45 protein-coding genes and 5 pseudogenes (1 of these 50 running past the window's edge) are annotated in these 57671 nt (G+C 69.4%); 22 read left to right on the top strand and 28 right to left on the bottom strand.

Annotated features, from left to right (window positions below; translation table 11 throughout):
- Nucleotides 1-129: 129 nt before the first annotated feature.
- The 7 genes and pseudogenes from AC3EUJ_RS24335 to AC3EUJ_RS24365 form a co-directional block, all read right to left on the bottom strand.
- Nucleotides 130-255, bottom strand: a pseudogene (locus AC3EUJ_RS24335) (IS630 family transposase); the annotation flags it as partial.
- 165 nt (nucleotides 256-420) lie between these two features.
- Nucleotides 421-1365, bottom strand: coding sequence for an NADP-dependent oxidoreductase (locus AC3EUJ_RS24340; RefSeq protein WP_431964745.1), 945 nt, complete (start codon nucleotides 1363-1365; stop codon nucleotides 421-423).
- Nucleotides 1366-1633: 268 nt separating this feature from the next.
- Nucleotides 1634-3076: an MFS transporter gene (locus AC3EUJ_RS24345; RefSeq protein ID WP_431964747.1), complete on the bottom strand. Its 1443-nt coding sequence runs from the start codon at nucleotides 3074-3076 to the stop codon at nucleotides 1634-1636.
- A gap of 74 nt (nucleotides 3077-3150) precedes the next feature.
- A complete protein-coding gene (locus AC3EUJ_RS24350; protein ID WP_431964749.1) occupies nucleotides 3151-3747 on the bottom strand; it encodes a TetR/AcrR family transcriptional regulator in 597 nt (198 codons plus the stop codon).
- A 94-nt stretch (nucleotides 3748-3841) separates the two neighbouring features.
- Nucleotides 3842-4183, bottom strand: a complete 342-nt coding sequence (locus AC3EUJ_RS24355; RefSeq protein WP_431964751.1) for a GNAT family N-acetyltransferase — start codon at nucleotides 4181-4183, stop codon at nucleotides 3842-3844.
- A 97-nt stretch (nucleotides 4184-4280) separates the two neighbouring features.
- Nucleotides 4281-5198, bottom strand: coding sequence for an NADP-dependent oxidoreductase (locus AC3EUJ_RS24360; protein WP_431964753.1), 918 nt, complete (start codon nucleotides 5196-5198; stop codon nucleotides 4281-4283).
- Nucleotides 5199-5628: 430 nt separating this feature from the next.
- Nucleotides 5629-6672: a zinc-binding dehydrogenase gene (locus AC3EUJ_RS24365; RefSeq protein ID WP_431964755.1), complete on the bottom strand. Its 1044-nt coding sequence runs from the start codon at nucleotides 6670-6672 to the stop codon at nucleotides 5629-5631.
- A 653-nt stretch (nucleotides 6673-7325) separates the two neighbouring features.
- On the opposite strand from AC3EUJ_RS24365, the gene AC3EUJ_RS24370 reads away from it, so the two are divergent.
- Nucleotides 7326-7955: a TetR/AcrR family transcriptional regulator gene (locus AC3EUJ_RS24370; RefSeq protein WP_431964757.1), complete on the top strand. Its 630-nt coding sequence runs from the start codon at nucleotides 7326-7328 to the stop codon at nucleotides 7953-7955.
- A 9-nt stretch (nucleotides 7956-7964) separates the two neighbouring features.
- Here AC3EUJ_RS24370 and AC3EUJ_RS24375 read toward each other — a convergent pair whose 3' ends face one another.
- The 4 genes and pseudogenes from AC3EUJ_RS24375 to AC3EUJ_RS24390 all read right to left on the bottom strand — a co-directional run bounded on the left by AC3EUJ_RS24375 (nucleotide 7965) and on the right by AC3EUJ_RS24390 (nucleotide 15277).
- The gene (locus AC3EUJ_RS24375) at nucleotides 7965-8270 is read right to left on the bottom strand and encodes a GNAT family N-acetyltransferase (protein ID WP_431964759.1); all 306 of its coding nucleotides are present in this window, start codon (nucleotides 8268-8270) and stop codon (nucleotides 7965-7967) included.
- Between the two features lie 757 nt (nucleotides 8271-9027).
- Nucleotides 9028-9165 (bottom strand): annotated as a pseudogene (locus AC3EUJ_RS24380) (dihydrofolate reductase); the annotation flags it as partial.
- Nucleotides 9162-9959 (bottom strand): thymidylate synthase, encoded by a 798-nt coding sequence (locus AC3EUJ_RS24385; RefSeq protein WP_431964761.1) that lies wholly within the window; start codon nucleotides 9957-9959, stop codon nucleotides 9162-9164. The pseudogene AC3EUJ_RS24380 and the gene AC3EUJ_RS24385, both read right to left, overlap by 4 nt.
- 674 nt (nucleotides 9960-10633) lie before the next feature.
- A complete protein-coding gene (locus AC3EUJ_RS24390) occupies nucleotides 10634-15277 on the bottom strand; it encodes a family 78 glycoside hydrolase catalytic domain (protein ID WP_431964763.1) in 4644 nt (1547 codons plus the stop codon).
- A 647-nt stretch (nucleotides 15278-15924) separates the two neighbouring features.
- On the opposite strand from AC3EUJ_RS24390, the gene AC3EUJ_RS24395 reads away from it, so the two are divergent.
- Entirely contained in the window at nucleotides 15925-16656 is a 732-nt protein-coding gene (locus tag AC3EUJ_RS24395; protein WP_431964765.1) for a phosphotransferase family protein, read from the top strand.
- A gap of 145 nt (nucleotides 16657-16801) precedes the next feature.
- Here AC3EUJ_RS24395 and AC3EUJ_RS24400 read toward each other — a convergent pair whose 3' ends face one another.
- Nucleotides 16802-16999, bottom strand: coding sequence for a hypothetical protein (locus AC3EUJ_RS24400; RefSeq protein ID WP_431964767.1), 198 nt, complete (start codon nucleotides 16997-16999; stop codon nucleotides 16802-16804).
- Between the two features lie 361 nt (nucleotides 17000-17360).
- Here AC3EUJ_RS24400 and AC3EUJ_RS24405 point away from each other — a divergent pair, with 361 nt between their 5' ends.
- The 4 genes from AC3EUJ_RS24405 (at nucleotide 17361) to AC3EUJ_RS24420 (ending at nucleotide 21165) form a co-directional block, all read left to right on the top strand.
- The gene (locus AC3EUJ_RS24405; RefSeq protein WP_431964769.1) at nucleotides 17361-18170 is read left to right on the top strand and encodes a universal stress protein; all 810 of its coding nucleotides are present in this window, start codon (nucleotides 17361-17363) and stop codon (nucleotides 18168-18170) included.
- Nucleotides 18171-18219: 49 nt separating this feature from the next.
- Nucleotides 18220-18903 (top strand): hypothetical protein, encoded by a 684-nt coding sequence (locus AC3EUJ_RS24410; protein ID WP_431964771.1) that lies wholly within the window; start codon nucleotides 18220-18222, stop codon nucleotides 18901-18903.
- Between the two features lie 478 nt (nucleotides 18904-19381).
- Nucleotides 19382-20209 (top strand): universal stress protein, encoded by an 828-nt coding sequence (locus tag AC3EUJ_RS24415; protein ID WP_431964773.1) that lies wholly within the window; start codon nucleotides 19382-19384, stop codon nucleotides 20207-20209.
- Nucleotides 20210-20616: 407 nt separating this feature from the next.
- Nucleotides 20617-21165, top strand: coding sequence for a hypothetical protein (locus AC3EUJ_RS24420; protein ID WP_431964775.1), 549 nt, complete (start codon nucleotides 20617-20619; stop codon nucleotides 21163-21165).
- Nucleotides 21166-21304: 139 nt separating this feature from the next.
- Here AC3EUJ_RS24420 and AC3EUJ_RS24425 read toward each other — a convergent pair whose 3' ends face one another.
- The gene (locus AC3EUJ_RS24425) at nucleotides 21305-21742 is read right to left on the bottom strand and encodes a restriction endonuclease (RefSeq protein WP_431964776.1); all 438 of its coding nucleotides are present in this window, start codon (nucleotides 21740-21742) and stop codon (nucleotides 21305-21307) included.
- Nucleotides 21743-22231: 489 nt separating this feature from the next.
- Here AC3EUJ_RS24425 and AC3EUJ_RS24430 point away from each other — a divergent pair, with 489 nt between their 5' ends.
- The gene (locus tag AC3EUJ_RS24430) at nucleotides 22232-22912 is read left to right on the top strand and encodes a hypothetical protein (protein WP_431964778.1); all 681 of its coding nucleotides are present in this window, start codon (nucleotides 22232-22234) and stop codon (nucleotides 22910-22912) included.
- Between the two features lie 264 nt (nucleotides 22913-23176).
- Here AC3EUJ_RS24430 and AC3EUJ_RS24435 read toward each other — a convergent pair whose 3' ends face one another.
- Together AC3EUJ_RS24435 and AC3EUJ_RS24440 are read right to left on the bottom strand one after the other, a co-directional pair.
- Nucleotides 23177-24199, bottom strand: coding sequence for a serine protein kinase RIO (locus AC3EUJ_RS24435; protein ID WP_431964780.1), 1023 nt, complete (start codon nucleotides 24197-24199; stop codon nucleotides 23177-23179).
- Between the two features lie 333 nt (nucleotides 24200-24532).
- Nucleotides 24533-25396, bottom strand: a complete 864-nt coding sequence (locus AC3EUJ_RS24440) for an LLM class flavin-dependent oxidoreductase (protein ID WP_431964782.1) — start codon at nucleotides 25394-25396, stop codon at nucleotides 24533-24535.
- An 83-nt stretch (nucleotides 25397-25479) separates the two neighbouring features.
- On the opposite strand from AC3EUJ_RS24440, the pseudogene AC3EUJ_RS24445 reads away from it, so the two are divergent.
- A pseudogene (locus AC3EUJ_RS24445) lies at nucleotides 25480-25806 on the top strand (helix-turn-helix transcriptional regulator); the annotation flags it as partial.
- A gap of 180 nt (nucleotides 25807-25986) precedes the next feature.
- Here AC3EUJ_RS24445 and AC3EUJ_RS24450 read toward each other — a convergent pair.
- Nucleotides 25987-26631 (bottom strand): dihydrofolate reductase family protein, encoded by a 645-nt coding sequence (locus AC3EUJ_RS24450; protein ID WP_431964784.1) that lies wholly within the window; start codon nucleotides 26629-26631, stop codon nucleotides 25987-25989.
- 499 nt (nucleotides 26632-27130) lie between these two features.
- Between AC3EUJ_RS24450 and AC3EUJ_RS24455 the strand changes: the two genes are divergently transcribed.
- The 3 genes from AC3EUJ_RS24455 (at nucleotide 27131) to AC3EUJ_RS24465 (ending at nucleotide 30881) form a co-directional block, all read left to right on the top strand.
- Nucleotides 27131-29212 carry an NPCBM/NEW2 domain-containing protein gene (locus AC3EUJ_RS24455; protein WP_431964786.1) on the top strand — a complete coding sequence of 694 codons (2082 nt, stop codon included), beginning with the start codon at nucleotides 27131-27133 and terminating at the stop codon, nucleotides 29210-29212.
- Between the two features lie 477 nt (nucleotides 29213-29689).
- Nucleotides 29690-30082 carry a hypothetical protein gene (locus AC3EUJ_RS24460; protein WP_431964788.1) on the top strand — a complete coding sequence of 131 codons (393 nt, stop codon included), beginning with the start codon at nucleotides 29690-29692 and terminating at the stop codon, nucleotides 30080-30082.
- A gap of 7 nt (nucleotides 30083-30089) precedes the next feature.
- Nucleotides 30090-30881, top strand: a complete 792-nt coding sequence (locus AC3EUJ_RS24465; RefSeq protein WP_431964790.1) for a hypothetical protein — start codon at nucleotides 30090-30092, stop codon at nucleotides 30879-30881.
- Between the two features lie 194 nt (nucleotides 30882-31075).
- On the opposite strand, the pseudogene AC3EUJ_RS24470 reads toward AC3EUJ_RS24465, so the two are convergent.
- A pseudogene (locus AC3EUJ_RS24470) lies at nucleotides 31076-31183 on the bottom strand (SAM-dependent methyltransferase); the annotation flags it as partial.
- Nucleotides 31184-31457: 274 nt separating this feature from the next.
- On the bottom strand, nucleotides 31458-32567 hold the full coding sequence (locus tag AC3EUJ_RS24475) for an FAD-dependent oxidoreductase (protein WP_431964852.1): 1110 nt from the start codon (nucleotides 32565-32567) through the stop codon (nucleotides 31458-31460).
- Between the two features lie 73 nt (nucleotides 32568-32640).
- Here AC3EUJ_RS24475 and AC3EUJ_RS24480 point away from each other — a divergent pair, with 73 nt between their 5' ends.
- From AC3EUJ_RS24480 to AC3EUJ_RS24495, 4 genes are all read left to right on the top strand, one after another.
- A complete protein-coding gene (locus AC3EUJ_RS24480; RefSeq protein ID WP_431964792.1) occupies nucleotides 32641-33321 on the top strand; it encodes a TetR/AcrR family transcriptional regulator in 681 nt (226 codons plus the stop codon).
- 134 nt (nucleotides 33322-33455) lie between these two features.
- Nucleotides 33456-33875, top strand: coding sequence for a hypothetical protein (locus AC3EUJ_RS24485; RefSeq protein ID WP_431964794.1), 420 nt, complete (start codon nucleotides 33456-33458; stop codon nucleotides 33873-33875).
- A gap of 181 nt (nucleotides 33876-34056) precedes the next feature.
- Nucleotides 34057-36603, top strand: coding sequence for an NACHT domain-containing protein (locus AC3EUJ_RS24490; RefSeq protein WP_431964796.1), 2547 nt, complete (start codon nucleotides 34057-34059; stop codon nucleotides 36601-36603).
- Nucleotides 36604-37032: 429 nt separating this feature from the next.
- Nucleotides 37033-37584, top strand: coding sequence for a TetR/AcrR family transcriptional regulator (locus tag AC3EUJ_RS24495; protein ID WP_431964798.1), 552 nt, complete (start codon nucleotides 37033-37035; stop codon nucleotides 37582-37584).
- A gap of 23 nt (nucleotides 37585-37607) precedes the next feature.
- On the opposite strand, the gene AC3EUJ_RS24500 is transcribed toward AC3EUJ_RS24495, so the two are convergent.
- Nucleotides 37608-38147 carry a GAF domain-containing protein gene (locus AC3EUJ_RS24500; RefSeq protein WP_431964800.1) on the bottom strand — a complete coding sequence of 180 codons (540 nt, stop codon included), beginning with the start codon at nucleotides 38145-38147 and terminating at the stop codon, nucleotides 37608-37610.
- A gap of 498 nt (nucleotides 38148-38645) precedes the next feature.
- Here AC3EUJ_RS24500 and AC3EUJ_RS24505 point away from each other — a divergent pair, with 498 nt between their 5' ends.
- Entirely contained in the window at nucleotides 38646-38936 is a 291-nt protein-coding gene (locus AC3EUJ_RS24505) for a hypothetical protein (protein ID WP_431964802.1), read from the top strand.
- A gap of 133 nt (nucleotides 38937-39069) precedes the next feature.
- Here AC3EUJ_RS24505 and AC3EUJ_RS24510 read toward each other — a convergent pair.
- Nucleotides 39070-40307, bottom strand: a pseudogene (locus tag AC3EUJ_RS24510) (IS256 family transposase).
- A gap of 843 nt (nucleotides 40308-41150) precedes the next feature.
- Between AC3EUJ_RS24510 and AC3EUJ_RS24515 the strand changes: the two are divergent.
- From AC3EUJ_RS24515 to AC3EUJ_RS24525, 3 genes are all read left to right on the top strand, one after another.
- The gene (locus AC3EUJ_RS24515; protein ID WP_431964804.1) at nucleotides 41151-41618 is read left to right on the top strand and encodes an Hsp20/alpha crystallin family protein; all 468 of its coding nucleotides are present in this window, start codon (nucleotides 41151-41153) and stop codon (nucleotides 41616-41618) included.
- Between the two features lie 145 nt (nucleotides 41619-41763).
- Nucleotides 41764-42201: an archease gene (locus AC3EUJ_RS24520; protein ID WP_431964806.1), complete on the top strand. Its 438-nt coding sequence runs from the start codon at nucleotides 41764-41766 to the stop codon at nucleotides 42199-42201.
- Nucleotides 42202-42254: 53 nt separating this feature from the next.
- The gene (locus AC3EUJ_RS24525; RefSeq protein ID WP_431964808.1) at nucleotides 42255-43682 is read left to right on the top strand and encodes an RtcB family protein; all 1428 of its coding nucleotides are present in this window, start codon (nucleotides 42255-42257) and stop codon (nucleotides 43680-43682) included.
- Nucleotides 43683-43720: 38 nt separating this feature from the next.
- Here the strand turns inward: AC3EUJ_RS24525 and AC3EUJ_RS24530 are convergent, their stop codons facing one another.
- Nucleotides 43721-44656: a ribose-phosphate diphosphokinase gene (locus tag AC3EUJ_RS24530; protein WP_431964810.1), complete on the bottom strand. Its 936-nt coding sequence runs from the start codon at nucleotides 44654-44656 to the stop codon at nucleotides 43721-43723.
- A 143-nt stretch (nucleotides 44657-44799) separates the two neighbouring features.
- Here AC3EUJ_RS24530 and AC3EUJ_RS24535 point away from each other — a divergent pair, with 143 nt between their 5' ends.
- Complete coding sequence (locus tag AC3EUJ_RS24535) at nucleotides 44800-45576, top strand: slipin family protein (RefSeq protein WP_431964812.1); 777 nt, start codon at nucleotides 44800-44802, stop codon at nucleotides 45574-45576.
- A gap of 398 nt (nucleotides 45577-45974) precedes the next feature.
- Here the strand turns inward: AC3EUJ_RS24535 and AC3EUJ_RS24540 are convergent, their stop codons facing one another.
- Nucleotides 45975-47078 carry a baeRF2 domain-containing protein gene (locus tag AC3EUJ_RS24540; protein WP_431964814.1) on the bottom strand — a complete coding sequence of 368 codons (1104 nt, stop codon included), beginning with the start codon at nucleotides 47076-47078 and terminating at the stop codon, nucleotides 45975-45977.
- A 286-nt stretch (nucleotides 47079-47364) separates the two neighbouring features.
- Between AC3EUJ_RS24540 and AC3EUJ_RS24545 the strand changes: the two genes are divergently transcribed.
- On the top strand, nucleotides 47365-47592 hold the full coding sequence (locus AC3EUJ_RS24545; RefSeq protein ID WP_431964816.1) for a DUF1918 domain-containing protein: 228 nt from the start codon (nucleotides 47365-47367) through the stop codon (nucleotides 47590-47592).
- A 494-nt stretch (nucleotides 47593-48086) separates the two neighbouring features.
- Nucleotides 48087-49421, top strand: coding sequence for a phosphoribosyltransferase family protein (locus tag AC3EUJ_RS24550; protein ID WP_431964818.1), 1335 nt, complete (start codon nucleotides 48087-48089; stop codon nucleotides 49419-49421).
- Between the two features lie 105 nt (nucleotides 49422-49526).
- On the opposite strand, the gene AC3EUJ_RS24555 is transcribed toward AC3EUJ_RS24550, so the two are convergent.
- The 6 genes from AC3EUJ_RS24555 to AC3EUJ_RS24580 all read right to left on the bottom strand — a co-directional run.
- Nucleotides 49527-50327 (bottom strand): sigma 54 modulation/S30EA ribosomal C-terminal domain-containing protein, encoded by an 801-nt coding sequence (locus AC3EUJ_RS24555; RefSeq protein WP_431964820.1) that lies wholly within the window; start codon nucleotides 50325-50327, stop codon nucleotides 49527-49529.
- A gap of 154 nt (nucleotides 50328-50481) precedes the next feature.
- Nucleotides 50482-51141 (bottom strand): uridine monophosphate kinase, encoded by a 660-nt coding sequence (locus AC3EUJ_RS24560; protein WP_431964822.1) that lies wholly within the window; start codon nucleotides 51139-51141, stop codon nucleotides 50482-50484.
- Between the two features lie 386 nt (nucleotides 51142-51527).
- Nucleotides 51528-53573 carry an ATP-binding SpoIIE family protein phosphatase gene (locus AC3EUJ_RS24565; RefSeq protein WP_431964824.1) on the bottom strand — a complete coding sequence of 682 codons (2046 nt, stop codon included), beginning with the start codon at nucleotides 53571-53573 and terminating at the stop codon, nucleotides 51528-51530.
- Between the two features lie 559 nt (nucleotides 53574-54132).
- Nucleotides 54133-54345 (bottom strand): hypothetical protein, encoded by a 213-nt coding sequence (locus AC3EUJ_RS24570; protein ID WP_431964826.1) that lies wholly within the window; start codon nucleotides 54343-54345, stop codon nucleotides 54133-54135.
- A gap of 119 nt (nucleotides 54346-54464) precedes the next feature.
- The gene (locus AC3EUJ_RS24575; RefSeq protein ID WP_431964854.1) at nucleotides 54465-55316 is read right to left on the bottom strand and encodes a D-alanyl-D-alanine carboxypeptidase family protein; all 852 of its coding nucleotides are present in this window, start codon (nucleotides 55314-55316) and stop codon (nucleotides 54465-54467) included.
- Nucleotides 55317-55735: 419 nt separating this feature from the next.
- On the bottom strand, nucleotides 55736-57671 hold the 3' portion of the coding sequence (locus tag AC3EUJ_RS24580) for a glycoside hydrolase domain-containing protein (RefSeq protein WP_431964828.1). It continues 5030 nt past the right edge of the window; the window shows 1936 of its 6966 coding nt (coding positions 5031-6966); its start codon lies beyond the right edge, outside the window — the gene reads right to left on this strand; its stop codon occupies nucleotides 55736-55738.

The raw sequence follows: 57671 nt of genomic DNA on the forward strand, positions 1-57671 counted from the left end.
CAGGACACCAGCCCCGCCGGCCGACGGCCCTGACTGGTGATCAGTCCTCCCGCAGCTGCCCCGTGTCCTCGCGGCGGAGCTCACCGGCGGGCCGGGGCAGCTCGGCGGCGGCCGGCTCCTCCATCCGGGTTACCGAGGCTGTAGGCGTGGTGTCGTTGGGGTGAGTCCGGTTTCGGTGAGGCAACCGTCGATGGGGTCGCTGCGGTTCTGGATCTTTCGGTCGCCGAGGCGGAGCGCGCGGATGAGGTGATCGGGGCCGGCAAGGATCCGCTCGCGAATCGCCTGCCGTTCGGGCGGCAGCCCACCACCTCCGTCAAGACTCGGTAACCGGACTTCAGGTGGGCGGCTTCGTCGAGCACCCGAGGTCAGAGCGAGGAAGAAGTGGCTTTCGTGGCTCGGCCGGTTCGTGTCCCTCATCTCTCACGAGCGAACGCGGATGATCGTCTTCCCGCTGATCCGCTCGGTCGAGTTGAAGGCAGCCACGGCATCATCGAGGGTTGCGACCCGGCCGATGTGCGTCCGCAACCGCCCGTCCCTCACCTGTCGAGCGATCTGGCCGAGTTGCGCGCGATCGGACACGACAACGAAGTCGACCGCCCGACCGTCGGCCGGCCGTACCTCAGGCACACCGGCGACCGTCACCAGCGTTCCTCCGGCTCGAACCAGACCCGTGGACCGCCTTCCGATGTCGCCGCCGAAGACATCAAACACCAGATCGACCTTGCCGACGTCTTCCAGCGCGTCGTTCTCGAGATCGACGAACTCCTGCGCGCCGAAGTCGAGCGCGGTCTGACGATGGGCGGCGCGTCCGGTACCGATGACGTATGCGCCGGCCTCGCGTGCGAGCTGCGTCACCATCGAGCCGACCGCGCCGGCTGCGCCGTGCGCGAGGATGCTCTGCCCCGGGAGGAAGTGGCCGTACTCGAACAGTCCCTGCCAGGCGGTCAGGCCCGCCATCGCGACGCCCGCGCCCACCGTGAAGCCGACGTCGCCCGGCAGCGGCGCGAGGTTGCGCGCCTCGACGACGACGTACTGCGCCAGCGTGCCGTCGCGGGTCCAGTCCGTGAGGCCGAAAACCCGCTGACCGACCGACAAACCCGCCGTTCCATAGCTGAGAGAGGTGACCACCCCAGCCACCTCGTGGCCCGGGATTGACGGCGTCCGGTCTCGGCCGAGCCGATCGATCCAGGTAGAGGGCCACTCAAGCTCATTCCCGGTGAACCCTGAGGCATGGACTTCAACGACGACATCGCCGTAGTTCGCCCCCTCGAGACTGGCGAGCCTCACCGCATCCGGGTCGGGCCGCTCCACCAGCTCCATCCCCGCCGTTCCCGCGGCCCGGTCCGTCACCACAATCGCTTTCATCTGGACATCTCTCCTGTGGCAGTTCTCGATTACCCCGTTGTGACGCCATGAGGGGGCTTCGCCGTATTCACGACATTAGCGAAACCGCTTGACCGCCTTGCCTCGCCACTTCGGACGGGTCGAAGGCGGTGACGATTTCGCCGGCTGAGCCACGGCGCCGTTGTCTGTCCGCGGCCGGCGCTCCCGGACTTGCCGGCCGACGCGAACCGCGTATGCAGGCTGGACCGGCGTGTCAGGGGCCTCGCGATGACGGCGAGGTTCGTCCTGATCACTCACCGCGCCGAGCGTTACCTGCCCTTTCGGTGTGCGGGTCGCGTGCGGCGAGAACACTGAAGAGGGTGGCGACGATGGCGAGTGCGGCGTATCCGAGGGCGATCTGAGGCAGCGAGAAAGTGTTCGAGAGTTGGCCGGAGATGAGGCTGGGGAAGGCGGCTCCGCTGTAGCAGAGGAGGTAGATGGCGCTGAAGACCGGTGCCCGGTCGGCGAGGGTGCTGCCGTGCAGTAGGCCGCGGGTGGCGGAGCTGATGGCGATGCCTTGGCCGGTGCCGGCGATGATGGTTGCGGCGATGAGCAACGCCAGTGTGCCTACGGTGATCGCTGCCATGAGGCCGATCCATCCGGTCAGGAAGATGATCATGCCGATGCGTTGGCCCGCCGCGGATGTGAACCGGCCGCCGATGGGCGCGCCGAGAACGCTGGGGGCCAGGTAAAGGGCGAACAAAAGTCCGAGGGTGAGCGAACTGTGGGTGTGGAATTGATCCGCGACCAGTGCGGGCATGAAGGCCTGGTAGAAAGCGCCGGTCGCCCAGGTGGCCAGGAACACCGCGGCCGCGGCAGGGAGCAGATGCCTGGCCCGGGCCGGTATGCGGACCCGGGGCAGCAGTGATCGCCAAGCGCCCGGCGTCGGCTGCGCGGTTTCCGGGCTGATGACGATGAGTGCGGCGGACAGTACGAGGAAACCGGCGCAAACCAGGTAGACGAGATGGCGTGGCCAGGGGCCGAACTGGACCAGGCCGCCGGAGGCGATGGCGCCGAGCGTGAGGCCGAGCATGGGTCCCTGGCTGGAGGAGACGGATGCCAACCACTCCGGCCTGGTGGGTGCGGCGTCGACGATGTAGGAGGCCAGGCCGCTACTGGCCACCCCCGTACCGACACCCATCAGTAGCCGACCGGACAGCAGGGTCCCGATGTCGTGCACGGTCAGCAGCAGTAGACAGCCCAGCAGGAGCAGACCGAGACTGACGATCGCAGTGGGCCGTCGGCCCAGGTGATTGGACAGTCGTCCCAGCACCAACAGTCCGGCGATGGTGCCGACGGAGTTGCTGACGACGGCCAGTGAGACCCCGGCGTTGGTGAACCCGTCCTCGGCCCGGTAGGTGTTGAACAAGGGGATGGGTGCGGCCGACGCGGCGAACGCGGCCACCAGGGAGACCACCCCGGAGGAGAATGCGAGTTGGAGCGTTCTTCCCCGGCGAGTCAGGTCGATCACTGGTGCCACGTCCTGCATCGAGCGGTGCCTTTCCAAGAGTCGGTAAGTCATGTCCTGAGATCGGTCTGGACGCTTCGGCCTGCGCGAGCGCGGCGCGGCGCGGCGCGTCATGCCCGTAAGCTGCGCCGACTCGGGTGAGTGATCGGTGTCGTGTACGCGGTGCCGGCGCCCATGGTTGTGGTCCGTCGATCCGGTGCTGGGCGGCGCGGCGAACGAGGCCATCAGGGAGACCACCGCACATGGGGAAATGCCTCGCGTTCGCCATGGACCTCTCGTGCCGCCTCGTGCACCGCGTATCAGTCCACGGTGTACGTCTTCACGTGGGCCAGCGCCATATTCATGGCGATGCGCATCGGTTCGACGTCGCGTGTCATCTGGGCGAGCAAGTAGCTTCCCTGCAGTGCGGCCATCACGGACACAGCGAGCTTGGCGGGATCGGCCTCCTCCTTGAGCGAGCCGTTCTCCCGCATCCGGATCAGGCCGGCGGTGATCAGCTCCTGCCATTCGCCGAACTTCTCAGCGAGCAGGTCTCGGGCCGTGGGATCCTGAGCCGCGCGGGATCCGACGAGTGCACCCAGAGCGCACCCGTAAGCCCCGTCCTGGAGAGAGTTGAGGCGGATGATCGATTCGGTCCAGCGCTCCAGGGCTCGGAAGGAGCTCATCCGTTCCAAGTGCTGTCGGTCGCGATCGAGAATCTGCTGAGCGCGCAACTCGATCACCGTGAGTACAAGTTCGTCTTTGTCCGCAAAATGGCGATGGAACTGCGACGCGCTGGTCCTGCTCGCCGCGCGCACGTCATCCAAGGTCACCGCGTTGACACCTTTGACGTAAAAGAGCTCTGCAGCGGCCTGGATCATGCGAACACGTGCCGTGGCTCCGCTGGTGCTCGCCATTCTCTGCCCCTTCTGAGAGATGTGAAATCGATGGCGACGCGCAGCCACGAGAACCCCGCGGCGCCTCGTTCCGCCGCAGGCGGCGGCGGGCGCCTCAGTCGTGGGCGTCGTCGGCGGCCTGCGACCCGAGATCGAGAATCTCGTGGAACTGGGGGTGCTTCTCGATGAAGCGATCCACGACGGGGCACCGGTTGGTGACTGCCGCGTGCTCCCGCAGCAGGTCGGACAGCGCCTCGCGGATCAACGCGGTCCCCAGGCCGCGGCCACGGTAACCCTCCTGGACGTACGTGTGCGTCAGGCTGTAGTGAGTGCCCTTGCGCTCGTAGGCGAGCAGCCCCGCGTAGTTGCCGTCCTCTTGAACCTCGTAAAATCTGTTGTCTTCGTCCTTGGCGACTCTGACCGAGCCGCTCGCGTCGGTCCACAGCACCTTTGCCATCGCCGTTCCTGTGTCTGTGCCGGCTCCGCCTGGCTGACGGGGCAGTCCTATCGGTCAACAAGTGGACTGAATCGTCCATTGTAGGGTTTGTGGGCCGTTATGAACGAACGCGGATGATGGTCTTTCCCCTGACCCGCTCGGACGGATTGAAAGCCGCGACGGCATCATCGAGCGTCGCGACGGTGCCGATGACCGTACGCAGCCGTCCGTCCCGCACCCGCTGGACCACCTCACCCAGCTGAACCCGATCGGGCTCCACAACGAAGTCGATGGCCAGACCGTCCACAGGTCGCGCCCCTGGCGGGCCGGCGATGGTCACCAGCGTTCCTCCGGCGCGAATCAGGCGCGCGGACCGTTTCCCAGTGTCGCCACCGATGACGTCGAACACCAGATCAACTCCGCCGGCGTCCTCCAGCGTGTCGTTGTCCAGGTCGACGAACTCGGCCGCGCCGAAGTCAAGCACCGCCTGACGATCGGCGGCACGTCCGGTGCCGATGACGTAAGCACCCGCCTCGCGCGCGAGCTGCGTCACCATCGATCCGACTCCGCCGGCCGCGCCGTGCACGAGGACGCTCTGCCCCGGCTGAAGCCGGCCGTGCTCGAACAGCCCCTGCCACGCCGTCAGGCCCGAGATCGGCAGACTCGCGCCTACCGTGAAGGCGACATCCCCGGGCAGCGGCGCGAGGTTACGCGCTTCGACGGCCGCGTACTCCGCCAGCGTGCCGTCGCGAGTCCAGTCCGTGAGGCCGAAGACCCGCTGTCCCACAGACAACCCCGTCGTGCCATAGCCGAGGGCACTGACCACTCCAGCGAGCTCATGGCCAGGGATCGATGGCGTCCGGTCGCGGCCGAGGCGGTCCGTCCAGTTCGAGGGCCACGTCAGCTCCCCCGGGGTGAATCCGGACGCATGCACCTCAACAAGCACATCGTTCCCCGCCGGCTCGGGCTTGGGACGCTCCGCCAGCCTCATTCCGGCCGTTCCCGCGTCCTGATCGGTCACAACAATCGCCCTCATCGGGTGTCTCCCTCTGTCCCGTCGTCTCCCCTGCGCCACGCGCGGCAGCTGCAAGCGCCTCAAAAGTGAACTAAAGAGTCCACAAACTCGCCTGAACTTGGACTCTAGCAGCATACTCAAGTCGCTGACTGGTCGAGATAGTCCCATTTGAGGCTCAGTGCCTCATCGCAGGACCCGGCCGGACGCGCCGGTGCCTGGGGTCGGATCTCCAGGCGATGGTGACGACGGACAGACCTGGGGACCGACCTGCCGCCCATGCCGAAGGTGCCTCAGGCGGCCGGCTGATCGCGCCTGCACGCCACCGCTCTCGGCGGCCGGCCCGCCGCGGTTGGCCGTCACGGCGCCGTGGCGGCGACGAGCAGGCGACCTCGCGGGGCCCGACCGCAGCCGGTGGGGTGGGGACTGCGCCGCACCCCGACCGTGTCCGGGGTCAGGGCTTGATGAACACCTTCAGGCTCTTGCGGCCGGCCATGTCCTGGTAGCCGGCTGGAACGCCGTCCAGGTCGGTGGTGGCGTCGAAGACCTTTCCGGGCTCGACCGTGCCGCTCAGGACGTCGGGCAACAAGTCCTCGATGTAGGCGCGGGCCGGTGAGGGGCCGCCGGCCAGGCGGATGTTGTGGCGGAAGAGGCTGCCGACGCCAATGGGCGCCTCCTCGTACTGAGGGGCGCCGACCCGGCTGATGACCCCGCCTGGCCGGACGTCGCCAAGGGCCTGATCATAGGCGGGCCTGGTGCCGACGGCCTCCAGGACCACGTGCGCGCCGTACCCGCCAGTGAGCTCGCGGACGGTTTGGACCCCTTCTTCGCCGCGGGCGGAGACGACATCGGTCGCGCCGAACTCGCGGCCCAGGTCGGTGCGCGACGGATGGCGGCCCATGAGGACGATCTGCTCGGCACCCAGGCGCCTGGCGGACAGCACCGCCATCAGCCCGACGGCACCGTCGCCGATCACCGTGACGCGGGTGCGTTCGTCGACTCCGCCTGACACGGCAGCGTGGTAGCCGGTGCAGAAGACGTCGGAGAGCGTCAGCAGGGAGGGAATGAGGGCCGAATCCGCTGCGACGGGGAGTGCGACGAGGGTGCCGTCGGCCAGGGGGACGCGGATGGCTTCGGCCTGGGCGCCCTCTTCCGCCTCGCCGTCCCAGAAGTTCGCCTGTGGGTGGATACAGGAGCTGGTCAGACCCTCACGGCAGAACTCACATGTGTTGTCGGAGATACTCCAGGGTGAGACGACCAGGTCGCCGCGCTTGAGGGTGGACACCTCCGAGCCGGTGTCCTCGACGATGCCTATGAACTCGTGGCCCATCCGGGCCGGACCGTCCTCGGGCTTCATCGAGGCGTACGGCCACAGGTCCGTGCCGCAGACGCAGGATGCGGTGATCCGCACCAGGGCGTCGGTCGGGCGCTTGATGACGGAGTCGGGCACGTTCTCGACGCGGACGTCACCAGCGCCGTACATAAGTGCTGCGCGCATCGTTATGCTCCTTTTCCACGTGGTGCCGGCGGGAGTGGTGGTGCGTTTCCGGCCGGCCGCTGAGCGGAGAATGTCGCTGCTGGGCTGGCGGCGGCCGTTGTCCCATGTCGAACCGAGTTCGCCCTGCTCCGCCGTCGCACCTTTTCCGGTGACCACAGCGCTGGCGTTGATTGCGGAACGGAGTCGTTTACCCTCCCGGTAGGCGCCGTGGCCGGGCCGTCTGGTCGTGCACTCGTCCCGCCGGCGATAGTCGTCGGTTATCAGCTCCATAAGATTGGGAGCCCGCCGTCCTCTTCCGTTATAACGCAAACGAGAGGACCATGTAGTCCGTGGAGTGGACGCCCCGGGATGTCGCCGTTCTCGGAGTCCCCACCGTGCTCGCAGGGACCTGATGCGTGTCGACGCGGGCTGCTGCCTGGTCAGCGCGGGGCAGTCGGGTCGGATCCGTATTCGCGCGTTCCCACGATTCGCATCCGGTACGAGGCAGAGGTGGTCCATCTGACAGCAGGTCGCGCGCACCTGCGAAGGCCGCAACTCACGCACCCGACGCCCCGGTGGGCACGGAGCAGCCGACTGGTCACCCCCCAGTGCGCGTCGGCAGGACTCCCGGACTCTTCCGTAGACCGGTGATCGCGCGTAGTAATATCGGGCACATGTCCGTAGATGATGCTCCTCGGCAAGAGCGGCGCCTGACCTCGCGTGGGGCTGTCACACGCGACCGCATTGTTCAGGCCGCTGCCGACCTTTTCTATGTGCGGGGCGTCAACGCGGTCTCACTCGACGACGTACGAGCGACAAGCGGGACGAGCAAATCGCAGCTTTATCGCCACTTCGCGGACAAAGACCAGCTTGTCCACAGTGTCATCGAGCTGCGGACCGATCAGGTCCTGAACCGTGATCGCCAAATGCTGGAGCGGATGAATTCCATTCGCGCGCTCGAGCGATGGAGCGACAAGCTCATCCATCTCAACTCTCTGCAGCACGGCGCCTACGGGTGCGCGCTGGGCTCGCTCGTCAGCGCCCGGGCGGCACAGGACCCGACGTCGAGGAGCAAGCTCGCCGAGACCTTCGCCGAGTGGCAACGGCTCATCTCGGCAGGCTTGAAGCGCATGCAGGAGAACGGCTCGCTGCGTGAAGGGGCGGACCCGGAGCAGCTCGCCACCGCTGTCATGGCCGCCTTGCAGGGTGGCTATCTGCTGGCTCAGACCGCCCAGGACGTCGAGCCGATGCGCGTCGCCATGCATATGGCGTTGAACCACGTACGCTCCTACGTCGTGGACTGAACCGGATCCTCAGCTCGACGAAGGCGAGACCCAGGTGCCTGAATGTCTCGTGTCGACCAGGCTGGTGTATTCGGGATTCTTGCGTATGAACCTGTCGACAACCGGACAGTAATTTGAAATTGTGTTTCCGTGGATGCGCAAGAAGTCCAGGGTGCACTTGATGAGCACATTGGAGAGACCTCGCCCGCGGAATGGTTCGTTGATGACCGTATGCATCAGAACGCGTCGATTGCCGATTTCGCGATAACCCATGTGGCCGGCCGTCTCACCGGCTACGGAGATCTCGTAGCGATGGTCCTTCTCGTTGTTCCTCACCTCCACGGACGATTCCGCGGCTGAAAACAGAACGTGAGGCATCTCGGCCCTCCAGTCGATCGCGAAAGCCCGTGATGGGAGAGTTGCCGGAAGTCGCTCGGCGGCCGCCGTGAAGGCCTTCGGTCTCCGGCCGAGCCGGTGGGAGGGGACCGCCTGCTCCGGCTCTGGCGCAGCGCGTCCCAGCCTAAGCAAAGAGGACGAAACAGTCCAGTCTGGCTTTGGGGGCATCCCGTCGGCGCACGCTGCGACTCACAAGGGAGGGCCGCACGCTTGCCCGCACGCAGAGGCCGCCCTACGGGGCACCGGCTTTCGCGGGTACGCAGGCCGCGGCCATGCGCCTCTTGGCAGACGCCCCAGGGGATCGCAGATCACCCTCCGTCAGCTTCGCGCTCCGCTTCCCGTCGACGCGCCCTGCTCTGCCGCAGATAGGATTATTGATCCCATCCGGGTCATATCGCTCGATGATGGTCAGGGAGCGGCAGATGGACGCCTCGGACGAACTACTCCAGAGGGCTGCACCGTCGGCTCTTTTGAACCTGAACGGTGTCATCCGTGGCCTCAACGCCGCAATGGCCGCAGCGCAGGGCAGGCCCAGGGACCAGTGCATAGGCTGCGACTTCGGTGATCACTGCCCGGAGGGCCAGTCCCGGGAGTCCTGCCCGACATCGACTACCCCGAGGAGACCTTCACTTTGGAAAAGGTCGCCGCGCTGGTCATGGTCACCGACGGCCTGGTCGAAGGGCCGGGAATTCCACGTCTTGCGCCCCATCACCACGGGATGGCCGAGGGCGGTTGCCTTGATATGTGCCATGTCCTCAGGCAGGCGCCACGGAATCGCATTGCCGCACCGATCACGCCCATCAAGGGTCTGCGCCCAGATCAGCCCGACGTTCATACCGCGACCGGGGCCTTGATGGCTGGGTGGTGCTGGTAGTCGAGCACCTCCACATCGGCGTAGGCATAGTCGAAAAGCGAGTTGGCTCGGCGCAGATGCAACGCGGGAAACTCAAACGGAGTGCGCGAGAGCTGCTCGGTCACCTGCTCGACGTGATTGTCGTAGATGTGGCAGTCGCCGCCGGTCCAGATGAAGTCGCCGACCTTGAGGCCGGCCTGCTGAGCCACCATGTGCGTGAGCAGGGCATAGCTGGCGATGTTGAACGGGACGCCGAGGAACAGGTCCGCGCTGCGCTGGTACAGCTGGCAGGAGAGCTTGCCGTCGGCGACGTAAAACTGGAAGAAGGCGTGACAGGGCGCGAGAGCCATCTTGTCGACCTCGGCGACGTTCCAGGCGGAGACGATCATCCGGCGGGAGTCCGGGTCCCGGCGCAGAGTGTCGAGAACCTCGCTGACCTGGTCGATGTGCCTGCCGTCCGGGGCGGGCCAGGACCGCCACTGCGCGCCGTAAACCGGACCGAGCTCGCCGTTCGCGTCGGCCCATTCGTCCCAGATGGTGACGCCGTGCTCCTGCAACCAGCCGACGTTCGAGTCGCCACGCAGGAACCAGAGCAGCTCGTACACGATGGACCTGAGATGCACCTTTTTGGTGGTGACAAGCGGGAACCCCTGTGAGAGGTCGTAGCGTAGTTGGTGCCCGAAGACACTTCGGGTGCCGGTGCCCGTCCGGTCGGCTTTGGCCGTCCCGGAGGTGAGCACCAGCCGCAACAGGTCTTCGTACTGGGTGTCCGCCACGGCGGTCGAGTCTACTGGCCGCCGACAGGCACGCACTCGACGGTCACGTCTCCCCGTACACCGAGGCACCGGCGTGAGGCTCAGCCCCGGCGGCGGGCTGCGGAGTCGCCTTCACAACCTGCCGGGCGACGGCGTCGACGCCGGCGCGGGCACACCACTCCGCACGCGCCGCCGCCAGCTCGGCCAGCACCTCCGGCAGCGCAGGGTCGTCGATGGCGGCGATGGGGAAGACGGGCGGGACCGGTGGGCGCCGGTTCGCCGGCGAGCATCCACCCCCACGTCGTCAGCGAGATCCGGTGGATCCGCGCGGAGTACTTGGCGATTCCCGCGCCGGTGAGGTATCGCTCGACCGCCGCGGTGCACGACGAGGGCGGGGAGGACGGAGGCACCACCCGGGCGCGCGGCAGCCGGAGAGCACCCCCGCTCCCGAGTCCGGTCGCTGGTTCGATCGTCACACCCGCCTTGCTCCCCTGCCCTGCCGCAGTAAATGCTTACACCTCACCTCGGCGGCCGGAACGTCCCGCCGCAGGTCGCGCAGATCACGGTAGAGACTCGCCGCAGTAGATCCGGCATTTACTGCGACAGCATCCTGACGAGTCGAGACAGGGGAGCCCAGTCGTGTGCCTGAGAACCCGCGCCGGGGGTCCTCAGGCACACGACCGTGACCGGCGGCATCAGCCGACCGGCACCACCCACACGTCGGCGATCGAGGGGTCGTAGTCGCCGCCGGTGTCCTGGAAGCGGAGCCGGACGGTGCCGTCCGACGTGCCGGCGGAGGGTTCGACCACGAACTGGTGGGTGACGGTGCCCTGGCCGCCCTCGCTTCGCCTCAGGTCGACGCTGTGCACCACCTCGCCGTCGGCCCGGACGTCATAGGTCTTGCGCCGGGCACCGTCGAAGGTCTCGACGATGCGGACCACGAAGCGACCACTGGCCGGTACGGCGGCGTCGAACTCGAACCAGCCACCCGGGTAGGAAGAGTGGCTGTAGCGCCGTGTCAGCCCGGCCTCGATGTTCGTCCCCGAGTGCTCCGACGCCGTCAGCCGGTGGGCGGACTCCGACGGCCCGTCACCGAGGTCGACATGGTCGCTCGTCCGCGCGGGTGGGGTGGGCAGCGAGACCGCGATCGTGCCGGTCGCCTGCTCCGCCGTCGTCGCGCCGGTCGCCGCGGTGACCGTGGCCGCGCCCTCCACGACGGTGAGCGGCACCGTCACGACGGCATCGACCCTTGTCCGCTCCCCCGGGTCCAGGTGGTAGCCGACCGGGTTCGGCGTCGCCCAGCCGTCGGGGAGGTCGAGCGTGAGCTTGCCGGACTGCACCACCTCGGTGCGGTTGGTCAGCACCGCGGCGACGGTGGCCTCCTCACCCGGGCCCACCGGATCAGGCGTACTGGACACACTGTCGATGGCGACGCCGGGGGCGACCACCAGGCCCGCCGACACCGGTAGCGTCGCCGTTCCTCCCCCGTACCGGTAGGACACCGATCCGGTGAGGTCGGCCACGGACGCCTGCGCGTCCGGCGCGACCGTGACGTCGTAGGCGTGCTCGACCGTACCGCCCGCACCAGCGGTGGACGCGTGCCGGCCCACGGACCTCACCGTCCATCCGCCGGGCGCCCGCAGTGACGAATCGAGGCCGGTCAGCTGCCGCTTGCCGGTGCTCGCCAACGCCACCGTCACGCGGACGACGTCGCCCGGGAGGATCTCGTCGGCCGGCACGTCCAGCGTGGCCACCGCGCCGACCAGCCGCGACGATGCCCGCGACAGGGTCCGCTCGATGCCGGTCAGCGCATCACGCAGCACCGTGGCCGCCGTCTTGTCGATGGTGCCCTGATCGGCGTACGTCCGCGTCCATCGGTCGAGGTCCGCCACGGCGGCGAGCGCACGGTGCACCGCGGCGGCGGTCAGCCGCGCGTCCGCGCCCTGGTCCTGCAGGTGCCACGCGGCGTCGAGCTCCTTGCGCATCGCAGCGGTGCGCGTCTGCAGGTGACCCTTGGCGATCTTGCCGGGACCACGTGCCGGCAGCGCGTCGACGTCGTCGGCGAACGACGCCGCTTGTGCTTGGGCCGCCCCCAGGTCCCCGAGCACCGGGTCGACCGCGAACGCATAGCGCCCCGAGCCGACTTCCAGCACCACCGCCCCGTCCGCCCGCTCGACGTACGTCACGTCGGCGACTTCGCCGATCGGCCTGCCGCCCTCGGTGACCGCCCAGCGGTTCGGCGCCGGGATGCGCACCTGGGCGGTGGTGTTCGCCGGCACGGTGACGTCGAGCATCATCGCCCCGCTGGTCGTGTCCCATGCGCTGCGGACCGTGCCGTACGGGGTCTCGTGGCTGAAGTCGACGTGGTCGATGCCCTCACCGGGCTCGGGGGCGATGAGCACCTTGCGGTAGCCCGGTTCCGCCGCCGAGACGCCCGCCATGGTGCGGTACATCCACTCGCCGACCGCGCCGTACGCGTAGTGGTTGAACGAGTTCATCCCCATGTCGTTGAAGGTGCCGTCGGGGTTGATGGAGTTCCACCGTTCCCAGACCGTGGTCGCGCCCTTCCCGATCTCGTAGCCCCACGACGGGTAGTCCTTGTGCTGCAGCAACCGGTAGGCGATGTCGGAGCGGCCCGCCTCGGTGAGTGCCGGCAGCAGTCCGTCGACGCCGAGGAAGCCGGTCGACAGGTGGTAGTCGCGGCGCTCGAGGGTCTTGACGAACTTGGCGACGATCGCGTCGCGCCGGTCGGCGGGGGCGAGGTCGCCCGTCAGTGTCAGTACGTACGAGGTCTGGCTGTCGCCCTTCACGGTGCCGTCGGCGCCGATGAACGCCGCCTGGTACGCCGACCTGACCGCCTCATAGCGCTGTTGGTAGGCCGCCGCGTCGCCGTCCCGGCCGATGGCGGCCGCCATTTGCGCGAACTCTCGTGTGCTCTTGGCGACGAACGCGGTGTCGAGTACGTCGGCCGGGGTCGCGTCGTCGAGGTTGAGCCAGTCGAGATAGCCGCCGGCGGAGCGGATGTGGCCGGTGGAGTCGGAGTCGAGGAAGTCGACGTACCGCTTCATCATGTCGTAGTTGTCGCGGATGACGTCGGTGTCGCCGTACGCCTGCCACAGCGTCCACGGCACGTGTACGCCGGCGTCCATCCAGCCGGCCGACTCGTAGCCGCCGTCGAAGCGGCCGGGGACCACGGGGGCGACGCCGGGCAGCGAGCCGTTGGTCCGCTGGGTGTCGCGCAGGTCCTGCAGCCACTTGCTCAGGAAGGACCGTGCGTCCATGTTGTAGACGGCGGTGCGGGCGAAGACGTTGATGTCGCCCGTCCAGCCCATCCGTTCGTCGCGCGCGGGGGTGTCCGTGGGGATCGACAGGAAGTTGCCGCGCATGCCCCAGACGATGTTGCTGTGCAGCTGGTCGACCAGGTCGGAGTTGGTGTCCAGGCTGCTGGTGAGGTCCCCGTCGGTGCCGACGACGACACCGACCAGGTCCTTGGCCGCCGGGGCCTCGTCGACGCCGGATATCTCGACGTACCGGAAGCCGTGGAAGGTGAACGACGGCTCGAAGGTCTCCGGCTGGTCGGTGGCGAAGGTGTAGTGGTCGGTCGCTTTCGCGCTGCGCAGGTTCGCGGTGTAGAGCGTTCCGTCGGGGTTGAGCACCTCGCCGTGCCGGACCCTCACCGTCCGGCCCGGCTCGCCCTCGAGGGTCAGGCGTACGTGGCCGACCATGTTCTGCCCGAGGTCGTAGAGGTAGGTGCCGGCGGTCGGCGAGTCGATGCGCTTCGCGGTCCTGAGTTCCTGGGTGACCCGTACGTCGACCGCGGTCTGTGGTTCGAGCACGTTCACCGGCTCGTCGCGGACGTCCGCCGCGGCCCAGTTCGCGTCGTCGAAGCCGGGCCTGTCCCAGCCGGCGACCTGCTTCGCCACCCGTGCGTCGTAGGACTCGCCGTCGAGCAGGTCGGCCTCGCGGGTCGGACCGCCGGTGGTGGTCCAGGTGCCGTCGGTACGGACGGTGGTACTGGTGCCGTCGGTGAACTCGACCAGCATCTCGGCGATCACCGAGGTGTCCTTGCCGTAGACGTCGGTGCCGAACATGGCGACCTTGCCGCTGTACCAGCCCGGTGCCACCTCGGCGCCCAGTACGTTGGCGCCACCGCGGACCTGCCGGGCCACGTCGTAGGTCTGGTAGTCGATGCGTTTGTCGTACGCCGTCAAGCCGGGCGCGAGTTCCGCGCTGCCGACCCGCTCCCCGTTGAGCCGCAGTTCGTACACCCCTCGTGCCGATGCGTAGACGCGTGCCCGGGCGACCTTCTTGCCGCCGAGATCGAACTCCTTGCGCAGCAGCGGGACCGGCTCGTCGCGGCGCAGCCAGGCCTCGCCGCCCGCGCTGTCGACGCGCAGGCCGCCGGCGGTGACGGTGCCGGAGGCGAAGGTACGGTCGCCCGCCGGGAAGGCGGTGTCGACCAGGACGGTGCCGTCGGCGCTGGTGACCGTGACGTCGCGGACCAGGCCGCGCTCCGCGCCGCTGGTACGGAAGCCCATCGTGCCGGGGCCGCCGAACGTCGCGTCGGTGCGCCGGTCCAGCCGCTCGCCGTCGACGGTGGTGGTGATCGTGTCGCCGTCGACGGCGATCGCGTAGTCGTGCTCGGCGGCGAAGTCGAAGCCGGCCGGGAACGGTGTCGCTTTGAGGACGGAGTAGCCGCTGTCGCGTTTGACGTGCGGGCGCAGCGCGTCGTCGGTGTCGCTGATCTGCCACATGTAGGCGTTCTCGGTGTCCTGACCGCGGAAGTAGACGCCGAGCGCCCCGTTGATGCCGGAAGCCGTGAACTTGACGGTGTAGTCGGTCCACTTGGCACCGAGCGCCGGTGTGTCCGCACCGATCCACGAGGCCGTCCACGACTGGCCGCCCAGAGCGGTGCCGAACGTGGCGGGGTCGCTCCATCGCGAGGCGACACCCCGGTCGTCCCAGACCCGGACGGACCAGACGTAATCCGTATGCGGCTGCAGCGCGGGGCCGCCGTAGCGGACGTCGGTCGACTGACGGGAGGAGACCTTGCCGCTGTCCCAGACGTCGGGGTCGCCGAGGCGGTCGGCCGAAGAGGCGACGTGTATCTCGTAGGCCCGCTGTGTGACGCCGCGGCGCTCGGAGGCGAGCCGCCAGCCGAGGGCGGGCGCCGCGGGCGGGATACCGAGCGGGGCGTCAAGGGCGTTGACCGTCAAATGGCCGACGCTCGTTGCAGCGGCGGGGGCGGGGGCGGCGGGTGGACTCGCTGCCGTCGCCGTCGCGGTTGCCACCACGACGAAGACTGATGCAGCGACCACGGCGGCGATCTGCTGACGCACGGGTGCTCCTCACGAGGCGTGTTGAATCGCTTCAATCACACTCTGAAGGCCATCACACCACCATGGCAACGGGTTGCGCAGACTTGATGAAACAGATTCGAGAGATCAGTGAAACGGTTTAACTGTGCGGGTCATCGAATCCACGTGGTGGCGGGTTGACCCGGCGGCCCGGCCACGAGCCCCATCGCCCGCGCTGAGGCGGGTCTGCGAAGTCCTGCTGCCCGGGAGGCAACCCGGTCCGGACCGGGCCCGCACGCGAGCGCCGCCTTGTTCCTCAGTCCCTCACGCGGACGGGACTCGAAGGGAGGCCACAGCAAGCGGCGTTCGTCGTTGAGCAGACGACTGCGGGCCACACGGCACGGACCCGGGGCCGGCATGGCCCGGGACCTCGTACCGCGTCCGGCCACCCAGGCTGCGGGGTGCGGATCTCTTCGGTTTCGGACTCTGCGGCACCATGAGAGCGCCGAATCCTCGGTCACCGCCGCGGCGTGCCCGAGTTCGATCCTGCAGACGGAGCAGGAAACCGGAAGGACGGAACCGTGGGCCACGATGTACCTGCGGACTTGCTGGACATTGTCGATGCGCTTCTGCCGGGCGCCCCACTGGATCGGGCGCGCCTGGCAGAGGACGGCAACATCCATCACGTCGTGCTGCTGCCGCAGGTCGCGGCCGTGCGCATCAGCAAGCGTCCGTCGGCAGCGGAGGCGCTGCCGCGAAGGATGGAGTTGCTGCGGGCCGTCGGGGCCGCCGGTCTGCCGTTCGCCGTACCGGAGCCGCTCACGCCGGTCGCGGTCTTCGACGGCCGTGCCGCGGTCGCCGTGTCCTGGATCGACGGCGCCGCACTGCCCGAAGGCGAAGGCGACCCCGAGCACATCGGGAAACTTCTACGGGACCTGCGGGAAGTCCCCCTTGCTGCCGGGCTCCGCCAGGCCCTGGCCACGACCCGGGAACCGTCCCCACGGGGCTGGGCCGGCATCCTGGCCGAGGACGTCATCCCCCGCCTGCCCGTACGATGGCGCGACGAAGGCCGGCGTCGCCTGGACAACGCCATGGCCCTGGACCCGGTGCCTGACGCACTCGTCCACGGTGATCTCGCCGGTTCCAACGTGCACTGGAGCTCCGACGGGAAGCTGATCGGCGTCCTGGACTGGGACCTCGCGCTGCCCTTCGATCCCGCCATCGATGCGGCCTGCATGGCCTGGCACGGCTGGGACACCGTCCGCCGCGCCGTCGACCACGACACCTACCGACGCGCACGGGTGTGGGACCAGACCTTCGGTATCGGACACCTGATCGCGGTCCTGCCCGGCAAACCGTTGTCCAACGTGGACAGCTACGTCGACCACATCGTGCCCTGGCTCGAACACAACACCGCCTGACGTCAGCCCGGCCAGGGGCCCGAAGCGAAGGGGACCCGTAACCGGGCCGCCGGGACAAGGGCGGCGGCCATGTGCGGCCCGCCGAGTACGAGTGGCACCCAAGCCGCACATCGCAGTGACATCCACGCCGAAGCTCACATGTGCGTCACCGCTGGTACTTGTCGGTGTACTGCGGCCCGTCCTGCTCGGCCTTGCATCCCTCACTGCTGGCGGGCATGCCGTGGGAGAGCACGAGGGCGTAGGCCTGCGGGACGAAGTCGCAGCCCCTGCCGGACCACTGGGACGCGAGGAACGTCCAGCCGACGGCGGCGGCGGCAAGCGTGTACTTGGTCTTGGCGTTCATACGAATGACCGTGCCTCGGTGACGCCGGGCAATCATGACCCGGATCGGGATTTACGTGTAAGTATGACCGGATTGCGATCACATGCGCGACTCGGCGTTCAAGGGCGGCCATACCCCGGGGCCGGTAACCGCGCTGGGCCCGGAACGCCGTCACAGCAGGCCACACCGCACAGCGTTACCACCGGTCAGGGCGCCACCGAGGATCCGGGTGCGCGCAAGCCGCGACCACCCCGGGAAGCAGCCCACCTCTTGGTCCAGCGGCCACCGACCCGCCGGCCGGCTGGCGACGTCAACCGGCCGGAGTGAAGCTGGGAGCTGCAGCAGCTGATGGGGAGACTGGAAGCCGATTGGTGGAGGCACAGTGGGCGGCCTGATCGTCGTAGGAGTGGATGGCTCGTCGTCAGGTGACGCCGCGGTGGTACAGGCCGCTCGGGAAGCGCAGCGACGCCGGGCGAGGCTCCGTGTGGTGTACGCCCTCAGTTGGCCGGTCAGGCCCATGTACGCGCCGCTGGACCCCTCGCCTTTCAACCGCTTGGCGCACGACGCCGCACAGCGTGCCCGGAGAGCGGCGCCCGATGTGGAGGTCGCCGCTGCCGTGATGCTCGGCGATGCGGTATCGGTGCTGACGGCTGAGTCGCGTGCCGCGGACCTGGTGGTCGTGGGCGGCCGCGGCACCGGAGGCTTCGTCGGCATGCTGCTGGGTTCGACGGCGGTGTCCCTGGCCGCCCACGGCGAGTGCCCGGTGATGGTGGTTCGCGAGGAACCGAACGACACCGGGCCGATCGTGCTGGCCGTCGACGGCTCCCCTCAGGGCGAGAGAGCGGTCGAATTCGCCTTCGAAGAAGCATCGTCGCGGAGAAGCGAGATCAGAGCCGTGCACGCCTGGCTGCCGGATCACGCGCCCCCCGGTACGGGCGCGGAGAGTGCGGAACGTCTGCTGGCCCAGGCGGTCGCCGGTCGCGGGGAGCGGTATCCGGACGTCACGGTCCGGCAGGAGGTGCTGAGCGGTGAAACCCGCGAGGTCCTCATCGAGGCCAGCAGGAACGCCCAGTTGATGGTTGCCGGAGCCAGGGGGCGCGGTGGCTTTTCCGGGATGCTGCTGGGTTCGGTGAGCCAGGCGCTGCTGCACCACGCGCACTGCCCGGTCGCGGTCGTCCGCGGGAGGGCGTGACCGCTCGGGCCGCGGCCGGAACGGATCGACCCCACCACTGGAGACCGACGTGCTGCGGTCCGTCAGGCTCCTCACCGACCACGACGTCGTGCACCGCACGCGTCGCGCGCGTTACCTGTCCGGGCGGATCTGCGACCACCCCATTCCCGCGTACGTCGACGAGCAGGGCGTGGATCCCGGGCGGTGCACGGAGACCTTCGCCGAGGTCGAACTGGAACTGGACAGCTGGCGCTGGTCCGGGACGACCTTCCGGCTGCGCAGCGGCAAATTGCTCGGCCAGGACCGCAAAGAGGTCGCGGTGCGCTTCCGCTCCGTACCCCACCTGCCCTTCGGCCATGAGGGAGAGGCCCTGCCAAACGTGCTCCGCTTCGGGCTGGAGCCGGACGGGCTGACCCTCGACATGACGGGCATCGGCGCACACGCCCAGACGCTCTCCCAGCTCTCGCTGACCGCACGGATGGAGCCGCCCGGCCTGGCTGCCTACGGCCGGCTCCTGCTGGACGTCATGAAGGGTGATCCGGCCCTGTCCATCCCTGGCGACGAGGCCGAAGAGGCATGGCGGGTACTGACCCCCGTCCTGAGCGCGTGGGAGAACAATCTCGTTCCGATGGAGGAGTATCCGGCTGGTTCCGACGGACCGCCTCCGCGGCCGCACGAGGCCGCGCAACGGCGGCGCAGCGGCCTGCTGCATCCCGAAGCGCTTCCGGTCGACGAATCCGATGGGCCGCACTGAGCGTGGATCCGCGTGCGTCGTGGTCACGAGCGTCGACCGGCCCGTCCGCGGTGGCACTCCTGTTGGCGCAGCGGCTGGACGCCCTTCGCGGACGGCGACGACTTCCGCTCCCGACTGGCACGGCCGCGATGTCGGCCGTCACGCCGCTCGACGACACCGACCACCGGCCCCGGTGCGGTGGTCGCAGGTCCCGCACTCAAGCGGCGGCACCGGGACACCCTGCTACCCCGGCGCACGTTGGCGCCGGGACGGGGAGGGCGCCGATCGGGCCGTCAAGTTTCGAAGCGCTCCCCGGAGGGCCCTCGGCGGGACGGAGGCCGGCACCCGACGGCTCCGCATCCCGCACACCCGGGATGCGCCCGGACAAGAGCGAAGGCAGTGTGTCCGAGTAGAGGGTGCGGCGTGCGATACACCCTCCGGCACCGGCAGCCGGAGTCGTCCACGTGATCGCTTGAAATCGCGCAGGCAAGGAGTCCCGGTGAGCAATGTGGTCGTAGCGGGCGTGGACGGCTCGGCGTCCAGTCTGGCGGCGGTGGAGGAAGCCGCCCGGGAAGCCCTGTGGCGCGATGCGGAGCTGCGGATCGTCCATGGGCTCGCTCTGCCTGTCATGCCGATGCATGTTCCGATGGATCCCTCACCACTGGGCCCACCCGAGGACAGCCTGCGGAAGGTGGCCGAACGCCTGGTCCGGGAAGCAGCAGAGCGCGCGAGGCGCGTGGCGCCGCCAGTGCGGGTCAGCCAAGCCGTGCTGAACGGGGACGCGTTGACGGCCCTTGAGCTGCAGTCGCGAACCGCGGACCTGGTGGTCGTCGGATCCCGGGGCATGGGCGGTTTCATCGGGATGCTGCTGGGGTCGACCGCGGTGTTCTTGACCGCTCACGGACAGTGCCCCGTCATGGTGGTGCGGGAACAGCCGGACACGTCCGGCCCTGTCCTGCTGGGCGTCGACGGTTCCACCGCCGGGGCCAAAGCGCTCGAATTCGCCTTCGCCGAAGCGGCGTTGCGCAGAGCTGAGATCATCGCCCTCCACGCGCACAGGAATCGGCCCGGTGCGACAGACGAGAGCGTGGATCTGACGAAGGTACTCGCAGGTCACCAGGAAAGGCATCCCGACGTCGCGGTGAGCCAGGCAGTGGTGGACGACGGCCCCCGTGAGGCACTGATCGAGGCAAGCAAGACCGCCCAGCTCACGGTGGTCGGCGCACGGGGACGCGGCGGATTCACCGGGCTGCTCCTGGGTTCGGTGAGTCAGGCTCTGCTCCATCACGCGCACTCCCCCGTCGCCGTGGTCCGCGGAAAGGGGTGAACCGCTGACGCGCACGGCGGGGACGGCCCGCGCCTGCCCCCCGGCGGTTCGAGGAGGCAGCGGAGGACCCGACGTTCGCCCACGGCTGCGGATGGCCTCGGCTCATCCGGGGTCACGCAGCCCGCGGTGCCCGGTGAAACCGTTCCGCCGGCACCGGCGTCCGTACGGGCCCCGTGATCACACGGAAGCGGTATGCGGCAGCGCCGTCGACGGGTGCGATGCCCGGGGCCCGGTCAAGCCGCCCAATGTGTACGGATCGGCAGCGGGGTGGGTGCGCATCGGCCGGGAAACTGTCATAGGGTTCGACCTTGATCGGCTCGCTGGGTCAGTTGCGGCACAGGGCAGTTCAGGTCAGATCAGGTCACAGTCAGGCAGTCGTCCGACGGGCACGTGCAGGGGAGCACAGCGTGAGTCTCATCAAGAAGGCATTCGAAGTCATCGAGAAGGGCTTTGACGCGGGGGGTGACGCCATCCACGACTTCACGGTCAACCGCCGCACGGCCGAGCTCTTCCTGAAGCTGGGTGTGGCGGTCTACGCCGAGCAGCGTCTTGGCGGCTCGCACGAGCCGGTGGAGCGGATGTTCGAGGCCCTGGAGGGCCACGTCGCCGAGAACGGCGAGGTGGAGCTCGACCACCTCAAGGAGGCCCGCGAGGTCCTGGGCGAGGCGTTCGTGGCCAAGCACACCGCGGAGATCGAGGCGACGGAGGCCGCAGAGGCCAAGGCCGCCGAGGAGGCCGTGGCCGCCGCTGCCGCCGCCGCTGCCGCCGTGACTCCCACCGCGCCTGTGGCGGCCCCCGCGGCGCCCGTCGCGGCGCCCGTCGCGGCCCCCGCGGTTCCGGCGCAGGCCCCCGCTCCTGCCGCTGCAGTCGAGGAGGTCCCCGCCGCCGTCGCTCCGGCTCCGGCTCCGGCTCCGGCTCCGGCTCCGGCTCCGGTGGAGTCCACCCCCGCCAACTGACCCACGTACCGAAGGCCCGGCGGACGTCGCAACGGCGTGCCGGGCCTTTCGCGTGCGGAGCGCCTGGCGGCAGCACTTGGCGCTGCTCGGCGAGCGCCCGGGAAAGGATTTGTCCGCCCGCGTCGGCGCGCCGGCACGGTCACATCTCCGGATGAAGCTTTCGGTTGGTACCGGAGCGATTGATGTCCGGACCGAGGAACGACATCAAGGGGGTACCGCTGTTCCAGAAGCCCAGGAGGTCGATGTCGATCAGCGTCAACTGCTGCTTGGCTGCGAACGTTCGAGCCTGCTGGGTGTACTTGCAGGAAGCGACGACGAGCGGCACATCTGCCCCGTGTTCTGCTCGAGCGGTTCCGTTGAACGTCTGAATGTCGCGACTGCCCACCGACCGGTGCCGCGCGTAGCGCTTGGACTGGATCACGAGTTTCCGGCCATCGGGCAGACAGCAGATGACATCGGCACCAAGGTCGCCGGCTCCACCTACGCGGCGGACTTTGGCGCAGCCGTCTCTGCGGCACGAGGCTGCCACATACTCCTCGAATTCCCGCTCACTCGACCTCGTCCAGCGATCGAACAACGTCTACACGGGCGAGCTTCACCAGCCGGACCCTTTCGGCGGCAGCCCCCCGGCGGCCCGCCCGCACCAGCCCTGCCACCACCGCGGCCGCAGCCACAACGGCCAACGCCACGCCCCAGACGACAACCACGCCCCGTCCCCCTCCCCAGCACGGCCGGCCGACCTCGCACCTCTTCGGTGCCCGCTTTCATCGGGAGCGATCCCCGTTCGGATGCGAGTACCGGAAATCAGCTCAGGTCTTCACCGGGACGTTCCACTTCCTGTGATGCCTCACGTCAACTACCGTCATTCCCCGCTGTCTTCGTGCCATCACGCCTCGGCGAGGAATCTGCCCTCTCTGGACGACGGCTTCTCTACCGGCTCTACCCGGGCTCAACACGACTGCCATGCGCGACTCGATAGGGGTGGTTCGCACACGGCGACAACTCGCATTGGCTCTCGGGTGGGTACTATCCGGGAGCAACACCCGATACACGAGGAGCGGCTGTCGTGTCCAACAACAACACCATTCAGGACCGGTATGCGACGCGTCTCGCAGAGGACCTGGACAACAACGCCAACGAGCGGGAAAAGGTCCGCGTGCAGTTGGCGGAACTCCAAAACCGGCTGGCACAGCTCGAGCAGGAGCGGGAGTGGTTGACCCACCTGCAGGGAACCGTGGCCGGTGCGCCGAGCGTCGCGATGCCGGCGCAACCTGCAGGTGAAGCGACCGCCGGCGACGAGACCGGCCAGCCGGAGGTGACACCTGCGGCCCAGCCCGTGCCCCGTCCGCGTGGGCGGAAGAAGCCGGCAGGCGAGCCGACGGCCCACAAGGCCCGGAAGAGGACGGCGGCCCCCGAGGACGTCAGGAAGCCCAAGCGCGCTACCTCACGATCCAGCGAACCCACGCTGCGCAGCCTGGTCGCGGACATCCTGGCCGCGAGCAGCGAACCGCGCATGGTCAGCGAGTTCGTCGACACCCTGGCCAAGCAGCACCCCAGTCGCGCCACGCCGAGCGCTCCCGTGGTGCGCAACACGTTGGAGGCGCTGGTGGCCAAGGGTCTCGCCGAGCGCTCCCGCCAGCAGGGCAGCGTCTTCTACACCCCCGCCTCAGTGCCGGCCCCCGACGCCGGCAACACGGTGGAGGCGAAGACGTCCGAGACGGGAGAGCCCGTCCCGGCAACGTCCTGACATCGAGCGCCTGTGGCAGGAGTCGGCGCGTCTCCTGCCACAAGCGAGCTTCAACCTGCCCCACCCACGCCTGAACCGGCACGGTGACACAAGCGCGGCCCTCGAAGACACCGCCGAGGTGGTCCCGTAAGGTCCCACCGGTGGAGTTCACCCAGGACGGGGCGCACAACCGCCGCCCACGCTGGCCCGGGAGGAGCGCCCGGGCCCGCGTTCAGTGTCGGCGTGCACGGCAGCGGACGACGCGCCCATTCGAAGGACGGCTCCTCAGCCGAGCCGTGCGTCGAAGGCCAGCGCCCGGGCCAGCTCCTCGACACGTCGTTGCGCGAGGCCCCGGGAGACGAACCAGGCGCCCACGTTGCGGACATCGCGCTCGAGGAAGGAGCGGCCCCGCGGGTTGGCGACGACGTCCACGATCTGAGGCACGTCGATGACGACGAGGCGGCCTTCGTGGACAAGGATGTTGTAGGCCGACAGGTCGCCGTGCGCATAGCCGTCGCGCGCGAGCAGCGACAGGCTGCGGCCCAGCTGCTCCCACAGGTCGTCCAGATCCGCTTCTTCCGGACGGAGCTGCGCCAGGCGTGGCGCGGCAGTCCCCAACCGGTCCCCGATGAACTCCATCAGGATCTCGGTTCCGAGGATCTGCACGGGGTAGGGCACAGCGACCCCCGACGACCACAGCCGCGACAGCGCCGCGAACTCGGCACCGGCCCACTGGCCGGCGATGGCTTCCTTGCCGAAGGCCGTGCGCTTAGCCATGGCCCGGCTGACGCGGGACTCCTTGTGGGTACGCCCCTCCAGGTATCCGGAGTCGCGGTGGAACATGCGGTGCTGCCCGTCGCGGTAGCGTTTGGCGGCCATGAGGGTACGGCGGTCGGTTCCGGGCACCGCCCGTTCGATCAGGAAGACGTCGGCCTCTTTGCCGGTCTTGACGATGCCGAGTTCGAAGTCGACAGCCGCCAGGTCCGTCACCACCCATGCGGGGCGCGGCTCGGGGCCCTTCTCGGTCGGGGTCGACCGATCCCAGGTCGACCAGCGATCACCCTCGGCAGGCCCGTCGGCGGTGTGACCGACCGCTGTCAGGTCTTCCCAGCGAGTGTCCTGGTCGTCCTCGGCGGAGGTCTCGAGAACCGAGGAATCGGTGGCATCCCGGGCCGCCAACGGCCGTCGCACCGCATACTCGGTGAAGGCCTCCTCGAAGGCCTGCTCACCGTCTCGGTGGCCGCGTCGTCGGCTGCCCTTGGGGCGGATACGGGCGAAGGACTCGCCGTCGGTAAAGCGCTCACGCATGGTGATGATCTCCAGTGGAAGAACCCACCGGAGGGAGCGTCAGCGGACGCGTGCCGTCAGCCGGTGGGAAGGTAGCGAGAAGAGGCGTCTGGCGCGCACGCACGAGCGCGCCGCATCATGGCGGCGTCCATTACTACGCACCTCCTCTCCCACTACGCCGGGCTCTCGATCACGCCCGGCACTCCAGATCGGCATGATCCTAGCGAGCCCCACACACCACGCAACCGATTTTCGCCGGGCCCGCGCAAGCAGCGGCTACCCGGTCTTGGCCCGCCACGCGCTGCCGACTAGGCCGGCCCAATCACCCGCATCCTTGACATCCTCGCGGGAGGATCACACCGCCGGCGGACCCGCCTCGATGCGACGCAGCACCGCAGCGAGACGGTCCAGGTCGGGGCCGGTCTGCACCTGTCGCTCGTCCCACCAGGTGGCGCCGGCGTCGTGCAGCGGGCCGATCACGTCCCTGGCCTTGGCCGGGTCAGGGGGCGTCGCGCCGCCCAGCACGAGCTCGAAGGGGCGCTCGGCCTCTGCCGCACGGTGCTTGCTTACGTAGGCGACCAGTTCGCGTACCTCCGCGACATCGGGCACCTGCCCGTGCCGCGCCGTCTCGAAGAGCGGCACCGCGCCGTCCCAGCGCGCTGCCCGCCGCATGGGCGCACGACGCGGCCAGAACCCGCCGATCCACACCGGCGGGCCTGGCCGTTGCACGGTGGCAGGCAGCAGCGTCACATCCCGGACCTCGTAGTGCCGGCCGTGGTGGTTCACCGCGCCGCCGGACCAGAAGCGGCCCAGCAGCTCCAGTCCTTCGTCCAGTCGCTCGGCCAGGAGGCGTGGCTCGGCGGCGTCACCGAAGCTGCGGTACTCGTCCTCGACCGGGCCGCCCAGGCCGGCGGCGAAGGTCACCCGGCCACCGCTGAGGTTGTCCAAGGTGGCCACTTGGCGCGCCAGTTGCTGCGGACGATACCGAGGGACCGGCGTCAGAAGGGTGCCCAGCCGGATCCGGGACGTCGCCAGCGCGGCCGCGGTCAGCAGCATCCAGGGGTCCCCGAAGGGGCGCCCCTGATGCCTCCGGTGCAATACGTGGTCCCAGACGAAGAGCCCGTCCCAGCCGGCGTCTTCGGCGGCGGCCGCAACGGCCGCGACGTTGCGGGGGTCGGCGAAGTCACCGAAGTTCGGGAGGTTGATCGAGAAGCGCATTCCAGCAGGATCCACAGCCGACCACGCTGCGGCAACCGAATTCGGGCACGGGCGGCCCGGGCCGGTACGCGCCCGCATCTCCGATGACGACTCGTCCAGGTCTCCGGGCCTGGCTCGCCTCCGGTGGAGCGTCCGTGCCCTCCCGGCTCGGTGCCCCGGGGGACCCGGTGACGGGAGCCACCGTGACCAGGCTCCACGAGGAGCCCGCCAGACCATGGACGCCCGCCGCCCTCGCCCGTGAGGTCGGTGTCTCGCGTGCCGCACTCGACCGGCGCTTCGCCGCCGCCACCGGCGAGTCGGCAGGCACGTACCTCACCCGCCGGCGCATGGACCTCGCCGCCCGGCGCCTGCGGGACACCGACGACAGCCTCGACACGACCGCCGCCCCGGTCGGCTACTCCTCCGGCTACGCCTTCAGCCGGCCCGCTCGCAGCACCGGGCCGGTTAAGGGCCACCGCTCGTGCCGAAGGCGGCCCGGCCCCGGCGGACGCCGCCACCGCAGCCGTCTGATCGCCCCGGGCGGCCGGGCGCCTTCCCCACCACGACCGGCGGGCCGGCGGACTACCGCAGGCTTCCCGGCCGCCCTCGCGTCACCTTCGCCAGAACAGGTGGTGCGTCACACCACTCGGACTGGGCACGACCTCCAGATGGAACCGGTCGAGCAGCTCATCGGGCGACTCCCACAGCCGCAGTCCCGACCCCAGCTTCACCGGTGCGACCGCCACATGCATGGTGTCGACCAGGTCGGCGTCAAGGAACTGCCGGATGGTGGTGACCCCGCCGCCGAGCCGGACGTCCATGCCCTGCGCCGCTTCACGCGCCTGTTCCAGAACCGTGGCCGGGTCGCCGTCGACGAAGTGGAACGTGGTGTCGGAGAGCGTGAACGAAGGGCGCCAATGGTGGGTCATGACGAACACCGGCGTGCGGAACGGAGGCTCGTCTCCCCACCAGCCGCGCCACTCATGGTCGGTCCAGGGCCCGCGCTGGGGCCCGAACTTGTTGCGGCCCATGATCTCGGCACCGATGTTGCGCGCGAAGTCCCGGGTGAAGTAGTCGTCCAGGCCCCGGGTGCCTCCGGAGTCCGTGCGCATGGGCCAGCCGGCCGTGGCGCCGGCCCAGCCGAACAGCCTCTCGGGACGGTCACAGCCGAACGGCCTGTCCAGACTCTGGTGCTCACCGGCACCGATCCCGTCAGTCGAGATGTTGAAGTTCATGACTCTCAGCAGTTGATCCACGATTCTCCTCGACAGGTCCTGTGGCATGGTCGCGCGACGGAGCGCCGCACACCATGACGTCGAACAGGACGCGGCCGGATCGACAGCGGCTCGCGACTTTTTTTCAGTGACACGTCGCGACGCCGCCCCGCGTAGGGGGCGGTGCTGGTCGTGACGCTCAGGTGCCCTGTGGTCCGTGGCGGGCGGCGTCGGCGGGAGGGGGTTCGTCAGGGATGAAGACGTCGGCGGCCAGGGCCGGACGTCTCTGCCGCGGACACGTCCCACCAGGGGGCAGAACGGCTGGGTACCCGGCAAAGCCCCAACAGCAACTCCTAATTTAGGAATTATTATTGACGCGAGCCGGTAACCGCTGCACGATCCTGGAAACAAGATCGCAGGCGCGTTCGCACGGACTGGTCGGAGGACCGGCCGCCCGCACCCTCCACGAGGGAGCGGCAGCCCGGACTCACCACCGGGACGGGCCGGCACGGCTGCTCGATCGGACAGCGAAGGATCCGATGTGAAACGACATCTCACCGCCCTCCTCGCCCTCCTGACCGGCTTGGTGGCCGTTCCGGCGACCGCCCACGCGGACCCGGCGGCCGCCCCCGCCGCCGTCACGACGCCGGCATCCGGGCAGGTGCTGAGCCCGACGCCGTACATGGGCTGGAACACCTACTACGCCCTCGGTGGCGATCCGACCGATGCCGAGATCAGGTCGACAGCCGACTTCCTGGTCAGCAGCGGCCTGCGCGACGCCGGCTACAAGTACGTCTGGATCGACGGCAACTGGGCGGCGCCGACACCGCGCAGCTCGGCCGGCGACCTGGTGCCCAACCCCGACCAGTTCCCGAACGGGCTGAAGCCGCTGGTCGACTACATCCACGCCAAGGGCCTCAAGGCCGGCATCTACACCGACGCCGGCCCGTACATCCCGGGCAAGTGCGGGCTCGGCAGCCACGGCTACTACCAGCGCGACGCGGACCAGTTCGCCGCCTGGGAGTTCGACGCGGTCAAGGCGGACTACCTCTGCGGGATCGCCGCGGACCTCGACCCGAAGACCGTGTACACCGAGTTCGCGCAGGCATTGCGGAACAACGCCGCCCAGCGCCCCATGATCTTCAACCTCTGCAACCCGGTGACCTCCCCGGACTGGGGCAACTACCCGGAGGAGCAGCAGTCGACGTACTCCTGGTCCTACGCGCCGGCGATCGCGCAGTCCTGGCGGACGTACACGGATGTGGGGTTCGTCGGCGAGATCAAGTACAAGGACGTGCTGCGGAACTACGACGCGAACGCGCGTCACCCCGAGGCCGCGGGTCCCGGGCACTTCAACGACCCGGACTACCTCGGACCCGAGCTGGGGATGACCGACGAGGAGTTCCGTACCCAGATGACGCTCTGGTCGGCGGCGGCCGCGCCGCTGATGATCGGCAGCGACATCCGTAAGCTCAGCAAGACCTCGCTCGGGATTCTCTCGGACCCCGATGTCATCGCGATCAACCAGGACCCCGCCGGCGTCCAGGCCGTCCGCGTCGGCCCCGCGGGCACGACGGAGACCTGGGTGAAGCGGCTCGCAGGCGGTGACCGCGCCGTGGTGCTGCTGAACCGGGGCGACAGCCCCGCGACCCTGACCACGAAGGCATCGTCGGCCGGGCTGTCGGGGGACCGGTTCACCTTGAAGAACGCCTGGACCGACCAGGTCACCGAGAGCGCCGGCACCATCAGTGCCGCCGTCCCCGCCCACGGCGCTGCCCTGATCCGGGTGGGCCGGGCCACCGGCAAGCCCGGTGTTCCCCACGTCGTCGCCGGCCTGCCGCAGATAACCCAGGTCGGTGACGACGCGGTGCCGGCCGGGACCGCCCCCCTGGTCGCCGGCGGCGACCAGGCCCGGGTCGAGGTCGACGTCCGCAACGACGGTGCGCAGCCGGTCTTCACTCCGCGCGTCGAGGTGAAGGTGCCCGCCGGCTGGACGGCCCGTCCACTGGGCAAGGCGCCGAAGCTGCTCGGCTCCAACCGCTCCGTGACCTTCGCCTTCACGGTGACCTTGCCGGACACCGCCGCGCCGGGCAGCACCACGCTGACCGCCACCACGTCGTACGAGGTGACCGGCAAGAAGCGGCTGCAGCAGGAGACGGCCACGGCGGTGGTCGTCGCACCGGCGGCGCCGCACGGCGACGTCGCGCTGTCACATCACCAGTGGATCAGCGCCACCAGCGGGTGGATGAGCCCGACGGTCGACCTGAGCGTCGGCGGCTGGTCGCCGATCAGCATGCTCGGCCAGGTCTACCCGACCGGTATCGGGGTCGCCTCGCCCTCCACGATCCGCTACTACCTCGGCGACCAGTGCAGTCGGCTCACCGCGACGGTCGGCATCGACGACGCGGTGCGCAACGTCGGCCCCGAGGGCGGCACGTCGACCTTCCAGGTGATCGGTGACGGCAAGGTGCTGTTCGACAGCGGTGTGCTGACCCGCGACGACATCCGTCCGGCCGACGTCGACCTGACCGGCGTCCGAGTGCTCGACCTCGTGGTCGGCGACGCCGGCGACGGCGGTTACAACGACCGCGCCAACTGGTCCGGCCTGAACGCCACCTGCTGATCCGGGTCGGCCGCACCCAGGTGACGCCTACCTGGGTGCGGCCGATTCGCCAAGGCGCCGTCCACGGCCGCACGGCTGGCGACGTGCGGCTACTGTGCGCGTCCTCGCACCGACGAACGACCAAGCCTGGAGAGCACCCGCGGAAGGCCCACACTTCGGGATCCTTCTCGTCCGCCACCGCCCACGCCGACGGCGAAGCCGACGCGGGGGTGATCAACCAGTCGCAGCGCGACGAGGCACAGCGGGCTCCCCTGGGAAGCCTGGCCCGCCGGCTCTGGGCGCTGGAACGGTCACCGGCCCGCCAGCCACGATAGGCCCCCGTCCTCTCGCTCCGGTCTGTGCCGTTCTCCGCTGAGGATGGAGCCTTCCGTTTCGCGTGACGAAGCAGTCTCTGCCATGATCTGACCCCACGTCGGCTCAGGCGGCGGTGATACTCGGGCCGTCGCCGGTCCTGATGGTGTCATCACGGAGGAACGCATGGACTTAACACTTGCCCAAGCGGTGGCGACCAGAGTGGCAGAGGGCGCGCTGGGGGCTGCGAGTTCCCGTGCCCTGGACGGCCTGCTTGACATGATCCGGCAAAGGTTTCGCCGCGATGGCGACGCGCTGTCCGCGCTCGACACGGCCACGGCGGACGCGGAGCCCTTGATCGCGGCGCTGACGCGGCACATCGAGCGTGACCCAGACTTCGCCGAGGATCTACGTGACTGGCTCAGGGACGCCAGAGCCGATCAGGGTTCTGTACCCACTGCCATGCTGCGGCACAGCACGCAGAACACGGTTTCGGGTACTGTCCACGGTCACGTGATCCAGGGCCGGGACATCAAAGGCCGGTTCGGTTTTCGTGGCCTCCGCGGCCGGGGGGAGTAGCAAGCAAGTGAGCATCGACTCCTCCTCATCCGATCGCACCAGCAACGCCATCAATGATGGTTCGCAGGTCAGCGGCAACGCCTACCAGGCCAAGATCATGCGGTTCGGTTCGCGTTCGACGGGGATCACCCTCATCGCTTTCGCCGGCGTCGCAGGGCTGACCTTCCTTGGCTTCACCATGGCCCGTTCCGGGCCGTCCGACGATTCCTCAACGACTGCGGCAGGCGCGACGACGTCCGCGACCGCCTCCATCAGCGCATCGTCCCCTCCCGCCTCTCTGACTCCTTCTCCCTCCCCCAGCACGCCACCGGCGTCCCTTGCCGCGCCCGTGCCACGGCAATCGTCGGAGCCTGCGCAGGCCCCTCCGTCCGGTGGCGCGGCAGGCGCCGCTCCCACTCCGGCAGCGGACCGCTCCATCACGCAATGCCGAAACCACACTCCAACAAAGATCGGAGAGATTGCCACCGCCAACCCCTGCATCAGGATCGAGAGCAACAACACGATCTACATCTACAGTGACTTCACCGCTCAGAAGACAGGTCAGGTCACCGTGTTCATCTGGCTCATCGACGGCACTGGCGCGCCTATCCGCGAATACATGCGCGCCTGCCCGGTGACTTTCAAAAGTATCGGCCAGACACAAGGATGCTCCCTTCGCAACATCACCCCTCCAAAGGCAGGGCAATGGGGAGCCGCGGTCACCGCCGAGGACGGCTCCCGTTCACAGCCGGCGATCTGGGGCTCGTCCTATAAAGGCACGCAAAGTGGAGCCGTGGTCTGGAATCCGGCCGGCAACTGAGGTGATGCACGCCGGCGGCCGGCCGTGAGGGTGTGGCCGCCGAGCGCCGACATGACCGAACGGCGACCACACCGAGCGCTCGCAGTCCCAGCGCTCGGGTGGAACGCTTCGTCCCGCACGTCCCCGCGCCGGACAGGGGCGGTTGCCCGTGGGCGGCGTCCACGGGCCACAGGCGATCGACGTACGAGGGGTCGGACCCGGTCGGCCGCGATGAGCAGGTACGGGAAGCTGCCGTTGCGGTAGGCGGTCAGGAACGTGTCCTCGATGCCGGTGGCCACGTGGTCCGGCTGCTTGCGCAGCTCCCGGCAACGGCGACGAGGGGGATCCTCGGGGTCGCCACGGACGGCGACCAACCGTGGGACGAGGCCGTGGGACAGTCCGACCCGCCGTGGTCGGCCTCGGCGCGGGCCCAGACGCCGGGGTGGTCCTCGCGATGCCCTCCTGCGCCACCCGACCGCTCCGGAGAGCCGTGTGACGTGTTCCCCGGCCATGATTCGCCGTCGAAAGACCGCCACCGGCACACCACCCACCCGGGGTGGGCCTGGCGGCCGGGCGCCCGGTCGTACTCGGCTGCATTCATCCGGGTTGGAAGAACGCGAGCATCTTCTTGGCGGCGTCCGGCGACGTCAGCAGTTCGTGGATGTCCGCGGACATCCGGGCGGCCGCGCCGGTGCGCTCGAACATCTCGCGTTCGTATTCTTCGACGGCGGCGGGAAAGTCGTCCGGGCGCGCGGCCAGCGCGAGACCGAGCAGGGCGCCGTCGAGCAGCGCCATGTTGGCGCCCTCTCCCACCGGCGGCATCAGGTGCGCGGCATCGCCGAGCAGCGTGACCCCTGGCCTCGACGGCCAGGTCAGACCGACCGGGAGGGTCGTGATGGACCGCGGCACGATCGTGTCGTCGCAGGCCGCGATCAGTGCGGTGAACCGTGAGTCCCAGCCGGGGAGCAACTCGATCAACCGTGCCCGGGCGGCGGCCGGGTCGTCGAACGGGATCCCGCTGGTGGTGAACCAGTCCTCGGCTGTGTTGTAGAAACTGAGGCCGATGCGCACGCGGCCGTCGCCGTTGCGCTGCGCCGCCATGGACAGTCCGTTCCCGAGCACCCAGTAGTTGCCGCGCCCGACCATCGCCGCGAGGTCGGGGTGCGTGCGATCGATGTCGGGAATGCCGACCTCGACAATGTTCTGGCCGATGTGCACCGGGCGGGCGTCGGTGAGCAGCGCGCGGACCCGGGACTGCGCGCCGTCCGCGCCGACCAGCAGGTCGTACGTCGCACTGCTGCCGTCGGCGAAGTGCAGCAGGCCGTTGCCCGCGGAGGTGAACGCATGCCCCCAGCGCACCGCGTCTTCGGGGAGGGAATCCAGCAGCAGGTTGCGCAGATCGGCGCGGTCGACCTCGGGTCGCTCGAGCGGGGCGTCGTCGGGCGTGTCCTCCTGGAGCAGCAGGGTGCCATCCGGCTCGAGAAGACGCATGTCCTGGCCCTCTCCACGGGCGATCGCGTTGAACTGATCGCTCAGACCGGCCTCGTGCAGCGCCCGCTGGCCGGAGTGGATGTCGAGCATGCCGCCCTGACCGCGCGCGGCACGTGACGATTCCCGTTCGTACACCACGGAATCCATGCCGTTCACGTGCAGCACACGGGCGAGAGCCAGGCCGCCGAGGCCGGCTCCGACGATGGCAATAGTCATGATCGCCTCTCCCCTTGATACAGCGTACCGATCAATACACTGTATCGGTCCGATGCGATGTATTGTTGCCGCCATGTTGGTGTGGGAGAGGCCGGAGCCGCCGAATCGACCCGTGCCGGCCCCGTTGAGCCGGGAGCGGATCGTGCGAGCGGCGATCCGGCTGGCCGACGAGGACGGGCTGGAGGCGGTGTCGCTGCGCAGGGTCGCCACCGCGCTGGAGGTCCGTCCGATGCGGCTGTACGGCTACATCGCCAGTAAGGAGGAGTTGCTCGACCTCATGGTCGACGCCGTCCACGCCGAGATCCGGCCGGCCGGAGACGGCTGGCGGCAGGTGCTCCGGTCTCTTGCCGAAGCCACCCGGCACGCCGCCCACGAGCACGAATGGCTCGCCGACCTCCTGGGTGGCCGGCCCCAGCTCGGCCCGCACGCGCTGGCCAGTGGGGAGACCGTGGTGGCCGCACTGGACGGCATCGACGTGGACGCCGTCATGCCGGTGGTCGCCGCAGTCAACGCGTACACGATCGGCGCGGTGCGCCGGGAGGTCGCCGAGCGGCGTGCCGAGCGGGCCACCGGGATGGACGAGAGGCGTTGGCAGGCCTCACTCGGGCCCTATCTGGAGCGCACCTTCGCCACCGGGCGATTCCCCGCGCTGGCCACGGTGGTGCGCGACGCCGCTCACTCGGACGCCGATCACACCTTCCGGATCGGCCTGGACTTCCTGCTCGACGGCATCGAAGCCCGCATCGCCAGGTGACGCGACCGTCGCGGTCGTGGGGCCGTGAAGTGGCGTAGCCGGGCCGGTACCGTTTGAGCAGCGTCCCCTGCACCAGGCTCAACTCCGGCGCAAGCGGGGCCATCCGGAAGGCGGAACGAGGGACGGAGGACGCTGTGGAAGCGATCGCGGCCGATCTTCTCATGGCGCTGGCCAGCGGCACGGCGGGCGCGGCGGGACAGCAGGCGTGGACGTCACTGCGCGACCTCGTGCGGCGCCGCACCACGGCGGACGCGGGGCGCGAAGCACCCGGGGAAGTCCAGGAAGTCCCGTCAGGGGAGGAAGAGTTCACGGCCCTCGACGAGGACGCCGGGAGTGTGGAGCGTGCGCGAGCACTCGCCCGCGCGCTGGCGCTGCGGGCCACGTACGACGACACCTTCCGCGAGCGTTTCGCGGCCTGGCGCGGTGCCGCGGAGGACGCCGCGGCGGCGCGAACCGGCTCGGGAAACACCGACAACAGTGTCACGGGCGGCCGCCAGGGCACCGTCATCATGGGGCGGGACTTTCACGGTCCCATCACTTTCAACCGGCCATGACGCAGCGCCCGTTGATCCGTGCTGTGACATCCTGAGACGACAGCACCGGCCCGCCTCCATGTGCTCGCCCGTCCCGGGCGGGCCACCGGTTTCGGGGTAGGAGAGGCCGCAGCGCGGGGATGACGGGGGTGGACGAGGTGGAGTTTTCGCGCAGGCCGCGCAGAAGGGCCGGCTGAACGGCATGTCGGAGCGGGCACAGGGCGATGTGCACAACGTGTTCTCCGGTGGCAGTGCGACGTACGTGATCCAGGGCCGGGACTTCGGTGACGTGCACCTGCATCTGCCGTTGCCCCCGTCATCGCGGGAGCGCGCCGCCGTCGAGTTGGCGCGCGTGGTGCTCGCCCAGTGGCGGGACGAGGCAGGGGCCCTGGGTCTGGCAGGAAGCGCCAGGCTCGCGGTCGGCTGGCGGGCCGACTGGACGGTCGCCGACCACCGCGAGCACATCGGCGCGGACGTGACCGGCAGTACCGCCGGCCTTGCCGAACTCGCCGCCGGCTTCGAGGCTCTGCCCGCCCGGCGCCTGGTGATCATCGGCGGCCCCGGCACGGGCAAGACGTCTCTGGCGATCCTGCTCACCCTGCAGCTGCTGTCCTTGCACGATGCGACGAAGCCCGTCCCGGTACCGCTGCTGATCTCGTCCTGGAACGCGAACAAGGAACACTTCGACGTCTGGCTCGCGCGCCGCATCCACGAGGAATACGTCGGCCTGACCAAGGACCTCGACCGGGCCCGGATTCGCGAACTGGTACGCGACCGGCGCGTACTTCCGGTTCTCGACGGCCTGGACGAACTACCGCCGCTGCTCCGGTCCGCGGCGCTGGCCGGGCTCAACAAGGCGGGAGCCGGCAACGCGCCGCTCATCCTCACTGCCCGCACGGCGGAGTACAGCGAACTCGTCGAAGAAGACGGCGTGTTGCAGGCCGCTGCCGTGATCGCGGCACAGCCCGTGGACGGGGCCGCGGCTGCGGAGTACCTGCGCGGCTCTTCTCACCCGCTGCACACCCGGCAGTGGCAGGTACTCCTCGACCGCCTCGCATCCCACCCCGAAGCCGCGTCGGCCAGAGCCCTCTCGTCCCCGCTCATGCTGTGGCTGGCCCGCACGGTGTACGCCCGCCCGGGCGCCGATCCGGGCGAACTCGCCGACGAGTCCGTCTTTCCCGACGTCCTGGCCATCGAGCGGCATCTGCTGGACGCCATTGTTCCCGCGGCGTTCCCCTCCGGGCCGGCCTCGCCGCACCAGCCCCATCCGATACGCCAGTGGGGTCACGCGCGGGCACAGCGGGCCCTCGGCTTCCTCGCGGCCCATCTCACGGCCGCGAAGACAAAGGAGTTCGCCTGGTGGGAACTGCATCGGGCGAAGCCGCCGACAGTGCTCAAGGCGCCGGCACTGGTGGCCGGCTACGTCCTGGTGATGTCAGTCTCCTCCTGGTTCCAGGGCTGGGTCACCGGAGGCGATCCGTTTCTGGCGTTCCAGGTGGCTGCCGGAGCCACGGTCTCCATGCTGTGCGGCGTCATCGGAGGCATGCTCCTGCTGGTCTCGCACGTGTGGAAGGGGCCTCTCCCCCGCCGGCCCGCCGGGTTCGGCAGACACCGCTCCCGCATCCCGGGCCTGTTCTGGCTTCTGCTGTTCCTGGCTCCCATCACCCTCCTCCTGACCCGGGACGAACCTTTTCTGGCGCTGGGCTTCACCGTTCCGCCTCTGCTCATGATGGTCGTCGGCGCGCCTGCCGACACCGCGCAGGCCGCCGGACCGCGGGCACTGCTCAGCGGCGAGCGGGCCAGCACCGTACTGATGGTGCTGGGGGTCGCACCCGTCGTCGGGGCGATCGGCAGCCTGGGGGTCGTCCAGGTCCCCGACCACGCCGTGCTGCTCGGCAGTTGGCTCTCGGGGACCGTGGGTGTGGCCGCGGTGATCGTGGCGCTCAGTCCCTGGACGCAGTGGCTGCTCGCGAAGCTGACGCTCGCGGGCCTGGGGACGCTGCCGTGGTCGATCATGGCGTTCCTCGAGGACGCGCGCCGGGTGGGCCTGCTGCGACAGGTCGGCGGGGTATACCAGTTCCGCCACGCCCAACTCCAAGCACGCCTCGCAGCGAATCGGCGAGGCGGCGCCCCGGCGCGCCGCCGACGGCCCGGCGCCACCCGCGCGCCCTGGCCGGTCCGCCCGCTTCCTGCGGCCGGCAGCACCCCGCAGTCCGCGCGCGTCCCCGGCTACGTCGGGCTGCGGCGCCGCAGAGGGCAGCCCGCCCTCTACGTGGCGATGTGGACACTCGCGCTGCTGTGGACCGGCATCATCACCTTCGAGAACGGCTGGCGCGACCCCGGCGCGGGGAAGACCGTGGGCTTCTTCGTGGCGCTTCCCCTGGTCATCGACCTGCTGATCCCGCCCCTCACCTGGCGGCGGGCCGAGTTGCGCCTGGACGAGGACGGGGTCGGGTTCGCGTTGGGCAAGCGGACACTCCGCTTCGAGTGGCGGGACGTCGCGGAGATCGCACCGCGCCTGTTCGAACCGCCGATCGGCAAGAACGACGACGGCACCGTCATGCTCCACCTGCGGCTCACGCCCGAGGCCACGCCGGGGCCGCGGATCCGTGTCAACAGCGCGGGGTGGGTGGCCCTGTGGCCGCTCGACAGCCTCACCGGGGACCCGGACGAGGCGACGATCCCACCCGAATTGCAGGACGCGCTCGCACGCTTCGCGGGCGAACGATGGCGGCCTCCGCGTAACTGATCGCCTACCCGGTGCCCAGGTCCCGCGCCGATCCAGGTGGGGCCGGCGCGGGATGGCCGAGAACGCGGGCCAGGGCGGCTGTGACGGGATCGCGGTGGCCACGCAGGTACCCCGGGGACCACACGGTGGACGGCGTGGGGAAGCCGGCCAGGTCACGCTCGACACCGGCCGGCAGGTGACCGAGTTCGGCCACGTCCAGCTCGATCAGCGGACTCTCGTGCCGCGTGGCGTTGCCCGGACGGGGTGGCCGGGCTCGGATTCGCCCTCGGTCATGCCGCCGATCGGACCGCCACCGGGGAGAGGCCCAGGCCGGTACGACCCGAGCCGAGCTTGATGCAGCGCACGAGAGGACTCCTACAATGGAGGACGACAACAAGCGGAGAGCTCTCCGATTTGCAATGGCCGGCCGTCCGCACGCCAGGAGGACCCATGCCCGACGCCACACGGCAGCGCTCCGACGCGCTGAAGAACCGGGAAACGATCCTCCAGGTCGCCCATGACGCGCTGGCCGACTCCCCGGACGCCTCGCTCAACTCGATCGCCAAGCGCGCGGGTGTCGGCCCCGGCACGCTCTACCGGCACTTCCCCAGCCGTGAGGCGCTGATCCTGGAGGTCCATCGCCGCGATGTCGACCGCATGGTGGACTGCGTGCCGGGCATTCTCGCCACCCACGCCCCACTGGACGCACTGCGGCACTGGTTCACCGTCCTCGCCGGCTACGTGCGCATCAAGCACGGACTCGGAGAAGCCCTGCATGCGGCCGCCGTACAAGAAGTCGTCAGTGCTTCATGGCCCGCGGTCCCCGCCGCCGTGGGCCGGCTCCTCGAAGCGTGCGAACACGCGGGCGACGTACGTCCCGGCATCGATCCCGTCGACGTGATCATGCTCATGAGCTGCCTGTGGCGCACGCCCGACAACCCCGAAGGCGCAGCCCAAGCCGACCGCCTGCTGGAACTGGCGATCGACGGCTTCCGCCCCTAGACGCAATACCGCCAGTATTGGGCCTAGGTCGGCGGAGAGGTTCCGCCGGGCGTGCTCGACGACGAGCCGTAGCACCTCCTTCTGTGGCCGGCCCGACAGCAGACTGTTCGTGACCTCTCTGGCAGCGGCTGGCCAGGCCTCCCGAGTCGCCCCTCGGCGAGCAGCCGGGCGTTGTCTATGGCCACCCCGGCCACGACGGCGAGCACGCTGACGGCAGACTCGTCCTCCGCGTCGAACTCCTTCGCCGACCGGTTGTCGGTAAGGTACAGGTTGCCGAAGATCTCGCCCCGCACCCGCACGGGAACCCCCAGGAACGAGTGCATGGGCGGATGGTGCTCGGGGAAGCCGCAGAAATCCGGGTGCTCGGAGATCTCCGCGATCCGTACCGGCGCCGGGTGCCGGATCAGCAGGCCGAGGATCCCGTGGCCCTGCGGCAGCGCGCCGATACGCTCCCGGACCTCGTCAGGGACTCCGACGGGCACGAACTCCGCCAGCCTACGGTCTTCGCCGATCACACCGGGTGCCCCGCACCGGGCATCCACCAGCGCGAGCGTCGCCTCCACGACCTGCCGCCGGACCTGGGTGGGGCAAATCCAGCTCCGGGCCCATGGTCAACATCGCCTCCAGCAGAGTGCGTACCCGATCCTGGGCCCCACGGATCGCGTTGACTCGCAGCTGCACCTCGTCCAGCACCTGATCCAGATGGAGTCTCCACGGCTCATTCCCGTGCGTGCAGCCCGTGCCCACGCCCTCCGCCTCGTCTTTGCTTGACGGTCCAGCTCTTGTTTCCACGGTAGGACTGAGCAGCGCACCGAACCAGACGAGCAGCCCGCCACTGGTCAGGGCGGTCCCGGCTCACCGGCCGCAAAAGATTCCAGGAGTACGTAGACCGCAGGAAGCGGTACCCCACCGTCACCGGTCGGACCGGCCAGTCCTACGAAGGACCGTTCGGCCCCTGTCGTCGCGCACGCCGCACGCGCATCATGACCATACGACCCAGCAGTGCCAAGGCACGGCGCTCCACAGCGGGCCGCGAGGAGGAGATCTGGGAGGTGGTCGCCGTGAGCACGGCTCGCTGGCGCCAATCACGCAAGCGCCCGATATCCGTACTGGACCTGCCGTGCGCAGAGCGCACCGTCGGCGTGGAGGCTGCATTGAAGCTGCCGAGCGTGATGATGCTCGTGATCGAAGACACCTGCGCCCAGATCGCGCGCGAAGACTGGCAGCGTAGTGAACCAACGCGCTGGCACCTCCAAGCTCACCGCTGTTGGCGTTCCGAGGGCCGGCTCCTGCGAGCCAAGGGTGTTCGGTTGAAGGAGTTGGCAGCCCAGTGCCTGGACGCCCCGGACTGACCGATCGAGACGGCTCCTGCCCGAGTTCTGAACGGTCGTTTCAGATCAGGCTCGATTCACAAGCCACAGTTGAGGGAGGTCACGTCCGTTGGAGTGGTGTATCGACGGCCACTCGGTGATCTCTGCTTTGAGGCTATGCGGTGAGTTCGGTGGGCAGGACGGTGTCGTCGTTTCCTGACTCGATCGGGTGGAGGCGGGTCTTGGCGAGGAGGTCGCGGCCCATGTAGCGGCGGGCCTCGGTCCACTTGTCGTTCTGCTCGGCCAGGACCGCGCCGACCAGGCGGATCACGGCCGTGCGGTCGGGGAAGATCCCGACGACGTCGGTGCGGCGCCGGATTTCCTTGTTCGGTCGTTCTTGGGGGTTGTTCGACCAGATCTGCCGCCAGATCTGGCGCGGGAAGGCGGTGAAGGCCAGTAGGTCATGCTGGGCGGCATCCAGATGCTCGGCGGCCTTGGGGAACTTCTTCTCCAGGGCGTCCAGGACCTGCTTCATTTGGGCGTGGACGGCGTCGGCATCGGGCTGTTCGAAGACCGTCCGCAGCAGCGTGGCAACCCACGGCTGGGCCGACTTCAGGACTTGCGAGAGCAGGTTGCGGGCATAGTGCGTGCGGCACGCTGCCACGAGGCGCCGGGTAGCACGGCTCCGACGGCGTCGACGAGGCCTGCGTGGGCGTCGGAGACGACGAGCTGGACCCCGCTCAGGCCGCGGGCGATGAGCGAGCGCAGGAAGGCCAGCCAGCCGGCGCCGTCCTCGGCGGTGGCGACGTCCAGGCCGAGGATCTCGCGGTGTCCGTCGGCGTTGACCCCGACCGCGACCAGGGCGTGGACGTTGATGGTCCGGCCGTCCTCGCGGACCTTCTGGGTCAGGGCGTCGACCCAGACGAGGGCGTATGGGCCGGCGTCCAGTGGCCGGTTGCGGAATGCGGTGGCCTGTTCGTCCAGGCGCTTGGACATTGCGCTGACCCGGGACTTGCTCAGTTGGGTGACGCCGAGGGACTCGGCGAGCTTCTCGACCCGGCAGGTGGACACGCCCAGCAGGTAGGCGGTGGCCACGACCGAGATCAGGGCCTGTTCGGCCCTGCGGCGGCGTTCCAGCAGCCAGTGCGGGAAGTAGCTGCCGCTGCGGAGCTTGGGGATGGCCAGCTCGACGGTGCCGGCCATCGTGTCCCACTCGCGTGGGCGATAGCCGTTGCGATGGTTGACCCGTTCGCCGCTGACCTGCCCGTATTCCGCGTTGCAGAGGGCATCTGCCTCCGCGGACATCAGCGCGTCAGCGAACGTTTTCACCATCGCGCACAGCAGATCGGGACTCGCCGCAGCAAGGTTCTCCTCGGCGAGGGCGTGCAGGGGCAGACTGTCAGGTGCGGTCATCGTGCTGATCTCCTTCGAGGTTCGACACTTCGAAGATCAGCGGGCAGCCGTCTGTCTATGCGGGCACCAACCCAGACACCGGAGCAAACCCCCGCATCAGGTCCAACCCGTTACACCACTTCCAAAAACGCAACCTTGAGGGATAGGGCCCTCCCGGGCGTGACATGCGTTGCGTCCGGGAGGGGGTTCACCGGCCGTTACGTGCATCGCAGCGCCATCCCTGGACCGGATCTGAGGCCTGTGGACAGCGAGGTGATGTCGGCTAACTCCCAGTCAGAGTTGGGCGCTTGGACTACGCAGAAGGCGTCGGCCACGCATCGCACCTGGCCACGGTTGGCACCGGCATACACGCGTCCCGGTGGTCACGGCAACGACGCGGCCCCTCGCACCATGGACCGGAACGGCTCGGACGGCAGACGGACAGTCTGTCAGACCGGCCCAGCATGATGAGTGCACCCGGTGTCTGCCCCAGTCCATGAGACGGCTGATCTCAGCTTCTCACGAAGCCGGTTCGGGCCCACGCCGCCCGAACTGGTAAAGGCCGTGATGGTGTGCGCCGTGCCCGGCTGTTACTCTCGCCGCTCCTGCCGGCCGTCGCCCTGGAGGTTTTCCTGGGCCAGTGGTAGCCGACTTCAGAAGTACGAGGACGGTGCGAGCCCATGGCCTCTGCCATCTCGTCCTGAAAGCACGGCACTCCGCACTCGTCTTCGGCTGCCGAGACGCGCGTTCTCCTCTCACTTCCCCACCCTGGCGGTGCGAGTCGCAGACCGGGCAGCCAGCGCCCATGATGGAGAGGAGGGAGCCGCATGGCTTTTGGACTTTGCATCCGCGGAGGTGAGCCACATGACTCTGCCCGTACGACACAGGCCTGGCAGCCTGCCGGAGCGGGCCTACCCCTGGAATGAGCCGATCGCCGCCGAGTTCGATCAATTCTTCGAACGGATGCACCGGTTCCTGGAGTCCGCCGCACCGTCCTGGGCCGAGCCCATGGCCTGGGCACCGCTGGCCGACCTGAGCGAGACCGACGAGGCGTACAAGGTCGAGTGCGAACTGCCGGGCATCAAGAGCGAGGACATCGACGTCGAGGTAAGTGGACGAGAGCTCCACGTCACCGGGGAGCTGAAGGAACGCGAGCGCGAAGGTGTCCTGCGCCGCGCCACTCGCCGCACCGGACGATTCGAGTACCGGGCGCTGCTGCCCACCGAGGTGAAGGCCGAGGACGTTCACGCCACTCTCGCCGACGGCGTCCTCACCATCACCGTCCCCAAGACTCAGGCAGCCAAGCCCCACCACATCGAGATCGAGGGCTGAACCACCATTCCCACAGGGGCACGATCGACGGGTGCGGACGACTGCCCCCTCGCTCCGCACCCGAGTGACCACGTGAAGTCACCAGAGGAAGGTGGCACGAGATGATGCGACCTCTGCCGCGCTTGGGACAAGGTGTCCAGGCGTCGTGACCGAGGTCGGGTCCGGACAGTCGCCGCGCGGTCATCGCAGTGTTCCGCACACCGGTGATCTGTGTATCGAGGCGTGGGCACCAACGCGCGAGGAGTGCATCGCCGAAGCGGCGCGGGGCATGCTCGGCAGCTTCGCCGACGTGCCTCCGGATGTCTCCTGGGTTGCCCGGGAGTGCGCGGTGCCGGCCGACGACGACGGCCGGCTCCTGGCCGCTGTACTCGAGGAAATCATCTACCGCATGGACGCTGCGGACGAGCTGCCTGTGGACGTCGCAGTGACACCGGAGCCGGGAGGGGTACGCGTGAGCTTCAGGATGACCGACAGCTCGACGGCGACGCAGACCGGGGCCGTGCCCAAGGCCGTCGCACTGCACGGGCTGCGGCTGGCCCGGGACGCGCACGGGTGGGCCTGCCGGGTGACGCTGGACGTGTGATGCCTGCCCCGGCGTCCGGCGCCGGCACGGCTGGCCGAGGAGGCCGAACCGACATGGACATCCGGCTGGTGGCCGAAGGACCCTGGCGGTTTCGTATCGAACCGACCGGCGCCATGCGCGTACCCGGAATCGTCCTGGCCCCATGGGAGTTGCTGCCGGACGAGCCGGGTGACCAGGCTCTTCAGCAGGTGGCCAACGTGGCCACGCTCCCGGGCATCGTCCGTGCCTCGTACGCCATGCCCGACATCCACTGGGGATACGGCTTCCCGATCGGCGGCGTGGCCGCGACCGACATCGCCCACGGCGGGGTCATCTCGCCCGGAGGGGTGGGCTTCGACATCTCCTGCGGGGTGCGGCTGCTCACCGCGCACGTGGACCGCGCCGCCCTGCTGCCGAAGCTGCCCGTACTGATGGACCGGCTGGACACACTGATACCGCGCGGGCTCGGTCGCGGCGGTCTGTGGTACCTGGCGGACCGGACGCAACTGCACGAGATCCTGCGCGGCGGCGCCCGCTACGCGGTCGAGCAGGGCCACGGGGTGCCGCGCGACCTGGACCGGTGCGAGGACTGCGGAGCCGTCGGCAACGCCGACGTCACCCAGGTCGGCGAACGCGCGCTGGAGCGCGGCGCCGGGCAGGTCGGCAGCCTGGGGTCGGCCAACCACTTCCTGGAGGTCCAGGCGGTCGACGCAATCTACGACGAGACCTGCGCGCAGGCGTTCGGCCTGCACCCCGACCTGGTGTGCGTCATGATCCACTGTGGATCGCGGGGGCTGGGCCACCAGATCTGCTCCGACCACGTGCGGGCCATGGACAGCGTGATGCGGCGTTACGGCATCGACGTACCCGACCCGCAACTCGCCTGTGCACCCGTCTACTCGCCCGAGGGCCGCGCCTACCTGGGCGCGATGGCCGCCGCCGCGAACTTCGCACGCGCCAACCGCCAGCTGCTCGCTGATGCCGCCCGCAGTGTCTTCCGCGAGGCCACCGGCACGGGCCTGGACCTGCTCTACGACGTCTCGCACAACCTCGCCAAACTGGAACGCCATATCGACGACCGAGCCGCCCGGCCGCTGCTGTGCGTCCACCGCAAGGGCGCCACCCGTGCCCTGCCGCCGGGCCACCCCGACCTGCCAGATCCGCTCCGCCCCTTCGGCCAGCCAGTGTTCGTGCCTGGCACGATGGGCACCGCCTCCTACGTCATGACCGGCAGCACCGGCAACCGCGCGTTCGACTCCTGCTGCCACGGCGCGGGCCGTGTCTGGAGCCGACACCGAGCGCACCGCGAAATGTCCTCCCGACAGCTGCGCCAGGAACTGGCCGGTGCGGGGGTCGCGGTGCGCCCCGCCTCCTGGCGCAGCGTGACCGAGGAGGCGCCCGAGGCGTACAAGGACGTCGACGCCGTGGTCCGGGCAAGCGAACACAACGACCTGGGCCGCCTTGTCGCCCGTCTGGTGCCGCTGGGCGTCCTCAAAGGCTAGAACGGGCTGGAACCGACCCGAACCGGCCCCGCGCACACTCAGGCGCGCGTCAGCAGGGTGTCCAGGGGCTCGCTGTTGTGCAGGCGGTTGATGGCGTCGGCGAGCAATGGGGCCACCGACCGTATCTGGAGCGAAAGTCCTCGCAGTTGTTCGGCAGCGAGGGTGTCGGTGATGAGCAGGCGCCGGATGGCAGGGTGCCCCAGTCTGTCCTGCACGGGTCCCACCAGGAGGCCGTGGGTTGCAGCCACGGTGATGTCGGGAGCGGCCCCGCGGTCGAGCAGGACCTGCACGGCCGCCTCGACCGTTCCGCCCGTGCTGATCATGTCGTCCACGACAACCGCGGGTCGTCCGACGACGTCACCGACCAGTTCCTCGGCTTGCACACTCGTGCCTGACACGCGGGTCTTGCGCACCACGACGACCGGTCGCCGCAAGCGTCCGGCATAGTGCTCGGCCAGCTTGACCGCTCCCAGATCCGGTGACACCACCACAGCGGTATCGGGGATCTCCCGTGCGAGTGCCTCGGCGATCACCGGCACCGCCGTCAGCATGTCCACCGGGATCCCGCACATCGCCTCTAGCGCGGTCGTGTGCGGGTCGACGACAAGCAGCCGGTGCGCACCGGCCGTCGCCAAGGCCTCGGCGACCACCCGTGCCCCCACGGGCTGCCCCTCCCGGGTACGGCGGTCCTGCCGGGCGTAGCCGAAGTAGGGCACCACTGCGGTGATCCGGTCCGCACCGCCCCTGCGGCACGCGTCGAGGAGCAGGAACAGCTCGATCAAGTGCTCGCTCACGTGAGGCCCGGTCGGCTGGACCACGTACACGTCGCCGCCGCGCACATGCCCGACGACGGGCCGTACCTCTCCGTCGGGGAAGCGCGCCGACTCACACTCCACCGGCACGGTGCCCAGGGCTGTCGCGATGGCGTCGGCCAGTGCCCTGTGAGCCGTACCCGCCACAACACGAACGCCCATCGTGATCCTCCCGAACCGACCGGCCGACCTGCCCGACCTGGCCGACCGAGATCAGCCGACGCGGATGTTGGCCGACCAGACCGCCCCGTCGCGAATCTCCCAGCTTCCATGCTCCAAGACCTTCAGGAGCCTCGCCACAGGTCATGGCCGTATCGCGTGCGTCGTACACGTTCGTATTCCGATTCGGCAAACTGCACAACGTCCGGGACCCGGGCATCCGGTTCATGATCCCCCTGGTGGACCGGATGTGGAAGGTGACCCTGCGGACGGTCACCATGCCGATCCCGTCCCAGCAGGTCATCACCCGGGACAACGTCTCCATCGGCGTGGCCGCGGTCGCCTACTTCCGCCGCGTCGACCCGGTGAAGTCGATCGTCGAGATCGAGGACGTGTCGTCCGCGGTCAGCCAGATCGCCCAGACCACCGTCCGCAACGTCGTCGGACGCTCCCTGCTCGACCAGGTCCTCACCGACACCGAGACCCTCAACACGCAGATCAAGGACATCCTCGACGGCCTCACCCAACAATGGGGCATCTACGTCCTGCTGGTGGAACTGAAGGACATCGAGCTGCCGGCCGGCATGCAGCGGGCCATGGCGCGCCAGGCCGAGGCCGAGCGCGAGAAGCGCGCCAAGATCATCGCGGCGGAGGGAGAGGCCCTGAGCGCCGACCGCCTCGCCGAGGCCGCCGACGTGATCAGCGACCACCCGATCGCCCTGCAACTGCGCAATCTGCAGATCCTCGCCGAGATCGCCGCGGAGAAGAACTCCACCATCGTCTTCCCCGCCCAGTTCCTCGAAAGCGCCCGGGCCCTGACCCGGTTCGTCGAAGAGGAAGCCGGCCGGAGCGCCGCGGCGTCTCCACCGGGACTGCGGACACGCAGGGAACCGATGGGAACGGGCAGCTCCGTCCCGGTCTGAGCCGGGCGGGCCCCAAAGCACCAGGAAGCGGAGCTGCCTGAAGACAGAGACCCCACATTTACGAAAGAAGGCTGAAGGCGCCATGACATCATGGACGACGACAGGCGTGTTCATACCGACGAGGCTGGAATCGTGACCGGGGACCTAACCGTGCACACGACTTGGGATGGCAGGCAGGCCGTTGTCAAGGTCCAGTACAGCGGCACCTCCCAGTGGTTCACGCTGACCGGAAGCCCGGTGTTCTGTCCCTCTCAGCAGGACAGCTGAAACCTGCACCAAGCTGTGGTGGAAGCGGTTCGGGCCGGCGGCGGCACCCCCGTTCCACGGCACGACCAGCTGTGAGTACGCCCTTGAGCACCGGCCGGAACCGACGTAGAACCGCATTCCGGCATGCCTGCTCACTCGCGGGATGCGGGGTCGGCGTAGCGCAGCAGTACACCCACGCCCTCGCTCAACCGCAGCTCCTGCTCGGGCACCACGACCAGTTCGGCCCCCGTGCCGACTAGGGCACGGGCCAGGGCCGTGTCGGCCCGTTCCTCGCTGATCTCCCGTACCCCGTAGGAGCGCAGTTCCTGTTCGGCTAGGGCGAGCTGGCCGGGCTCCGGGCCGACCCACAGGCGGAACGGCGACTCGGGGTGGTCGTTGAGGAAGAGGGCCTTCACCCTGCCGCGTTGCAGCGCCGACACGGCGGACGCCAGGCCTTCCGCGAACGCTCCCTCGCGGGCCCGCTCGGTGAGAAAGGCGTCCAGCAGTGCTCGGTCGTGCGCGGCCATACGCCCCGTAAAGAGGCTTTCCAGCCGCTGCTCCAGCAATGCCCGCCCCGGCTCGGGCTCGTCGGCGCCCTCCACGGTGGTGACCTGCCCGCGCAGGGAGGCGGGAAGCCGGTTGACGAGGATGCCGCGGGCCCAGACGTCTCCGGCGACGACCACCGTCTCGACGTCGAGGCGCCGTGCGTGACCTTCCAGCTCCCGGCCCACCTCGCCGGCAGCGCGGGGCCAGTCGGCCACCGGGATCTCCTCGTCCAGCCGGTGACCCGGCGTGACCTTGGTCAGCGGCCAGATGCCCGCCTCGGCCTCGATCCGTACAGTGCCGGTGGCGTCCGTCGAGTGACGGCCGCCGTAATGCACGTGCACCGCCAGGTACGGGATCCCGGGCGCGTGCTGGACGATCAGCGGCATGGTGTCCGGCAGCGTTCCGAAGTGCGCGGTGTCCCGTGCGGGCGGTGCGGGCAACTCGTCCAGCAGGGCCACGTGTCCGTGGGCGGTGAACACGGCCTGACCGTGGGTGCCGGGAACGTCCGCGTCGCTGCCCACGGTGCCCGCCACCGCGGTGACGGAGTCCCGGTCCGCTCCCTCGGACATCAGCGCGTCCCGCAGGTGCCGCCAGCGCAGTTGTATGGCGGCGTCGGGATCCTCGATGGCGGAGTCGCGGGACGTGTCCAGGTAGACAGACGCGAAAGGACCGGACTGCTTGTAGAGCGGTTCCAGGAAGGAAAGTTTCATGGCCACTCCCGAGTGGGCTGTCGGCGCCACGTGCCACCACTCACCCGGGATGCCGCCGTATCAAGACACGTTCGGGGTGGCGTGCCGCGGCATTTCCAACTCCAGGATGCGCCTGCCTCACGAACCGTGCCGCTCGCCGCATGAGCCGTGGGGCGTCGGGCACCGGCCTGGCCACGGGCCCGATGGCCAGCCGGAGGTGCCCGAGCTGCCCCTTCTGCGCCAAGCACCTCCCCGAGGCATCCTGAACGAAGACAGGGAACGATGGCAGGGAGCGAGGTGAGCCACCATGAAGGCGCACGAAGGTGACGTGCTGCGGTTCACCAGCAGGGCCGTGGGATCCCCCGAACACCACGCCACCGTCTTGAAAGTGCTCGGCCAGAACGGCGAACCGCCCTATCGGGTGCGCTACGAAGACGGTCACGAGACAGAGATCTTTCCCGGCCCAGGATGCGTGATCGAAACCCGTCCGGCACACGACGCTTCGTTCGGACAACTACACCGGGACAGGCGGTGACCGGACTCGCCGAAGGCGGGACCGAGCCCGTGCGGCCCATGTGCGGCGCCGAGCTGCCGCTGCGTCGGGCGGCGCGAGGCGGAGCCACGACACGATCGAGCACCCGCGACTGCGAGAACGGGTACGGGTCGTCGCTGGAGCCCAAGCCGGGCTGGAAACGCGTCGACACGATACGTGTACGCTGTCCGTTTGTTTGACACGGGCGGTCCGGCCCGCTGCCCCGGCAGGCCAGGCGTTCTGTGGTGGACTGGCCCTTCTGAGTGGCGGCCTTGACCCCGCAGGTGTGAAGTGCCTGGTGCGTCAGTGTGCAGCACCGCATGCCTGAGCACGCCGGCACGGTGCGACAACGAAAGTTGTTAACGGATCAACTGACCGAGGAGCGTGCCCCGCAGCGGCGCGCGACCGTTCCTCGCCGGGGTGAGGATGGAGGTGCAGGGCACATCGCGCTGCTCGCCATACTCCGCCGTGTTCCGCCGGGGCAAGGAGGCCGGATCATGTATTTCCTGGATCGTCGGGATGCCGGCCGGCAGCTGGCCGCCCGGCTGAGGCACCTCAAAGGTTCCGGCGTCGTGGTGCTGGGGCTGCCCCGGGGAGGGGTTCCGGTCGCTGCTGAGGTCGCCCAGGCCCTGGGGGCGCCGCTGGACGTCTGCCTGGTACGCAAACTCGGCGTGCCGTTCCAGCCGGAGCTGGGCATGGGCGCCATCGGCGAAGGCGGCGTCCGGGTGATCAACGACGAGGTGGTCCGCACCACCCGTGTGACCTCCGATGAGCTGGCCGAGGTCGAAGCGCGTGAGCGGGAGGTGCTGGAGAGCCGTGCCCGACGCTACCGAGGCGGCCGGGAGCCGCTCGGGCTCGAAGGCCGCACGGTGCTGGTGGTGGATGACGGGGTGGCCACGGGGTCGACGGCGCGCGCGGCCTGCCGGATCGCCCGCGGCCGCGGGGCCGCCCGGGTCGTGCTCGCGGTTCCCGTGGCACCGCATGACTGGACCGCGCGGCTGGGCGCGGACGCCGACGACCTGGTGTGCCTGCACACTCCCTGGGACTTCTACGCCATCGGGCAGTTCTACGCCGACTTCTCCCAGACCGACGACGACGAGGTCGTCGCCTGCCTGGAGGAGGCTTTCGCCCGCCCGATGAGCACCCACCGGGCTCCGCCGGGGCATGCCCTGCCCGAGGACCGGGAAGCAGATGTGCGCGCGGGGCCGCTGGTACTGCGGGGACAGCTCACGGTCCCCGAGGGCGCGCTCGGGATCGTGGTGTTCGCGCACGGCAGCGGCAGCAGCCGCCACAGCCCGCGCAACCGGTTCGTCGCGGCCGGCCTGAACCGGGCCGGGCTGGGCACCCTGCTGTTCGACCTCCTCACCGAGGCGGAGGAGATGGATCGAGCCAACGTGTTCGACACGGACCTGCTCGCCCGTCGGCTCACGGACGCCACCGGCTGGCTGCGCGAGCAGCCCGAGGCCCGGGAACTGGCCATCGGATACTTCGGCGCGAGCACCGGCGCGGCCGCCGCGCTATGGGCAGCCGCCGAGCCCGGCGCCCGGATCGCCGCAGTCGTCTCCCGCGGTGGCAGGCCCGATCTCGCGGGACCGCGGCTGCCGGAGGTGACGGCGCCCACGCTGCTGATCGTCGGAGGCCACGACGAGTTGGTGCTCGGTCTGAACCGCGACGCTCAGGCCCGGCTGCGCTGCGAGAACAAGCTCGCGGTCGTCCCCGGCGCCACCCACCTCTTCGAGGAACCCGGCACCCTGGAGCAGGTCACCCGCCTCGCTCGCGACTGGTTCACCGACCACATGGCCCCGGCCGCCCACACAGTCGCCCGATTCTGAGCGCGGGAGGCGGCCACGAACCGCTTCCGAGTGTTCGAGGACCACACCTCTGTCTCTGCTCGGCCGAGCTTCCGCATGGGCACGGCGGTTCCATGCGACGGACCACTATTCGACGGGAGAGATCAACCCGTAATGGCCGTCGTAGCGGTGATACAGGACGTTTCCCCGCCCGGTGGTGGCGTCGGCGAAGAACACGAACGGGAAGCCAGCGAGATCCAGCCGCTGTTTCGCCTCGGCCACGCTCATCCGGGGAGCGGGAAGCTCGCTCACGGTCAGCGGCGCGGCCGCGGGACCGGCCGGCTGTGGATGTGGGTGCACCTGGGCGAGACGGTAGCCCGTCGGGCCCGCCCGGTACAGGACGCTGTCCTCTCCGGTACCCATGTCGGCGAAAAGGTGGAAATCGTAGTCCATCGATTCCAGTTCAAAGGCCGCCTCGTCGGGCGACTCCCAGGCCAGCGAGTAGGACTTGTGCCGTACGACCTGCCGCTCCTCGGCCGGGCGCGGGAAGTAGTCGGGACGGTGGGTCGGCTCACTGCCGTGCCGCCACTCGTGCGGGCCCGGTACCGGCGTCTTGCCTCGCCGGGCCTCCCAGTGCTCCTCCAGCCGCTCCAGCCGCACGGCCAACCGGTCCTGCAACCGGTCGACGGCCTCGTTCACCGCCGTGGCCGCGACGTGCGCGCGGACCGGACGACCGTTGACGTCCAGGTTGGCCTGGGCGATCGCCGGCTGCTCCATGGCGGGGTTGGCCATGTGGGTCAGTTTCACGCGGGCGTACAGAACCGGTTCCCGTGTCCGGCCGGTGAGTGCCCGTACCTTCTCCTGCGCGTACTCGACGGCTCCCGGCGGCATCTGCCCCTGGGTCTCCACTTGGATCTCGGGAGCCTGCTGTGGTGCCGATCGCTTCATGGCAGCCTCCTTGCGCGATATGTGCCCCTCTCCACACTTGCGCTCATCGGGCCTGTCCGCACGGCCGGCGTGGCCGTCCCCGGTCGGTCAGCCTCCTTGCCCCTGAGCGGACATTGCGGAACGGCCCGGCAGCGGCGGGCTCGCGAGCCCGTTTTCAAGAGAAACCGGCCGGGCCCCGCCGGACGTCAGGCAGCGGCGATCCGGGGGCCGAATGTCGCGCCCTTCGCAGATCGCCGGCATGGCGCCCGCTGCCGCGACGTCGAAGACGTGCATGACCAGGTTCTGTTCCTCGGCCAGCACGAAAGCGGCGGTGTCCATCCCCTTCACCCTTCCGCTCGATCGCCTCCCGGTAGGTGAGGTGCGCGTACCGTTTCGCGTCCGGATGCGTCTTCGGATCGCTGTCATAGACGCCGTCGACGCCGCGCTTGGCCCCCAGCAGCGCATCGGCGGACAGTTCCAGGGCCCGCTGCACCGCGGCGTAGTCGGCGGTCACAAAGGGCTGCCCGGTGCCACCGGCCAGCAGCACGATCCGGCCGCGGCGCAGCTGCCGGTCCGCCCGCAGCCGGATGAACGGTTCGGCGATGCTCTGCATGGCTACGGCGGTCATCACTCCTACGTCGGGCTCACCCCGCGCGGTCAGGGCGCCCCGCAGCATCAGAGCGTTCATCACTGTGCCGAGCATGCCGATCTCGTCCGCCTCGCCCCTCCCGAGTCCCCAGCTTCCGGCCAGCGTTCCCCGGAAGTAGTTGCCCCCGCCGACGACCACGGCGATCTGCACACCCAGGTCGTGCACCGAGGCGACCTCGTCCGCCATCTGCCCCAGTCAGACCGGATCGGTGCCTGCTGCGGCCGGCCCGGCGAACGCCGCGCCGCTGAGCTTAGGACCCCGCCGAGGCCGCGACCCTTGCATACCGGCCCACGGCCCTCGCTCCCTTCCGCCTCCCGAGACCTCAGCACGTGCGACCCGGACCCCGCGTGGGCCGTGTGGAATCGCCCCGTCCCTGGAGACAGGTACAAGCCCAGGGTCGGATGGCTACCGCGTCGACGCACCTCACGCGTCGCGACGAAGACCCCTGTGGCCTCGACGCACGGCCTCGCGGTGGTGTGTGGTCGTGCGGCTGCCAACCGGCTCGGCCCGCCCTAGACGCCCCTAGACCTCCCCTGGACCACACCGCTGGGGGTCTCGTGCGCGTAGCGGCCTCAGGCTCGTTGCGGCGTCAATGCGGGAAGGGCGATCTCGGCCCAGATGGTCTTGCCGTCATACCGCTGCCTCGTGCCCCAGCGCTCGGCGATCTGCGCCACGATGAACAGCCCCCGCCCGCCCTCGTCGAGCATGCGGGCGCGACGCAGGTGGGGAGCGGTGTTGCTGGCGTCGGACACCTCGCAGATCAGGGTGTCCTCACGGATGAGCCGCAGTTGTACCGGACCCGAGCCGTGACGGATGGCATTGGTGACCAGCTCACTGATGACCAGTTCCGTGGTGAACGCCAGTTCCTCCAGGTCCCAGCCCTCCAGTAGGGACGAGGCGAGGTCCCGGGCGTGGGCGACCTCGGTGAGGTCCTCGGAGAGGTTCCACGCCGCGGCGTGCGTGCGGTCGAGCTCCCGGGTGCGGGCGACGACGAGGGCGACGTCGTCCCGGGACGCTTCGCCGGCCACCGTGCGCAGGACGTGGTCGCACATGTCCTCCAGGGAGGAAAGCGGTTCGGCGAGCGCCTTCTGGAGATTCTCGAGTCCTTCGTCGAGGCTGTGGCCGGGGGACTCGATGAGGCCGTCGGTGTACAACGCGAGCCGCGTGCCGGCCGGCAGTTCCACTTCCGCCGTCTCGAAGGGAAGTCCACCCACTCCCAAGGGAGGACCGGCGGGGATGTCGAGGTATTCGACGCCCGATCCGGGACGCATGACGGCGGGCGGCGGGTGGCCGGCCCGGGCGGCCGTGCAGCAGCGTGAGACCGGGTCGTAGATCATGTACAGACAGGTCGCCACGATCTCGTCGGCGACCGGTCCGGCATCATGGCTCGCCCTCGTGGCATCGCCGGCGTCCGGGTGCCGGGTGATGACGTCATCGAGGTGGGTGAGCAGTTCGTCGGGGGGCAGGTCGATGTCGGCGAGTGTCCGTACGGCGGCACGCAGCCGCCCCATCGTCGCCGAGGCGTGCACCCCGTGGCCGACCACGTCACCGACCACCAGGGCGACGCGTGCGCCCGAGAGCGGGATCACGTCGTACCAGTCACCGCCCACTCCTGCGAAAAGGCCCGCGGGCAGGTAGCGCGTGGCCGCCTCCACCGCCGGTTGCCTCGGCGTCGTCGGAGGCAGGAGGCTCCGCTGCAACGCCAGGGAGGTGTTGCGCTCACGGGTGTAGCGGCGGGCGTTGTCCACGCACACCGCGGCGCGCGCTCCGATCTCCTGCGCCAGGAGCAAATCGTCGGCGTCGAAGGGGTCCCTGGCCGGGGAACGCGTGAACAGTGCCGCACCCAGGGTCACCCCCCTGGCGCGAAGGGGAATGGCCAGCGCCGAGTGCACGCCGCTCGTACCGGCGTCGCCGGCATCGGCGGGCGAGGGGGCGGCGCCCCTGATGTTCAGCATGATCGGCCTGCCGGTGAAGAGCCCAAGAGTCGGTTGCGCCCCTTCCCGGTAGACGACGGTCTCACCCGGCCCCATGCCCTCCCGGGGTGCCGACGAGCCCGCCTCGGCGGTGCGGCGCAGCCTGAGATCGCCGGTACCGGGGCGCAAGGAGGGTTCGTCACCCCGCAGGACGCTCTCGAAGAGATCAACAGTGGCGTGGTCCGCGAAGCGGTGCACGGCGACCTCGGCCAGCTCCTCGGCGGTTCGAGCCGCGTCGAGAGTACTTCCGACGCGGCTGCTGGCCTCGCTGAGGAGCGAAAGCCGCTCGCGGGCGATCATGAGCCGGCTGAACCGCCTCTCGCCCGCGATACGGATTCGGCAGACGGCCAGGCTGATACCCAAAGCCAACGCCAATGCCGAGATGATCGTGATCTGGTTGGTGCGCCCCATGCCGTGGAGGAGGACTCCGTAGAGCGCGACGGCAGCAACCAGGTTGAACAATCCGACGATCATGGTCTGCCGTACCGACAGCAGGGCACTGGCCACGACCGGGATCAGGACGGCGTACTCCGCCATGCCCATGACGTGAACGTCCGCAGCGGCCAGCGCCAACCGCACCCCCGAGACCAGCACAACGCTGAGGAGCAGGAAAACGAAACTCTTGCCCGGTCGGCCTGGATGCACGCAGCACACCTCCAAAACCGGGAGCGGCACTTGCGGCAACCCTCGTCATCGGTTCCCCTGGCAGGCGACTCACCCCAAGACGAATTGTCCCATTGCCAGCCTGACCAGTGGTAACGAAACCGCCCGCCACAGATGACGCGATGCCGCAGCGACGCGGCCGTACACCCTTTCGCCCTCGGTACGAACCGACTGAGGGAAGGTGGAAAGCGAATGCCGGCCGGCATTCGCCTCACCATGGTTCGCACGGGACACCCCGGGCCGCGCGGGGGCCGCCTCGTCGAGGGCGCGCCGACCCGTCGTCCTTGGCCCTGGCCGTGGGAACGACGGCCGGCCTTGTGGCGCCGCCGATTCCCGTCCCGCAGGCTTTGCGGGGCGCCGAGGGGCAGGGGCGAACGGGTGAGCCGCCTCCGGAGCCACCGATCGAGTGACGGCTTACGGTCGAGTCCGCGGATCGCGCTTCCGCTCCCGGACCCGGAGGTCGACCGCGGCCAGGATCGCGGCCGCCTCGGTGATCAGGCGTCGTTCGCCTGCGCGTGCCGGCGGTTCCCCGGGGACCGGGTCAGACGTCCGTGCGCGCCACCGGCCGGCACACCCCGGACCCGTGCCGGCTCCGCGGCCGCACGGTCTCCGGGAGGTCGGGGGCGGCCTGCCAGGCGTCCCCGGACGGCGCGGCGGTGCGCTTCGCCCCGGCCGGGGCCGAGCCGGTCTGGAGGGGTACGCCGCCGCGGAGAGCCTCGGACTGGAGGCCGCCGGCCCGTTCGCCCAGCGTCACGGTGACGGGCGCGCCTCGAGGGTGGCCCCGACGGGGTCCCGAGTCACGGCCACACGACGAAGGGTGTGCTCACGACCGCGCGGTCGTGAGCACACCCTTCACATGGTGCGTGCGCTGGCCTACTTCTTGAACCCGTAGTTCATCAGCTTCGTCGCGTCCGTCGCACGGCTGGTCGCCGAAGAGGATGCGAGGACGGTGCCGATGACCGTCTTGCCGTTCCGCGTCGCGGCGAAGACCAGGCAGTACTTGGAGACCGAGCCGGAGCCGGTCTTGACCCCGATGGTCCCGGAGTAGCTCTTGAGCAGCGTGTTGGTGTTGGTCCACGACATGTAGCGGTAGCCACCGCTCTTCGTGGTCACCTTCTGCTTGGTCGACTTCGTCTTCACGACCGTACGGAAGGTGGAGTACTTCATCGCGCTGCTGGCGAGCTTGGTCAGGTCGCGGGGGGTCGAGTAGTTCGCCCCGTTCCCGATGCCGTCGAACGAGTCGAAGTGGGTGTTCTTCAGACCCAGGGTCTTGGCCGTCGAGTTCATCTTGCCGATGAACGACTTGACCCGTGCGGCCCGCGTGGAGCCGGTGCCGAACTTGTCGGCGAGGGCGTAGGCCGCGTCGCAGCCGGACGGAAGCATCAATCCGTACAGCAGCTGACGGACGGTCACCTTGTCGCCGACGATCAGGCGCGCCGAGGAGGCGCCCTTGGAGACGATGTAGTCGCTGTACGCCTTCTGGATCGTCACCTTGGCGTCAAGGTTCAGATTCGGCTGGGCGAGCACGACGCGAGCCGTCATGATCTTGGTGGTGGAGCCGGTGGAGCGACGGGTGTCGGCGGCCTTGGAGTAGAGGGCCTTGCCGGTCCCGTTGTTCATCACGAAACCGCCCTTGGCGGTGATCGTGGGCACCGCGAGCGTCGCGGCGTGGGCCGGCGCGGTGAGCGCCCCGGCGGACAACACCGCTCCCAGGGTGACGCTCACCGCGGACACGCGGGATGTGATTTTTATACCGTTTCTCAAAGTGAGTACCCCAAATGTTCCTATGGGTTGACGGCATGACATGGCCGCCAGACCGTAGGACTTCCGGGAGGGGCAAGGGGATGCACATCCGGACCGGAATTTTTTCGAGTTCTTCCGCGACTCGCACGGACAGAAGTGTCGAATCTTTCTCGTATGGGACATTTCGGCTTATCGGGCAGCGCTGTCGGTCGCACCCTCGCCACCACAGACCACCGTCCGCCAGCGTGATACTCGATCAGCCACCCGCCGGGAGAAGCGATGTCCCATGGGGCCCGCGGTGAACAGCCCCGGGGTCGTCGGCGGCGTGGCCCTTCCCGCGGGTCAGCGGGATCCCGCCGCGCCCTCACGGGGCACGGCGGGTCCCGTGGCCGGGTCGTGCCTTACGCCTGGGGGATCCACAGGGGATTCGCCCACTCCGTCGCCGGGGCCCAGAATCCGGCGCCGCCCGCGGAGCCGGTTCCGTTGCCTCCGCGGCTCAGCGGGTCGGATGCCCCGGTGATGCGGTCACCACCGTTGCCGCCGGCCGCGACCGGTCGGTCGTCGCGGTCCGTGAGCTGGAACCCGACCGTGTAGGTCCGGGTGACCGAACCGTTGGCCGAGGTCACCTGGATGGTGCGGGTGGTGAACCGGTGCCCGGTCGAGGACAGGACCGAGCTGCCGTCGGTGACCTTCACCTGAGCGCCGGACTCGGCCGGTACGGCGGAGAGGGCCGGGATCTTCCTGTTGTTCGGCCAGTCGACGACGTACGTCGACACGGCCGGGTCGACGCCGTCGATCGCGACGCCTGCGACGGTGATCGCCTTGGCGTCGGCGACACTGGCCTTGGTGGCGTCGGTGTGGTTCGTGACCTTGACCGACCCGTCGGCGTTGACGACGACCTTCGCCGCCATCGCGGCCGACAGGTTGATCCGCTCCCAGCTCGCTCCGCCGTCCGCGGTGAGGTCCAGCGGGAAACCGGAGTCCGTCGCGGTCTGCTCCAGGATCTGGGTGCGCTGCTCGGCCGACAGGTCCGGAAAGGCCGTGATCAGCAGGGCCGCCGCGTCGGACGGCGCCTTGAGGGCCTGCCCGGACTTCCCCACCTGGGAGAACCCGTAGTCCAGGCGCCGCGTGTACAGGTCGACCTGCTGCGCCGCGGTCAGGCCGCCGTAGGAATCGCCCGCGCAGGCCGCGAGCGTGTCGCCGTAGCCCTCCTTCGCGCACAGCGCGAGCAGTACGTTCTCCATCTCGGTGTGGGCCTGCAGCAGCAGCTTGGCGAAGCCGGGGTCCGCCCAGCGGTGCGCGACGGTGGCCTGTCCGGAGATCCGCCCGCCCATGACGTCGAGCGGGTAGTGGAACCCGAGGACGATGCGGTTGTCCCCGTACTCCGAGGTGCGGGCCAGGATCGACGGTGCCAGTTCCGGCAGGAGCGTGGCCAGGATCGTCCCCGCCTCGTAGCCGCCGTAGGCGTGGCCGCTGGGGTACGAACCGCTGGTGGTGAGGCTGCTGTAGGAGCCGTCCTGCGACTCGTAGACGGCGCCGCCGTCGCCGACGAACCCGAGCCGGACGTAAGGGCGCTGGTAGCCGAAGTGGTCCTTCGCCGCTCCGCCCTTGTCGAGGCCCTTGGTGACGCGCGAGAACAGCGCGCTGGTCTTCGGCAGCCGGCCCCCGTTCAGGGCGTCGAGGTAGATCTGGCCGAGCCGGGAGCCGAGGCCGTCGGCCATCGTGACCGTGGAGCTGTTGGTCGCGTCGACCTCGGCCCGGTTCACCTCCTTCTGCGTCGCCGCGTTGTTGATGCGCACGGCGATCCGGTCGTTCTCAGCGGTGAGGGGGGTGCCGCCCGGCACCTTGGTGTTGGCGGCCAGGATGCCGGAGCCGAGGTCGTCGAATCCGTTGAGCAGGCCGAGGAAGTAGCCGGTCCCGTCGCCGGTGCCCGGCCACTTGTCCGACGCGTAGGTGGCGTTGAGCGTGTCGTCCGGGAACGGCGACGGCTCGTACGCCGGGTCGGCGGCGTTGGTCTCAGCGGTCGCCGGAGTGGTCACCGGCACGGTCGCGGCGGACCCGTCCGAGGTTCCGGCCAGGGTGACCGCGGTGACGGTGGCGGAGTGCGCCTTGGCCTTGCCCGTGGTCGTGAGCAGCGCCGTGTCCGTCGTGGCGGGCAGGTGCGTGGTGGTTCCGTCGTCGAGGGCCACGGTGTAGCCGGTGATCGGGAACCCGCCGTCGCCGGCCGCCTGCCAGGTCACACGGACCTGCTTGCCGTGGGTGACCACACCCGTCACGGCCGGTTTCTGCGGCTTGCCGCCGCCGGTGACCACCCGTGCCGTGGCGGCGCTCGGCTGC

This window comes from Actinacidiphila sp. bgisy160, from assembly GCF_057707815.1.

Bases quoted from the DNA above. Each gene is read 5' to 3' on its own strand.
- AC3EUJ_RS24340 (WP_431964745.1), bottom strand. From the start codon at position 1,365: ATGAAAGCGATTGTGGTGACGGACCGGGCCGCGGGAACGGCGGGGATG.
- AC3EUJ_RS24345 (WP_431964747.1), bottom strand. From the start codon at position 3,076: ATGGCCTCGTTCGCCGCGCCGCCCAGCACCGGATCGACGGACCACAAC.
- AC3EUJ_RS24350 (WP_431964749.1), bottom strand. From the start codon at position 3,747: ATGGCGAGCACCAGCGGAGCCACGGCACGTGTTCGCATGATCCAGGCC.
- AC3EUJ_RS24355 (WP_431964751.1), bottom strand. From the start codon at position 4,183: ATGGCAAAGGTGCTGTGGACCGACGCGAGCGGCTCGGTCAGAGTCGCC.
- AC3EUJ_RS24360 (WP_431964753.1), bottom strand. From the start codon at position 5,198: ATGAGGGCGATTGTTGTGACCGATCAGGACGCGGGAACGGCCGGAATG.
- AC3EUJ_RS24365 (WP_431964755.1), bottom strand. From the start codon at position 6,672: ATGCGCGCAGCACTTATGTACGGCGCTGGTGACGTCCGCGTCGAGAAC.
- AC3EUJ_RS24370 (WP_431964757.1), top strand. From the start codon at position 7,326: ATGTCCGTAGATGATGCTCCTCGGCAAGAGCGGCGCCTGACCTCGCGT.
- AC3EUJ_RS24400 (WP_431964767.1), bottom strand. From the start codon at position 16,999: ATGAACGCCAAGACCAAGTACACGCTTGCCGCCGCCGCCGTCGGCTGG.
- AC3EUJ_RS24435 (WP_431964780.1), bottom strand. From the start codon at position 24,199: ATGCGTGAGCGCTTTACCGACGGCGAGTCCTTCGCCCGTATCCGCCCC.
- AC3EUJ_RS24440 (WP_431964782.1), bottom strand. From the start codon at position 25,396: ATGCGCTTCTCGATCAACCTCCCGAACTTCGGTGACTTCGCCGACCCC.
- AC3EUJ_RS24460 (WP_431964788.1), top strand. From the start codon at position 29,690: ATGGACTTAACACTTGCCCAAGCGGTGGCGACCAGAGTGGCAGAGGGC.
- AC3EUJ_RS24475 (WP_431964852.1), bottom strand. From the start codon at position 32,567: ATGACTATTGCCATCGTCGGAGCCGGCCTCGGCGGCCTGGCTCTCGCC.
- AC3EUJ_RS24480 (WP_431964792.1), top strand. From the start codon at position 32,641: ATGTTGGTGTGGGAGAGGCCGGAGCCGCCGAATCGACCCGTGCCGGCC.
- AC3EUJ_RS24490 (WP_431964796.1), top strand. From the start codon at position 34,057: ATGTCGGAGCGGGCACAGGGCGATGTGCACAACGTGTTCTCCGGTGGC.
- AC3EUJ_RS24495 (WP_431964798.1), top strand. From the start codon at position 37,033: ATGCCCGACGCCACACGGCAGCGCTCCGACGCGCTGAAGAACCGGGAA.
- AC3EUJ_RS24515 (WP_431964804.1), top strand. From the start codon at position 41,151: ATGACTCTGCCCGTACGACACAGGCCTGGCAGCCTGCCGGAGCGGGCC.
- AC3EUJ_RS24525 (WP_431964808.1), top strand. From the start codon at position 42,255: ATGGACATCCGGCTGGTGGCCGAAGGACCCTGGCGGTTTCGTATCGAA.
- AC3EUJ_RS24530 (WP_431964810.1), bottom strand. From the start codon at position 44,656: ATGGGCGTTCGTGTTGTGGCGGGTACGGCTCACAGGGCACTGGCCGAC.
- AC3EUJ_RS24535 (WP_431964812.1), top strand. From the start codon at position 44,800: ATGGCCGTATCGCGTGCGTCGTACACGTTCGTATTCCGATTCGGCAAA.
- AC3EUJ_RS24540 (WP_431964814.1), bottom strand. From the start codon at position 47,078: ATGAAACTTTCCTTCCTGGAACCGCTCTACAAGCAGTCCGGTCCTTTC.
- AC3EUJ_RS24545 (WP_431964816.1), top strand. From the start codon at position 47,365: ATGAAGGCGCACGAAGGTGACGTGCTGCGGTTCACCAGCAGGGCCGTG.
- AC3EUJ_RS24550 (WP_431964818.1), top strand. From the start codon at position 48,087: ATGTATTTCCTGGATCGTCGGGATGCCGGCCGGCAGCTGGCCGCCCGG.
- AC3EUJ_RS24555 (WP_431964820.1), bottom strand. From the start codon at position 50,327: ATGAAGCGATCGGCACCACAGCAGGCTCCCGAGATCCAAGTGGAGACC.
- AC3EUJ_RS24560 (WP_431964822.1), bottom strand. From the start codon at position 51,141: ATGGCGGACGAGGTCGCCTCGGTGCACGACCTGGGTGTGCAGATCGCC.